Origin of the sequence: Janthinobacterium sp. HH106 (assembly GCF_001758725.1) — a bacterium.
Classification (GTDB): Bacteria; Pseudomonadota; Gammaproteobacteria; order Burkholderiales; family Burkholderiaceae_D; genus Janthinobacterium.
Map to the genome: position 1 here is coordinate 56057 of NZ_LRIC01000025.1, position 57671 is coordinate 113727.

47 protein-coding genes and 1 tRNA gene (2 of these 48 running past the window's edge) are annotated in these 57671 nt (G+C 63.6%); 40 read left to right on the top strand and 8 right to left on the bottom strand.

What is annotated here, in order from left to right; translation table 11 throughout:
- Positions 1–712, top strand: the final stretch of a protein-coding gene (locus JAB8_RS11425; protein ID WP_070289582.1) for a CYTH and CHAD domain-containing protein. It extends 887 nt beyond the left edge of the window; only the last 712 of its 1599 coding nucleotides appear in the window; its start codon lies off the left edge, out of view; its stop codon occupies positions 710–712.
- A 34-nt stretch (positions 713–746) separates the two neighbouring features.
- Here the strand turns inward: JAB8_RS11425 and JAB8_RS11430 are convergent, their stop codons facing one another.
- The 5 genes from JAB8_RS11430 to JAB8_RS11450 all read right to left on the bottom strand — a co-directional run bounded on the left by JAB8_RS11430 (position 747) and on the right by JAB8_RS11450 (position 7099).
- Entirely contained in the window at positions 747–1622 is an 876-nt protein-coding gene (locus tag JAB8_RS11430; protein WP_070289583.1) for a Kdo hydroxylase family protein, read from the bottom strand.
- Positions 1623–1700: 78 nt separating this feature from the next.
- Complete coding sequence (locus JAB8_RS11435; RefSeq protein WP_070224624.1) at positions 1701–2072, bottom strand: lysozyme inhibitor LprI family protein; 372 nt, start codon at positions 2070–2072, stop codon at positions 1701–1703.
- A 125-nt stretch (positions 2073–2197) separates the two neighbouring features.
- Positions 2198–5164: a sensor histidine kinase gene (locus tag JAB8_RS11440; protein WP_070289584.1), complete on the bottom strand. Its 2967-nt coding sequence runs from the start codon at positions 5162–5164 to the stop codon at positions 2198–2200.
- A 125-nt stretch (positions 5165–5289) separates the two neighbouring features.
- Complete coding sequence (locus JAB8_RS11445; protein ID WP_070224622.1) at positions 5290–5868, bottom strand: Fe-Mn family superoxide dismutase; 579 nt, start codon at positions 5866–5868, stop codon at positions 5290–5292.
- Between the two features lie 211 nt (positions 5869–6079).
- Positions 6080–7099, bottom strand: coding sequence for a substrate-binding domain-containing protein (locus tag JAB8_RS11450; RefSeq protein ID WP_070224621.1), 1020 nt, complete (start codon positions 7097–7099; stop codon positions 6080–6082).
- A 443-nt stretch (positions 7100–7542) separates the two neighbouring features.
- On the opposite strand from JAB8_RS11450, the gene JAB8_RS11455 reads away from it, so the two are divergent.
- The 6 genes from JAB8_RS11455 (at position 7543) to JAB8_RS11480 (ending at position 15668) form a co-directional block, all read left to right on the top strand.
- Positions 7543–8832, top strand: a complete 1290-nt coding sequence (locus tag JAB8_RS11455; protein ID WP_083287664.1) for an extracellular solute-binding protein — start codon at positions 7543–7545, stop codon at positions 8830–8832.
- A 7-nt stretch (positions 8833–8839) separates the two neighbouring features.
- The gene (locus JAB8_RS11460) at positions 8840–9832 is read left to right on the top strand and encodes a sugar ABC transporter permease (protein ID WP_070289585.1); all 993 of its coding nucleotides are present in this window, start codon (positions 8840–8842) and stop codon (positions 9830–9832) included.
- On the top strand, positions 9829–10647 hold the full coding sequence (locus tag JAB8_RS11465) for a carbohydrate ABC transporter permease (RefSeq protein ID WP_070289586.1): 819 nt from the start codon (positions 9829–9831) through the stop codon (positions 10645–10647). The genes JAB8_RS11460 and JAB8_RS11465 overlap by 4 nt, the downstream gene beginning before the upstream one ends.
- A 32-nt stretch (positions 10648–10679) precedes the next feature.
- On the top strand, positions 10680–12056 hold the full coding sequence (locus tag JAB8_RS11470) for a GH1 family beta-glucosidase (protein ID WP_070289587.1): 1377 nt from the start codon (positions 10680–10682) through the stop codon (positions 12054–12056).
- Between the two features lies 1 nt (position 12057).
- Positions 12058–13110, top strand: a complete 1053-nt coding sequence (locus tag JAB8_RS11475) for an ATP-binding cassette domain-containing protein (RefSeq protein ID WP_070289588.1) — start codon at positions 12058–12060, stop codon at positions 13108–13110.
- A 107-nt stretch (positions 13111–13217) separates the two neighbouring features.
- On the top strand, positions 13218–15668 hold the full coding sequence (locus tag JAB8_RS11480; RefSeq protein ID WP_070289589.1) for a TonB-dependent receptor: 2451 nt from the start codon (positions 13218–13220) through the stop codon (positions 15666–15668).
- A gap of 82 nt (positions 15669–15750) precedes the next feature.
- On the opposite strand, the gene xseA is transcribed toward JAB8_RS11480, so the two are convergent.
- Complete coding sequence (xseA, locus tag JAB8_RS11485) at positions 15751–17112, bottom strand: exodeoxyribonuclease VII large subunit (RefSeq protein ID WP_070289590.1); 1362 nt, start codon at positions 17110–17112, stop codon at positions 15751–15753.
- A 316-nt stretch (positions 17113–17428) separates the two neighbouring features.
- A complete protein-coding gene (locus JAB8_RS30140; RefSeq protein ID WP_268993996.1) occupies positions 17429–17560 on the bottom strand; it encodes a hypothetical protein in 132 nt (43 codons plus the stop codon).
- 881 nt (positions 17561–18441) lie between these two features.
- On the opposite strand from JAB8_RS30140, the gene JAB8_RS11490 reads away from it, so the two are divergent.
- The 9 genes from JAB8_RS11490 (at position 18442) to JAB8_RS11525 (ending at position 25880) form a co-directional block, all read left to right on the top strand.
- The gene (locus tag JAB8_RS11490) at positions 18442–19047 is read left to right on the top strand and encodes a MotA/TolQ/ExbB proton channel family protein (RefSeq protein ID WP_070224614.1); all 606 of its coding nucleotides are present in this window, start codon (positions 18442–18444) and stop codon (positions 19045–19047) included.
- A complete protein-coding gene (locus tag JAB8_RS11495; protein WP_070289591.1) occupies positions 19044–19484 on the top strand; it encodes a biopolymer transporter ExbD in 441 nt (146 codons plus the stop codon). Before JAB8_RS11490 ends, JAB8_RS11495 begins: the two co-directional genes overlap by 4 nt.
- A gap of 74 nt (positions 19485–19558) precedes the next feature.
- Positions 19559–20614 (top strand): tetraacyldisaccharide 4'-kinase, encoded by a 1056-nt coding sequence (lpxK, locus tag JAB8_RS11500; RefSeq protein WP_070289592.1) that lies wholly within the window; start codon positions 19559–19561, stop codon positions 20612–20614.
- Positions 20595–20771 (top strand): Trm112 family protein, encoded by a 177-nt coding sequence (locus JAB8_RS28165; protein ID WP_010395789.1) that lies wholly within the window; start codon positions 20595–20597, stop codon positions 20769–20771. Before lpxK ends, JAB8_RS28165 begins: the two co-directional genes overlap by 20 nt.
- 2 nt (positions 20772–20773) lie before the next feature.
- Positions 20774–21532, top strand: a complete 759-nt coding sequence (gene kdsB, locus JAB8_RS11505; RefSeq protein WP_070289593.1) for a 3-deoxy-manno-octulosonate cytidylyltransferase — start codon at positions 20774–20776, stop codon at positions 21530–21532.
- Positions 21533–21807: 275 nt separating this feature from the next.
- Complete coding sequence (gene adk / locus JAB8_RS11510) at positions 21808–22464, top strand: adenylate kinase (RefSeq protein ID WP_070224611.1); 657 nt, start codon at positions 21808–21810, stop codon at positions 22462–22464.
- A gap of 194 nt (positions 22465–22658) precedes the next feature.
- Entirely contained in the window at positions 22659–24782 is a 2124-nt protein-coding gene (locus JAB8_RS11515) for a sodium-translocating pyrophosphatase (protein ID WP_070224610.1), read from the top strand.
- A 200-nt stretch (positions 24783–24982) separates the two neighbouring features.
- On the top strand, positions 24983–25369 hold the full coding sequence (locus JAB8_RS29895; protein WP_070224609.1) for a hypothetical protein: 387 nt from the start codon (positions 24983–24985) through the stop codon (positions 25367–25369).
- Positions 25370–25382: 13 nt separating this feature from the next.
- Entirely contained in the window at positions 25383–25880 is a 498-nt protein-coding gene (locus JAB8_RS11525) for a glycine zipper family protein (protein ID WP_070289594.1), read from the top strand.
- Here JAB8_RS11525 and JAB8_RS11530 read toward each other — a convergent pair.
- Positions 25877–27934, bottom strand: a complete 2058-nt coding sequence (locus tag JAB8_RS11530; protein WP_070289595.1) for a TonB-dependent receptor — start codon at positions 27932–27934, stop codon at positions 25877–25879. The two genes, JAB8_RS11525 and JAB8_RS11530, sit on opposite strands and share 4 nt — an antisense overlap.
- Positions 27935–28213: 279 nt before the next feature.
- On the opposite strand from JAB8_RS11530, the gene JAB8_RS11535 reads away from it, so the two are divergent.
- From JAB8_RS11535 to JAB8_RS11650, 24 genes are all read left to right on the top strand, one after another.
- Positions 28214–28636, top strand: a complete 423-nt coding sequence (locus JAB8_RS11535; protein ID WP_070224606.1) for a hypothetical protein — start codon at positions 28214–28216, stop codon at positions 28634–28636.
- A 232-nt stretch (positions 28637–28868) separates the two neighbouring features.
- Positions 28869–30113 carry a hypothetical protein gene (locus tag JAB8_RS11540; RefSeq protein ID WP_139143015.1) on the top strand — a complete coding sequence of 415 codons (1245 nt, stop codon included), beginning with the start codon at positions 28869–28871 and terminating at the stop codon, positions 30111–30113.
- Positions 30114–30117: 4 nt separating this feature from the next.
- Positions 30118–31560 (top strand): UbiA family prenyltransferase, encoded by a 1443-nt coding sequence (locus JAB8_RS11545; RefSeq protein ID WP_083287177.1) that lies wholly within the window; start codon positions 30118–30120, stop codon positions 31558–31560.
- Positions 31561–31602: 42 nt separating this feature from the next.
- On the top strand, positions 31603–31947 hold the full coding sequence (locus tag JAB8_RS11550; RefSeq protein ID WP_071650290.1) for an SMR family transporter: 345 nt from the start codon (positions 31603–31605) through the stop codon (positions 31945–31947).
- A 160-nt stretch (positions 31948–32107) separates the two neighbouring features.
- Positions 32108–32866 carry a 3-hydroxyacyl-CoA dehydrogenase gene (locus JAB8_RS11555; protein ID WP_070224603.1) on the top strand — a complete coding sequence of 253 codons (759 nt, stop codon included), beginning with the start codon at positions 32108–32110 and terminating at the stop codon, positions 32864–32866.
- A gap of 199 nt (positions 32867–33065) precedes the next feature.
- Entirely contained in the window at positions 33066–34841 is a 1776-nt protein-coding gene (gene ggt, locus JAB8_RS11560) for a gamma-glutamyltransferase (protein ID WP_070289596.1), read from the top strand.
- 238 nt (positions 34842–35079) lie between these two features.
- Positions 35080–36249 (top strand): patatin-like phospholipase family protein, encoded by a 1170-nt coding sequence (locus JAB8_RS11565; protein WP_070224601.1) that lies wholly within the window; start codon positions 35080–35082, stop codon positions 36247–36249.
- A gap of 119 nt (positions 36250–36368) precedes the next feature.
- Positions 36369–40532: a two-component regulator propeller domain-containing protein gene (locus JAB8_RS11570; protein WP_070289597.1), complete on the top strand. Its 4164-nt coding sequence runs from the start codon at positions 36369–36371 to the stop codon at positions 40530–40532.
- 86 nt (positions 40533–40618) lie between these two features.
- On the top strand, positions 40619–41326 hold the full coding sequence (locus JAB8_RS11575; RefSeq protein WP_070289598.1) for a response regulator: 708 nt from the start codon (positions 40619–40621) through the stop codon (positions 41324–41326).
- Between the two features lie 230 nt (positions 41327–41556).
- Complete coding sequence (locus tag JAB8_RS11580; RefSeq protein WP_070289599.1) at positions 41557–43176, top strand: AMP-binding protein; 1620 nt, start codon at positions 41557–41559, stop codon at positions 43174–43176.
- On the top strand, positions 43173–45548 hold the full coding sequence (locus JAB8_RS11585; RefSeq protein ID WP_070289600.1) for a bifunctional salicylyl-CoA 5-hydroxylase/oxidoreductase: 2376 nt from the start codon (positions 43173–43175) through the stop codon (positions 45546–45548). Before JAB8_RS11580 ends, JAB8_RS11585 begins: the two co-directional genes overlap by 4 nt.
- A gap of 1 nt (position 45549) precedes the next feature.
- Positions 45550–46350 carry an SDR family NAD(P)-dependent oxidoreductase gene (locus tag JAB8_RS11590; RefSeq protein WP_070289601.1) on the top strand — a complete coding sequence of 267 codons (801 nt, stop codon included), beginning with the start codon at positions 45550–45552 and terminating at the stop codon, positions 46348–46350.
- A 13-nt stretch (positions 46351–46363) separates the two neighbouring features.
- Complete coding sequence (locus JAB8_RS11595) at positions 46364–46876, top strand: MarR family transcriptional regulator (RefSeq protein ID WP_083287674.1); 513 nt, start codon at positions 46364–46366, stop codon at positions 46874–46876.
- A 2-nt stretch (positions 46877–46878) separates the two neighbouring features.
- Positions 46879–47733 carry an enoyl-CoA hydratase family protein gene (locus JAB8_RS11600; protein ID WP_070289603.1) on the top strand — a complete coding sequence of 285 codons (855 nt, stop codon included), beginning with the start codon at positions 46879–46881 and terminating at the stop codon, positions 47731–47733.
- Between the two features lies 1 nt (position 47734).
- Entirely contained in the window at positions 47735–48886 is a 1152-nt protein-coding gene (locus JAB8_RS11605; protein ID WP_070289604.1) for an acyl-CoA dehydrogenase family protein, read from the top strand.
- Between the two features lie 35 nt (positions 48887–48921).
- Complete coding sequence (locus JAB8_RS11610) at positions 48922–49314, top strand: RidA family protein (RefSeq protein ID WP_070289634.1); 393 nt, start codon at positions 48922–48924, stop codon at positions 49312–49314.
- A gap of 122 nt (positions 49315–49436) precedes the next feature.
- On the top strand, positions 49437–50180 hold the full coding sequence (locus JAB8_RS11615; RefSeq protein WP_070289635.1) for a PEP_CTERM-anchored TLD domain-containing protein: 744 nt from the start codon (positions 49437–49439) through the stop codon (positions 50178–50180).
- A 172-nt stretch (positions 50181–50352) separates the two neighbouring features.
- Entirely contained in the window at positions 50353–51825 is a 1473-nt protein-coding gene (locus JAB8_RS11620) for an MBOAT family O-acyltransferase (protein ID WP_070289605.1), read from the top strand.
- A gap of 6 nt (positions 51826–51831) precedes the next feature.
- Positions 51832–52854, top strand: a complete 1023-nt coding sequence (locus tag JAB8_RS11625; RefSeq protein ID WP_139143016.1) for a hypothetical protein — start codon at positions 51832–51834, stop codon at positions 52852–52854.
- 96 nt (positions 52855–52950) lie between these two features.
- Positions 52951–53025 (top strand) — tRNA-Arg (locus JAB8_RS11630).
- Between the two features lie 160 nt (positions 53026–53185).
- Entirely contained in the window at positions 53186–55078 is a 1893-nt protein-coding gene (locus JAB8_RS11635; RefSeq protein ID WP_070289606.1) for an ATP-binding cassette domain-containing protein, read from the top strand.
- 151 nt (positions 55079–55229) lie between these two features.
- On the top strand, positions 55230–55919 hold the full coding sequence (locus JAB8_RS11640; protein WP_254679501.1) for a CAAX prenyl protease-related protein: 690 nt from the start codon (positions 55230–55232) through the stop codon (positions 55917–55919).
- Positions 55920–56022: 103 nt separating this feature from the next.
- The gene (gene epsL / locus JAB8_RS11645) at positions 56023–57216 is read left to right on the top strand and encodes an XrtB/PEP-CTERM-associated polysaccharide biosynthesis outer membrane protein EpsL (RefSeq protein WP_227742125.1); all 1194 of its coding nucleotides are present in this window, start codon (positions 56023–56025) and stop codon (positions 57214–57216) included.
- 8 nt (positions 57217–57224) lie between these two features.
- Positions 57225–57671, top strand: partial view of an undecaprenyl-phosphate glucose phosphotransferase gene (locus JAB8_RS11650; protein ID WP_070224588.1) — the 5' portion only. It continues 936 nt past the right edge of the window; only the first 447 of its 1383 coding nucleotides appear in the window; the start codon lies at positions 57225–57227; the stop codon falls past the right edge of the window.

Genomic DNA, 57671 nt, shown 5'->3' on the forward strand with positions numbered 1-57671 from the left:
CGAACTCGACTGGCTGGGCGGCGCGCTGGGCGAGGCGCGCGACTGGGATGTGTTGGCTGGCAATACCCTGGCGCAGCTCGATGGCGAGGCGCAGGCCGATGCGGCGGCGCTGGCACAGGCGGCGCACGCGCAGGCGCGGCTCAAGCACCAACAAGCCGCCCAGGCCGTCACCTCGGCGCGCTACACGGCCTGCATGCTGGGCTTGCAGCGCTGGCTGCAGGCGCGCGCCTGGCGCGATGGCTGTTCCGCGCGCCAATTGCGGCGCCTCGATGCGCGCGTGTCGCCGTTTGCCCGCGCCACCCTGCGCAAGGACCAGCGCCGCCTGATGAAGCGCGGCAAGCGCCTGCTGCATGCCACGCCGCAGCAGCGCCATCAAGTGCGCATCGCGGCCAAGAAGACGCGCTATGCGACGGAATTCTTTGCCTCGCTGTTTGCGGGACGGGCCGTGAAACCGTATGTGGGACGCTTGTCGGCCTTGCAGGATGAACTGGGCTGGCTCAACGATGTGCAGGTGGCCGACCGGCTGCTGCAGCAATTGCCCGAAGTTCAGGCTGGCCAGGCCGACGAGGCTGACCAGTCCGCCCAGGACGGCTTGCGGCTGCACGCGGCCTTCGTGCGCGGCTATCTGGCGGCGCGCGCGCAGACCGATGGCAGCGATGGCCGCATGCACAAGGCCTGGCGGCGCTTCAAGGCGGTCCGCTTGCCGGCCTGAATCCGCTTTTATCGGGGCGCGAGCCCAGGCCAGGCTAGGCCAGCGGCCGCTGCAACTGGCGCTCGAGGATGGCCAGCGGCGATTTGTGGGGGGCGGCCATGGCGCGCACGGGCAGCAGCCAGGTTTGCTCGAGCGCATGCTGTCCCCGCAGGGCCGCGTGCGATACGGCGTCGCTGAAGACGATCCACGTCTGGCCCGGCGCGAATGCGTGGGTGTATTGCTCCACCTGCGCCTGGTAAGCGAGATCGGCCTTCATGGCGTCGTGCAGCTGCAGCATGTAGTGATCGTAGGCCGTGCGCCGCGACTTGGTGATGCGCAGCCGGTGCAGCAGCGTCGCCAGCACGGGCTGCGGACGCTTTGCAAGAGGTAAAAAATGCTGCGCCACCTGTTCGAACGGCGCGCCCAGTTTCCACACGCGGGGCGCGCCGCGCGGATGGATGTTGCTGAAGACGCGCAGGATGCGCCGGCCCTGCGTGGGTGAGGAGGGGAAACTGTCGACGTGCAGGCGCGTATCGTCCTTGCGCCAGGACGTCACCCGGCCGGCGATTTCCACGGGGCGAAAGCTGCCCTTGCCTTGCTGCAGATGGGGAACATAGCCGGGCAGCAAGCCGGCCAGCAAGCGCTGCGTGTGCTGCGCATAACGTTGCATCAGCGCGGCCAGCAGGGCCGCATCGCAGGCATCGCCGTGGCCCCGCACGCCGCGCGCCGGTTCCCAGCTGATGTTCTTGGCGCTGCTGGCGCTACCCACAGCGCCGTTCAGCAGGGCATGCTCTTCCGGTTGCAGGGAAAAGCCCAGGCGGGGCAGCAGCACGACTTGCCCATCTTCGAGTGCCTGCAGCGCCGCCGCCTGCTGCGCGGCGCTGCCGCTGGCGTCCCACCGGTCCAGGGAAATATCGATGAGTTTGCTCATGGCACAAACGGGGAAACATCGGAGCGGCCAGTATGGGCGCTTGCCGCCCGCTCCCGTTTGCGCTGGCGCAGACTTACATCACAGTTTGCTGTTCTGGCAGCCGGCGCTCACGCATTCGCGCACGCGGTCCTGCAGGAATTGCGCGCGTTCGATGGTGGTCTTGGTGGCGCAATCGAGATTCACATAGAAGCCCGACGATTCGCGTTTCGAACAGGCGTCGTTGCGGTTGGCGATCCACGCCAGCTGGCCCGATTTCAGCTTTTGCTTGCCGCCGGCATCGAGCTTGGCGGCGAGTGTCTTGTAGTTGGCGTTGAGTTCCTTGTCCGCTTCCTGGTACACCTTGTTGAGGCAATACAGGCCGTCGAAGTCGTTGCGCGGCGTGTCGCAGGCCGAGTTGGCGAAGGCGGAACCGGAGGCAAACACGAGCAGGGCAAGCATGTATTTTTTCATGGCGGGCTTTCAGAAAGTGGTGGGGCAGGATCGGTGAGTAGTACAGCGCTCTTGCGCATCGTATAACATTTTCTCTCCCGCCCGCGGACGCTTGCGGGCGTGCTCCGTCAGCCCCGCCGGCACCGTCAGTAGGCCAGGCGGCCCGGCACGCTCACTTCGATCTGCGTGCCGGCGCCGGGCCGGCTGTCGATGCGCAGGCTGGCCCCGATGCCGGCGGCGCGCTCGCGCATGCCGACCAGGCCCCAGTGGCCGGGCCGCTGGCCCGCCTGCGCCACGCCATCATCGAGACCGCAGCCGTCGTCGCGCACGCGCAGGGTGAATGCCTGCTCCGCATAGTCGAGTTCCAGCACGATGTTTGCCGCCTCGGCATAGCGCGAGGCGTTGAACAGCGCTTCGCGCGCGATGGCATAGACCTCGTCATGCACGCGCGGCTGCAGGCGCCTGCAGCTGCCGCTGACGTGCACGGTGAAGGCGTGCGCGCGGTGCTCGGCCAGGCCCTTGCCGAATTGCTGCAGCGCCAGCCGCAGTTCGTCCGGTTCGGCCGAGGCGCGCAAGTCCATGATCTGGTCGCGGCCTTCGATCAGCAGCTGGTCGGCCAGGTTGAGGGTGCCGTCGAGGCGCGCCCGTTCGCGCGTGCCCTTGGGCAGCATGTCCGCATGCGCATGGAACGACAGGATCAGGCCCTGCACGCTTTGCAGCAGGGTGTCGTGCAGCGAGCGGGCGATGCGGGAGCGTTCGGCCAGGCGCTCCTGCAAGCGTTCCTGCAGCCGTTCCTGCATGTTGCGCGTCAGGTGGCGGATGCGCAGCACATAGCCGCCGTACAGCAGCAGCGCGGCGCCCAGCGCCAGCAGCACGACGAACCACGGCGTCTGCACGAAGGCGGGTGCGATGACGATGTCGAGCTTGGCTCCCTGCGTGTTCCACACGCCGTCTTCGTTGGCGGCCGTGACGTCGAAGCGGTAGCTGCCCGGTGCCAGGTTGGTGTAGTACGCTTCGCGGCGCCCGACCGCCTCTTGCCAGCCGGCGTCCACGCCCGCCAGCCGGTAGCGCAGGCGCACGCGTTCCGGCATCGACAGGCTCAGCGCCGTGAAGCCGATCTGCAGGGTCTTGCTGCCTTGCGGCAGCTGCAGCGGCTTGCCATCGTCGAGCGCGTAACGCGCGCCATTGGCCAGCAAGCTGTGGATCTGCACGGGCGGCGGCAGGCGATTGCGGCGGATATGCAGCGGGTCGAGCATGGCGATGGTGGCCGAGGTGGAGAACCACAGCTTGCCGTCGGGCGCATGGATCAGAGAAGGCACGGGGCGCAGTTGCGAAGCATGGCCCTGCAAGCCGTCGAGTGCGTCGAAGCGTTCCGAGGCGACGGCGCTGCCGTCCCGCATCCACGCGGCCAGGCTGGACGCGCCGATATGGCTTATGCCGTCCGCTCCATGCAGCCACAGGTCGCCGTCCGGCAGGCGCACGATGCCCGACACGCCGCGAAACGCCGCGCCGCGCGCGCCGCGCAAGGTGTGGAAGCGCCCGGCGCGGTACAGGGCCACGCCGTTTTCGCCGCCGGCCCACATCGCGTCGCCATCGCGGTACAGCTGCAGCACGGTGCCCACCTGCAGGCCCTCGGCCGCGCCGAGCCGCCTGACGGCGCCCGCGCGCTGGCCGTCGGCCACCAGGCTGACCGTATTGTCGGCATGGCCCAGCCAGACGGTGCCGGCGCCATCGATCGCCATGGCCGTGGTCAGCACCGCCGGCAGGCCGGACAGGCCGCCGTTCGCGCTCCATTTTCCTTCGCTCAGGCGAAACAGGCCGCCGCCGGAAAACGAGGCCCACAGGGCGCCCGAGCGGTCCTGCTGCAGCGCCTGCGGATCGAGTCCTTGCACGGGCGCTGTCACGCGCGTCATGGCGCCGTCGCGCGCGCGGTGGTGCAGCTCCTGCTCGTTGCCCAGCCACAGCGTGCCGTCGGGCGCCCAGTGGCTGGCCGCCAGCGCCCCTTTCAAAATCACTTTTTTCACCCCGTCGGCCGTAAAGCTGCGCACGTCGCTCACGTAGTCGCCGATCCACACGTCGCCATCGGGTCCCGCCAGCATGCCTGGGTGGTCGAAGGGCACGGCGACGGGCAAGGTCTGCAGGCGGTTCGGTCGCAGCCGGTCCAGGCCCGTCGAGGTGCCGAACCACAGATTGCCCTCGCGGTCCTGGAACGACGTTTGCGGCAGCGGGCCGCTGATGCCGTTCTGGCGCGTCAGGCGCTGGGCCGGCAGACTGGGGCCGGCAGGGTCGAACTTGCGTTCGATGCCATCGGGTGTCATCAGCCACATGGTGCCGGCGCGGTCGAAGCGCATGCCGTTGCCTCTGGCGTCGGGCCGGATGGGCGCATCGCCGCGCGGCGCGCTGGTGCGCACGCGGTAGTAATTGCTGTGCGTGTCGACGGCCCAGATGGCACCATCGGGCGCTTCATCCATGCTGGTGAGCATGGTGCGCGGCCAGGCATGGGAAAAGCGCGCCTGGCCCGGCCTGCGGAAAAAGACGCCATGCATGGTGCCCATCCATTGCGTGCCATCGCGCCCGAACAGGATCTGGTACACGCGCTTGTCGGGCAGGCCCACGTTGGCCGCTTGCGCGACGAAGCGGTCCGCGCCCGGCGCCAGGCGCGCCGCGCCATCGCGCGTGCCGACCCAGATGGCGCCGTCGGGCGCTGCCTCGATATGGAACACGGCGCCCGGCGGCAAGCCGTCCGCTTCGCGGTAGGTGCGCGCGCCACCCTGGCGAAAGACGCTGACGCCGCCGAGACGGTAGCCGACCCACACGGCACCGTCCGGCGGCGTGGCCAGGCCCAGCACATTGCTCGATGGCAGGCGGTGGTCGTACACGCTGTCGACGCGGTCGAAGCGCACGCCATCGTAGCGGTACAAGCCGGTGGCCGTGGCGATCCACAGCCAGCCATCCTTGCCCTGGGCGAATTTGAGCACGTCGACGGGCGCGCCTTGCAAGGCACCCCAGGCATTGTGGGTGTAGTCGGACAGCAGGGGGGCGGCCGCGCATGCGTGCAGGTGGCACGCCAGCAGGGGCAACATCAACAGGCGGCGCAGCAGGCGAGCGGACATCGGTGCAGAGGAAGATGGCGGTGGCGGGGCAGTGATTGTAGCGCAGCGCCGTGCGTTTCAGCAGGCGAAAAAAAACCTGCGCGGGATGGCGCAGGCTTTTTTTGCCCTACGTTGACAAGGACCGCTTACGCGAAGTTCTTGGCAACGAAGTCCCAGTTGACCAGGCCCCAGAACGTTTCCACGTACTTGGCGCGCAGGTTGCGGTAGTCGATGTAGTAGGCGTGTTCCCACACGTCGCAGGTCAGCAGCGGCTTGTCGCCGGTGGTCAGCGGGCAGCCGGCGTTCGAGGTGTTGACGATGTCGACGGAGCCGTCGGCTTTTTGCACCAGCCAGGTCCAGCCCGAACCGAAGTTGCCCACGCACGACTTGGTGAATTCTTCCTTGAACTTGTCGAACGACGACCATTTGGCGTTGATCGCGTCAGCCACGGCACCCGTAGGCGCGCCGCCGCCGGCCGGCTTCATGCCGTTCCAGTAGAAGGTGTGGTTCCATACTTGCGCTGCATTGTTGAAGATGCCGCCCGACGATTTCTTGATGATCTCTTCCAGCGACAGGTTCTCGAACTCGGTACCCTTGATCAGGTTGTTCAAGTTGGTGACATACGCCTGGTGATGCTTGGCATAGTGGTATTCCAGGGTTTCTTTCGAAATATGCGGCGCCAGAGCGTCCATTTCATACGGCAGTGGTGGCAGAGTATGTTCCATGTGATGTCCCTTTATGGTGAGTATTCGGAGTCTACCGGCCTGCGGCCGGAGGGTTGAGCCAAGCTTGCTTGAAGCAGGCATTCTTGCTGAACGAGCCACTATTGTAAAGCGGATGCGCCATTGCTGCAGATTCCGCCACGCGTTGCGGATGACGGTGGCGTAGTGATTCTCGTTCAGCCTGAATCGGGCGTCATGCTCTCCGCTGTGGATGCTATCGGATGCGCCGCGTGGTCTCGCGTACGATCAGTTCCAGCGGTGGAATGGCGGCCTGCACGGCTTCGCCGTTGATCAGTCCCAGCAGCGCTTCCGTGGCGATGCGGCCGATGTCGTACAGGGGCTGGTGGATGGTCGTCAGCGGCGGCGTCGTGTAGGACGAGCCGGGCAAGTCATCGAAACCGACGAGCGAGATATCGTCGGGTACGCGGATGCCCTTGCGGTACAAACACAGGCGCACGCCATAGGCGGACAGGTCGTTGGCGGCGAAGACGGCGCTGAATTGCTGCTGCGTATCGAACAAGTGGTTCATGGCCAGCATCCCGCTTGCCTCGTGGAAATCGCCTTCCGCCATCAGTTTCGGGTCGATGGCGATGTCCGCTTCGCGCAGCGCGCGCTGGTAGCCCGTCAGGCGCTCGGCCGCATCCGTGTTGTTGGCGGGGCCGGCGACAAACGCGATGCGCCGGTGGCCCAGTTCGATCAAGTGGCGCACGGCCAGGTAGGCGCCGTATTCGTTGTCGAGCTTGAAGCCGATGGCGCTTTTCGTTGCCAGCAGGCGGCCCGTCGAGACGATGGGCCGCTGCTGCGAGAAATCGAGCACGCTCTCGTCCGAGATGCGCCCCGACAGCAGGATGATGCCGTCGACCTTTCGCGCCAACAGCAGACGGATACGGTCCGCTTCTTCCTGCGCATTCCAGTGCCCGCTGACGATGACGGACGCGTAGCCCGTGTCCTTCAGCCCATCGTCGACGCCGCGCAGGCTTTCATCGAAGAAGGGGCTGGAAATATCCTGCACCACGATGCCGATGGTCATCGAGCGGCCCTTCTTCAAGCCCTGTGCCATCTGGTTCGGCGCGAATTTCATGTGCGCAATGGCCGCCAGCACGGCGTCGCGCTTGTCGTCGGAGACCCTGGCCGTGCCGTTCAGGATGCGCGAGACGGTGCTGGGCGACACGCCGGCCTGGCGGGCCACGTCGAGCAGGGTGGAAGGGGGAGCAGCGTGGGCGCTATCGTTCAAGGCGGTTCCTGGGTGTCAAGATGGCTGGTCGTCAGTGCTCTGAAAACCTTTTCATCGAAAGATTACCATAAATGGCCGATAGCGCCGCAGATCGGGGTAGGTCGGTGTAGGTCGGGTTAGCCCGCAGGGCGTAACCCGACACATCACGGCCAGCAATGCGCCGGAACATGCCTCTGCCGCCAACAATATTGTCGGATTACGCGTTGAAACGCTAATCCGACCTACGCTTGAAAACGTTTTCACAAAAAACAACAGCGTCTCGACAGTTTGTATTTTCGCCTTTTTCATAGGAGAACACACGCTACGGCGTTCAGTTTTCCACGTTACCCTCAATAAAAATGACAACTTTTTCGGTTGACTTGATTTTCTTTGCGGTGTTAAATGGACACATGTTGTGAAAACGTTTTCAAGATAGAAGACGCTCAATAATCGGAGATGAAATAATGAAGTCAAGCATCCTTGGCGCCGCCCCCTTGGCCGCGCTGACCCTGGCCTGTGGCGTGGCCGCCGCGCCCGCCGCCATCCCGCCGGCCGCACCGTTGCCGGCGCTGGCCCCGGCGACGATTACCGTCGCCTCGTTCCCCGACCTGGACCGCGCTGTCAAGACGGCCTTGCCCCTGTGGGAAAAGCTGTACCCGCAGGTGAAGGTCAAGCTGGTCAGCCTGCAGATCGACGACCACCATAACTCGATGACGACGGCGCTGGCGGCCGGCGCGCGCCTGCCCGACGTGATGGCCATCGATTTCCGCTATGTGGGCAGCTTCGCCGAGTCGAAGGGCATGGAAGATTTGCTGCAGCCGCCATACGGGGCAGGGCAGTACCGCGCCCAGTTCGTGCCGTTCACCTTCGTGCAGGCGACCAGTTCGCGCGGCACCCTGGGCGCCATGCCGGCCGACCTGGGGCCGGGCACTTTGTTCTACCGCAAGGACTTGATGGACAAGGCGGGCATCAAGGAAGCCGACCTGACGCAATCGTGGGAGTCCTACATCGCCGCCGGCAAGAAGCTCAAGGCCGCCACCGGCACCTATCTGCTGGCCGGCGCCAGCGACCTGGCCGACATTTATATACGCGCCAATCTGAAGGATGGCGAAGGCATTTACTTTGGCGACAAGGGCCAGGTGCTGGTCGACTCGCCCCGCTTCGTCAAGGCCTTCGAACTGGCCAAGGCGGCCAGGATCGCTGGCATCGACGCGCGCACCGTGGCCTGGACGGGCGAGTGGGCCGAAGGTTTTAAACGCGACAAGGTGGCCAGCCAGATGATGGGTTCCTGGCTCAGCGGCCACCTGGCCAAGTGGCTGGCGCCCGATTCCAAGGGCCAGTGGCGCGCGGCCAACCTGCCGGCCGGCGCGCTGGCGTCGTACGGCGGCTCCTTCTACGGCATCCCGAAAAAGGCCGCGAATAAAATCCAGGCCTGGGAATTCATCAAGTTCATGACCGTCAACAAGGATATCCAGCTGCACTCGCTGAAAGAGATCGGCGCCTTCCCGGCCCTGAAAGCGGCATATACGGACCCGATGATGGACGAGCCGCAAGCGTACTTCGGCGGCCAGAAGACGCGCCTGCTGGCACGCGACACGGCGGCGAAGATTCCCGTCATCCGCGTTGACAAGTTCGACGCCGTGGCGCGCGACATCGTCAATATGGAACTGGAAAGCGTGCTGGCGCAAAACAAGGATATCAAGACGGCGCTGGCCGACGCCAAGGCCCTGATCACCCACCGCGCGCGGCGCTAGGAGCAGCATGACTACCTCCATGCCTTGTACCGAGCGCGCCGCCGCCCCGGCGCGGCGCGCCAGGAAACGCTACAACATGAAGCAGTGGGCGCCATATATTTTCATCAGCCCCTTCTTCATCCTGTTCGCCGTCTTCAGCCTGTTCCCGCTGCTGTTTTCCATCTATCTGTCGTTCAACCAGTGGGAAGCGGCCAGCGGCGTGGAAGCCATGCAGTGGGTGGGCCTGGACAACTACAAATATGCCTTGAGCGACCCGTGGTTTTTGCGCTCGCTGGGCAATACGCTGTGGCTGGCGCTGGCCTCGGGCGTGCCGCAGCACCTGGTCGCCATTCCGCTGGCAGCGTTCATCCACAACAGCTTCAAGCGCTCGCGCAACCTGGTGATCGGCATTTACTTTTTACCGTTCATCACCTCCAGCGTGGCCATCGCCATGGTCTTCAACACCCTGTTCTCGCGCGACTACGGCCAGATCAATGTGCTGCTCCAGTGGTGCGCCAGCCTGCCGCTGGTGGGCGGCCTGTTTCCGTCAGAGTCGATCGACTGGCTGGGCAGCTCGCTGTTCATCAAGCCGGCCGTCGCCTTCGTGATTTTCTGGCGCTATCTGGGCTGGAACCTGGTGCTGTACCTGTCCGCGCTGCAGGTGATACCGAAGGATTTATATGAAGCGGCCACCATCGACGGCGCCTCGAAACGCCAGCAGTTCTGGTACATCACCCTGCCGCAGCTGCGCCCCATGATCTACCTGGCCGTCACCTTGACCATCATGGGCAATCTGCAGCTGTTCGAGGAACCGTTCGTGCTGGTGGCCGAATCGAGCGGCGTAAGCCAGTCGGTGATGACGACGGCCATCTTCGTCTACAAGACGGCGTTTTCCTCAGGCGACTTCGGTACGGCGTCGGCCATTTCCTGGCTGCTGTTCCTCATCATCGCCAGCACCACTTGGGTGAATAACCGCATCTTCAGCCGCAATGAACGTCATGAACGCAAGGAGGCCCGATGAAAACTACGCGTTGGACGGCCTACGCCATGGTGGCCATCGGCGCCCTGATCATGGTCGCGCCGTTCTACTTCATGTTCGTCTTCGCCACGCACACGAGCGCCGAGATCTACAGCCTGCCGCCGCCGCGCTGGTTCGGCACGGCCCTGCTGAACAACCTCGAACTGCTGCAGGAGCGCCTGCCGTTCTGGCGCAATATCGGCATCAGCCTGTACGTGGCCCTGATGACGACCATCCTGACCTTGTTCTTTTGCTCGCTGGGCGGCTATGCCTTCGCCATGTACGAGTTCCGCTTCAAGCGGCCCTTGTTTACCCTGGTGATGGCGTCGATGATCATCCCGTCGTTCATGAACATGATCCCGACCTTCATGCTGATGGATTTCCTCGGATGGCTGGACCAGCCGCGCGCCCTGTACGTGCCGGGAGCGGCCGGCGCGCTGGGCATCTTCCTGATGCGCCAGTACATCGGCACGGCGATACCGAAGGACCTGATCGAGGCGGCGCGCATCGACGGCTGCGGCGAATTCGCCATCTACTGGCGGGTCGTGCTGCCGCTGATCGGCCCCGCCATGGGTACCCTGGGCCTGATCACTTTCATCAACTCGTGGAACAATTTCATTACGCCGCTGGTCGTCATGCGCTCGGTCGAGAACTACACGATCCCGCTGGCCCTGCGCAGCATGCAGGCGCCGAACAACACGGAGTGGGGCGCGCTGATGACGGGCGCCGCCATCGCCGTGCTGCCGCTGCTGCTGATGTTTTTTGTCGCCTCGAAGCGCCTGATCGAAGGCTTGACCCAAGGCGCCGTCAAAGGCTGATCCACACATTTATCTCAACCCCTCACACTGACATGACCACCATGCATAACGACGACATCGACACCAACTTCCCCGCCACCTTCACCTGGGGCGTGGCCACCAGCGCCTACCAGATCGAGGGCGCCGCCGCCATCGACGGCCGCGGCCCGTCCATCTGGGATACCTTCAGCCACACGGACGGCAAGATCATCGACGGCAGCAATGGCGACGTGGCTTGCGACCACTATCATCGCTACGCCGGGGATGTAGAGCTGATCGCCAGCCTGGGCGTCAACGCCTACCGCTTTTCCATGTCCTGGTCGCGCGTGCAGCCGACGGGTTCCGGCGCCTGGAACGAGGCGGGCTTTGATTTTTACTCCCGCCTGCTCGACGCCCTGGCCGCCAAAGGCCTCGATGCCCATCTGACCCTGTACCACTGGGACTTGCCGCAAGCCTTGCAGGACGAGGGCGGCTGGCTCAATCGCGCCACCTGCTATCACTTCGCCGCCTACGCGGCCGAGGTGGCGCGCCGCTTCGGCCACAAGGTCGCCAGCATCGCCACGCACAACGAGCCGTGGTGCACGGCCGTGCTGGGCCACGGCACGGGCCAGTTCGCGCCCGGCATGGCCGATCCGGCCGCCGCCGTGCAAGTGTCGCACCACCTGCTGCTGTCGCACGGCCTGGCCATGCAGGCGATGCGCACGGTGAATGCGCCGGCGAAACTGGGCATCGTGCTCAATCAATGGACGGCCACGCCGGCCACCGACAGCGCCCAGGACCGCGAACTGGCCGAACTCGAATATGCGCGCTCGGTGCAGTGGTATATGGACGCCATCTTCAAGGGCCGCTACCCGGCCCTGGCCCTGAAACACGCCGACGCTTCTGCTTTGGCTATCTTTGAAAACGATTTCATCGATATTAAACAGCCCATCGATTTCCTCGGCGTGAACTATTACACGCGCGCTTACATGAGCGCCGAGACGCCGCCGCGCAAGCCCGAATGCAAGCTCGGTGTCAACGACATGGGCTGGGAAACCTATCCGCAAGGCTTGACGGAGCTGCTCGTGGGCCTGCACCGCGAGTACCGGCTGCCGCCCGTCTACATCACGGAAAACGGCATGGCCGTCGCCGACAAGCCCGTCGGCGGCAAGATCCACGACGAACCGCGCATCGAGTACGTGCGGCTGCACCTGGATGCCCTGCGCGCCGTGATCGCGCAGGGCATCGACGTGCGCGGTTATTTCTACTGGAGCCTGATGGACAATTTCGAGTGGAACTCTGGCTACGCCAAGCGCTTCGGCATGCTGTACGTCGACTACGCCACGCAGCAGCGCAGCTTCAAGGACAGCGCCCTGTGGTACCGCGATTTCATCGCCGCGCAGCGCGCATCCCACGCACCGGCCCAGCTGGTCCTGGCCGGGGAGCACTGACATGGCCGCCATCTCGCTGCGCGGCATCCGCAAGACCTACGGCGACGGCCCGGAAATCGTCAAGGGCCTGGACCTTGATATCCACGACGGCGAATTCATGGTTTTCGTCGGGCCGTCCGGCTGCGGCAAGTCGACCCTGCTGCGCATGATCGCGGGACTGGAAGACATCAGCGCGGGCCAGCTGCGCATCGGCGACTTGCTGGCCAACGACGTGGCACCGGCCGAGCGGGGCATCGCGATGGTGTTCCAGAGCTATGCCCTGTATCCGCACATGACGGCGCGCGACAACATGGGCTTTGCCTTGAAACTGGCGGGCAAGGGGGAAGCCGAAGTGCGCGCCGCCGTCGGCAAGGTGGCCGAGATTTTGCAGATCACGCACCTGCTCGACCGCAAACCCAAGGCCCTGTCCGGCGGCGAACGCCAGCGCGTGGCCATCGGCCGCTCCATCGTGCGCCAGCCCAAGGTGTTCTTGTTTGATGAGCCGCTGTCCAACCTCGATGCGTCCTTGCGCGTGCAGACGCGCATCGAGCTGGCCAAGCTGCACCAGGAACTGGGCACGACGATGATCTACGTGACGCACGACCAGGTCGAGGCCATGACCCTCGGTGACCGGGTCGCCGTCTTCCATGGCGGCCACCTGGAGCAGGTGGGCGCGCCTTTGGAGCTGTACCGCCATCCGGCCAGCCAGTTTGTGGCCGGTTTCATCGGCGCGCTGCGCATGAACTTTTTGCCGTGCGCCGCCGTCCCGGCCCTGGCCAGCCAGCTTGGCGGCGCGGCGGGCATGCTGGTCGGCATCCGCCCGGAACACCTGCGCCTGGTGCCGCGCAATGAAGGCTACGGGGCCACGGTGACCCTGATCGAGCAGCTGGGCGATGCGCAGATCATCCACGCGACGCTTGACGATCGCATCGACGGCGGCCCGCATGCGGTGGCCATCAAGCTGCACGGCGAGGCGCGCCACGCGCTGGCGCAGGGCAGCGCCATCGGCTTCGCGCCGGAAGAAGGCCATGCCTTTCTGTTCGACACGGCCGGGCGCGCCGTGGCTACCCATTGACCCCGCACGGAGGCGACATGACTTCAGATTGACACCCAAAAAATGTGCAGCAGTAGCCAAAGAGCTATTTGATCATCATTCAACCAGCGGTACAGGAGACAACAACAATGCAACAGCTCAAACGCAATACCATCGCCCTCAGCCTGGCGCATGCGACCTTCGCCCAGTTCATCTTGCTGGGCAGCGGCGCCGCCATGGCCCAGGAGGCTGCAGCCACCGACACGGCAAAACCGGCGGCCGAACAGATGGACCGCATCGTCGTCACGGCCACGCGTCGCAATACCTTCGTGCAGGAGACGCCGCTGGCCGTCACCGCCTTCAACCAGGACACCCTGCAAAACAATCAAGTGAAAGACCTGGCGTCGCTGGCCACCATGGTGCCCAGCCTCGTCGTCGAGCAGCATGGCGACTCGGGCGGCGTGCACGTCTACATGCGCGGCGTGGGCTCGGCCAACCACACGGAGCTGGGCGACCCGGCCGTCGCCTTCTATGTCGACGGCGTGTATTCGCCGCGTCCCCAGGGCGCCACGGCGCTGATGTACGACTTGAGCCACGTCGAGGTGGCGCGCGGACCGCAGGGCACCCTGAACGGCCGCAATTCGACGGCCGGCGCCGTCAATCTCGTCTCCGCCGCGCCAAGCACGGCCAAGTTCATGGGCTCGGCCGGCATCACCGTCGGCGACTACCGCCACCTGCAGACGCAGGGCATGATCAACATTCCGTTCTCCGACGACGTGGCGCTGCGCATCGCCGCCATCAAGGATAGCCACGACGGCACGGTGGACTTCCGCCGCGGCTCGAACGTCATGCCGGGCACGGCCAAGTATGGCGCCGGCGACCAGATGGGCGTGCGCGCCTCGCTGCTGTGGAAGTTCACGCCGCAGTTGCGCGGCACCTTCATCGCCGACTACTTCCTCGACCAGGGCGCCGGCAACGTTTACCTGGCGGCGGAACCGAAAACGGGCGAGAAGCTGCGCTCGGCCCTGATCGACACGCCGGGCACCCTGGACCAGTCGATTTTGACCTACAAGGGCAAGCTCAATTACAAGCCGACGGATGCGCTGGACTTCACGTACCTGGGCAGCTGGAGCCGCTACAAGCGCCAGAACAGCAACGATGCCGATGCGGGGCTGTTCCCCGGCTTCAAATCGGAAAACCGTACCGACTGGGCGCAGTTCGACAGCTATTCGCACGAACTGCAGGCGCGCTCGGACGACGATGCGCCATTCCAGTGGGTGGCCGGCCTGTTCCTGTTCAACGAAAAGAACAAGGTGCGCTTCGATATCGACCGCAGCCAGATTTCGCAGGCGGCCGTGCAGCAGGATATCGCCAACGGCGCCGTGATTTTCGTGCAGCCCACCGTGGGCCAGTATGCGTCGTCCATGTCCTTCATCCAGGGCGACCGCCAGCTCAAATCGAAAGCCGTGTTCGGCCAGGTCAGCCAGCAGCTGACGGACCAGATCAAGCTGACGGCCGGCGCGCGCTACACGAAAGACCATAAATTCGACGTCGGCGGCCAGAACTGGGCGTGCCCGAACTGGCCCGCGAACACGCCGCTGGGCACCACCGTGCTGACTGCCGACCAGCTGCGCCAGCTGGTCACGCCGGGCACGGGCCTGGCCAACACGCACAATATCGGCCCCGGCGGCGCCATCACGGCGGCCGCCTGCGGCAATACGCCAGGCGACAATACGGCCGACCTGAAATACGGCCAGGCCACCTGGCTGGGCCGCATCGAGTACAAGCTGCGGCCGGACATTCTGCTGTTCGGCTCCGTGACGACGGGCTTCCATTCGCCGGCCATCGGCGACGGCGGCGCCACCACCAAGCCGGAAAAGCTGACCAGCTATGAAATCGGCTTCAAGTCGGACTTGCTGAACCGCGAACTGACCCTGAACCTCGATGCCTTCCTGATGAAGTACAAGGACAAGCTCGAATCGCAGGTGGTCAACAGCGTGCTGGCCAACTTCAATGCGGCCGGCGCCACCGTCAAGGGCCTGGAAGCGGAATGGGTGTGGCGGCCGACGAAGGTCGACCGCCTGACGGGCAACGCCACCTGGCTCAAAGCCGTGTATGACGACTTCATGTCGTGCGACGTCGATGCGGCACGCGCGAATGGCCAGTCCTGCGGCTCGACGGCGCCACTGGTGAACGTGGGCGGCAGCACCATGAAGCACGCGCCGAAGTTTTCCACCACCGTCCAGTACGAGCATGATTTCACGGTGGCCGGCGGCCAGCTCACGCCGCGCGCCTCGGTGCACTATGAAACCATGTCGTACGTGGGTGCGGGCGCGTTCAACGGCGACGTGCCGGGCCATGCGGGCGTCAAGCGCCAGGAAGCCTACACGACCCTGGACCTGAGCCTGCGCTTCCAGCCGGCGAACAAGGCGTACACGGTGGAAGCGTTCGTGCAGAACGCCACCGACAAGGCGGTCAAGCTGGACGTCAATGAAATCTGCACGGACGTGGGCATGCCATGCCAGCCGACGCAGCAGATCTACGGCGCCTTCTACAACGCGCCGCGCACGTTTGGCGCGCGCGTGTCGATGAAGTTTTGATGAGGTAGTGTGAAAGAGCAGTTGCAGTCGCAGTCCACTCAGTAGGGGAAGGTGTTGGGCCGGGGAGCTTCCCCGGCCTTTTTTAATCTAACGTCGCCTGCACGCTGGCGATGCCGATCTGCGCGCTGCCTTCGGCCAGGCGCACGTTGACGTTCTGGCGCGCCTGCAGCTGCGCCGGCGAGCGCACGATGGCGCCTTTTTCGTCGCGCAGGATCGCGTAGCCGCGTTCCAGGGTGCGCTGGGGATTCAACAGCTCCAGCTGCGCCGCCAGGCCGTCGAGGCGGTGGCGCCGCTGGCTGAGCAGCTGCGCCATGGCCGCGCCGCCGCGCCGCTGCGCTTCCACCAGGCGCGCGCGCGATGCCGTGACGTCGGGCCGCAAGGCGGCCCAGCGCGAGCGCAGGCGTTCCAGTGCGTACTGCGACTGGTTCACGGGCGCGCGCGCCGCATGCGTCATGGCCGTGGACAGGGCCAGCAGCTGCAAGCGCTGCTGCTGCAGCTGCGCCTTCGGGTTGAGCAGGCGGCGGCTGTGGCGGTCCAGCGTTTGCGCCGCGTCGTCGAGGCGGCGGCGCATGGCACGGCGCAGGTCGGCCGCATCGGCGCGCAGGGAAGCCATCCAGTCGGCGCGCGGCGTGGCCGCCAGTTCGGCCGCCGCCGTCGGCGTGGCCGCGCGCAGGTCGGCCGCGAAGTCGGCGATGGTGAAATCGGTCTCGTGGCCCACGCCGCTGATCACGGGCATGGAACAGTCGGCGATCGCATGCGCCACGGCTTCATCGTTGAACGACCATAAATCCTCGATGCTGCCGCCACCACGGCACACCAGCAGAACGTCGCACTCGGCCCTTGTCGATGCCGTGCGGATGGCTTGCGCGATCTTTTCCGGCGCCTGCTGGCCCTGCACGGGCGTGGGATACAGGATGATGGACACGTGCGGCGCGCGGCGCTGCAAGGCGATCAGCACGTCGCGCAGGGCCGCCGCCTGCGGGCTGGTGACGATGCCGATGCTGCGCGCGAACATGGGGATGGCGCGCTTGCGTTCCTGGTCGAACAGGCCCTGCGCGGCCAGCTTTTCCTTCAGGCGCTGGAACGCTTCGTACAGGGCGCCCACGCCGGCGCGGCGGATGGCTTCCACGTTGATCTGGTAATCGCCGCGCGCGCCGTACAGGGTGACGAGGGCGCGCACTTCGACCTTGTCGCCTTCGCGCGGCGTAAAGCCGGCGTACTGGGCGCGGCCGCGGAACATCACGGCGCGCACCTGGGCGCCATCGTCCTTCAAGGTGAAATACCAGTGGCCGGAAGCGGCGCGCGTGAAGTTGGAAATCTCGCCGGCGATCCAGGTCAGGGGAAACGAGCGCTCGAGCAGGCGCGCGACGGCCTGGTTCAGGGCGCTGACGGTCAGCACGGGCGGGGCGGCAAAGCCGCTGTCAGTCGGGGTGTCTGTCATCATAAAGCTGGGAGCGGGAAGGGAACTGTCCACATATTATCGGCGAGGTCATGCTTATGTCATATATCGTGCAAAACAACAAGTTCTATTTCTAAGTAATTGATTTCATGATGAATTCCCGTATGCCTGATTTGCGTGCACAGGGAAAAAATCCTTTAATATCAAGCACATCAGTGCAGCCCCTGCCACTTACGCACAAAGTTATCCACAGAAAGTGTGCGGAACTTTTTGCCTTGGACAAACGTGGCCGTGCAGGCCTCTTTATACCAATAAAAGTGCCTTGCTACATTTTTGCGCACGGAAATAAAGTGCATAGGAATCAAGCGCTTAGTATGCCATGCATGGCCTTGCGCACAATCTTATCCACAAAAAATGTGCAGAACTCCCGCGCGGCAGCGGATTTATCCACCGGAATGCCCATGGCATGGCTTGCCTGAATTTTACGCAGCATAAAAATAGCCATATAGATCAAGGGCCTAGCGTTCGACCGTGCGCCTTGCTCACAATCTTATCCACAGAATATGTGCAAAACCGCATAAACCGTTTCGCTTTTTCCGGGAGTTTTCCACGGCGCGAGCAGGTGCTTGCGCTGCCTTATTTTTCAGCATCGAAAAAAACTCCTTTAAAATCAATGCTCTTGCATGGAGTCAATCGGCTTGCTCACAATCTTATCCACACTTTATGTGTGAAACTGCATTCGCCGTGGAAGACTGCCTTTTTGCAGTGAAATGTGACGCTGAAAACCGTGTTTTCCAGCCCTTGCTACATTTTTATGCACGGCAATAAAAACGATATAAATCAATGTACTTAGCGCGTATCTTTGCGCTTGCGCACAATCTTGTCCACAGATTGTGTGCAGAACTTTGACGGTCCCTCTGCCGCCGATTGTGCGCCGTCTGCCACTTTTTTACTCATTGATTTAATTTCTTTTAAAATCAATGGCTTAATTAAATTTCACGGCTTTGCGCACAATCTTGTCCACAGTAAATGTGCAGAACTCTGCAAGTATTAATTTATTGACATTGATTACTGCCGATAAGCTGCTATGCCTGTATTTTGCGCAGCATGATAATTCCCATGTAAATCAAGGACTTGTGCGCTGGACTTCATGCTTGCTCACAATCTTATCCACACAAAGTGTGCAAAACTGTGCGCTGGAGCCGCAGCCCGGAGCGTGATGTGGATAAGGGCACATGCAGGCGCCACTTGCCGCCGGCGCGGCAACGCGCTACATTGCGCCATTCCTGCGCGCACGTGCCATCGGTCTTCGGCGCTCGGTACAATACAGGCTGTCCGGGCGGTCCATCGCCTTCCCTTTACCAGGAGTTTCTTTTGCTCGCTATATTTCAAGCCGCTGGCTGGCCCATCTGGCTGTTGTTGATCGCTTCCATCGTCGCCCTGGCCCTGATCATCGAGCGCCTGCTGTATTTGCGACGCGCCAAGATACTGCCCCGCAAGCTGTTCGATGAAGTGGTGCAGGTATATCGCAGCGGCAAGATCACGCCGGACACGGTGGCCAAGCTGGAAGACAATTCGCCGCTGGGCGTGGTGCTGGCCGCCGCCTTGCGCAATGTCGACGCGCCGCGCGAAGTGATGAAGGAATCGATCGAGGAGGCCGGCAGCGGCGTGGCCCACACGCTGGAACGTTTCCTGACGACCCTGGGCACCATCGCCACCCTGGCCCCGCTGATGGGCCTGTTCGGCACGGTGGTGGGCATGATCGAAATCTTCGGTTCGCAAAACGCCAGCGGCTCGAATCCCGCCCAGCTGGCCCACGGTATCTCGGTGGCCCTGTATAACACGGGCTTCGGCCTGGCCATCGCCATGCCGACCCTCGTCTTCTACCGCCATTTCCGCGCCCTCGTCGACAGTTTCGTCATTGACATGGAGCAGCAAGCCGTCAAGTTCGTCGACATCGTCCACAGTGGCCGCAAATGAACTTCCGCAAAGGCAAGGGGCGTGAAGACCCCGAAATCAACCTGATCCCGTTCATCGACGTGCTGCTGGTGATCCTGATCTTCCTGATGGTCAGCACCACCTACAGCAAGTTTACGGAGTTGCAGATCACCTTGCCGACGGCCGACGCCGAGCAAGCGAAGGAGAAGCCGCAGCAGATCGACGTCACCATCGATGCCAAGGGCAATTACACGGTCAACCGCGAACCCATATCATTCCGCGACGTGGCCGGCCTGGCCGACGCCCTGCAAAACGCGGCCAAGGCTGCCAACGGCGGCAAGGCGCCCGCGCAGACCCCCGTGGTGGTGGTCAACGCCGACCAGTTCGCCATGCACCAGATGGTCATCCACGTGATGGAAGCGGCGCGCCTGGCCGGCTATGAAAAGCTGACGTTTGCGGCGCAGGCGGGCAGCAAGTAAATTCCCACCGTTACCGGCAACATAATTGGGGTCTGACCCGCCGGGTCAGACCCCAGCCCTTTACTCCTCACCGCATGCCCACATCCTCCCCCGCCAAGCTTGAAACCACATTGACCCGCGCCTGGTTGACGCGCGGGCCGCTGGCGTGCGCGCTGTGGCCCGTCTCGCTGCTGTTCGGCGCCCTGAGCGCCGTGCGGCGCGGCCTGTATCGCGCCGGCGTATTGACATCCGCGCGCCTGCCCGTGCCCGTCGTCGTCGTCGGCAATATCTTTATCGGCGGCACGGGCAAGACGCCGCTGACGATCTGGCTGGTGCAAGCCTTGCGCGACGCGGGCATGCGCCCGGGCGTCATTTCGCGCGGCCATGGCAGCGCCGACCGTTCGCCGCGCGCCGTCACGGCTGCTTCCACGCCGCAGCAGGTGGGCGACGAGCCGCTGCTGATCTTCCAGCGCGGCGGCTGCCCCGTGATGGTGGGGCGCGACCGCGCGCAAGCGGGCAGGGCGCTGCTGGCCGCGCACCCGGACGTCGACGTGCTCGTCACGGACGACGGCTTGCAGCATTACGCCTTGCGGCGCGACGTGGAAATCGTGCTGTTCGACGGCCGCGGCGCGGGCAATGGCTGGCTGCTGCCGGCCGGCCCCTTGCGCGAATCGCCGCGCCGCCGGCGTGACGTGACGGTGATCAATGCGCCCGAGCTGGCGCCGGCGCTGGTGGGCCAGGTCGCGCCCAAGGGCGGCCTGGTGGTGCAGATGCGGCTCGATGGCGGCGTGGCTGAGCGCTTGACGGACCGCAGCGAACGCATGCCGCTTGAAACCCTGGCGGCCGGCGGCCGGCGCATCGTGGCGGCGGCCGGCATCGGCAACCCCCGGCGTTTCTTTGCCATGCTGCGCGGGGCCGGACTGGACTTCGCGGAACTGCCCTTGCCCGACCATCACGACTTTCTCGACCAGCCATTTGCTGCCCTCGACACGGATGTGATCTTGATCACCGAGAAGGATGCAGTAAAATGTGCGCAAATTGAATATCTCAAAGATGACCCGAGACTGTGGGTCGTCCCCGTCAGTGCGCGCATCGATAGCGCGCTGGCCCAACAAATTGTGGAGAAATGTCGTGGACGCTCGACTGCTTGATATCCTGGTCTGCCCTGTTTGCAAGGGTCCGCTTGAACACGATAAGAAGGCGCAGGAACTGATTTGCCGCGCCGACCGCCTCGCCTATCCTATCCGCGATGGCATCCCCATCATGTGGGCGGACGAAGCGCGCACCCTGCAAGACGCAGTGGAATAACGATGGCGTTCATCGTCATCATCCCGGCCCGCCTGGCTTCGACCCGCCTGCCGGGCAAGCCGCTGGCCGACCTGGGCGGCAAGCCCATGGTGGTGCGCGTGGCCGAGCAGGCAGTCCTGTCCGGCGCCGCGCGCGTCATCGTCGCCACCGACCATGCATCGATCCGCGACGCCTGCGCCGCGCATGGCGTGGAAGTGTGCATGACGCTTGCCGACCATCCGTCGGGCACGGACCGCATCGCCGAAGTGGCGCGTACGCTCGCGTTGCCGCCGGACGCCGTCGTCGTCAACCTGCAGGGCGATGAACCGCTGATCGATCCGGCCCTGCTGGCCGCTTGCGCGGCGCAGATCAGCGCCGCCGTCCCCATGGCCACGTGCGCCCATCCGCTGCACGACGTGCTTGAGGCCTTCAATCCGAATGTCGTCAAGGTGGTGCTGGACAAGGCAAACCGCGCCTTGTATTTTTCGCGCGCCACCATCCCCTGGCACCGCGACGGCTTCGCGCAGTCGAAAGACAGCTTGCCGGCCGGCTACGTGCCCTTGCGCCATATCGGCCTGTATGCGTACAGCAATGCATTTTTGCAAACGTATCCCACGCTCTCCGCGTCGCCGCTGGAAGCGATCGAGGCGCTGGAGCAGTTGCGCGTGCTGTGGCACGGTTACGCCATCGCCGTGCACGTCACGGACTCGGCCCCGGCCGCCGGCGTGGACACGCCGGAAGATCTGGAACGCGTGCAGGCGCACTACCGCCACGCCACCTGAGAAAACGTCCATGGCTGCCTTGCCCTGAACGTTTTTCAGGCGCCGTGCGTGCGCGAGAAAAACTTTATGCGGGGCCTGCCACAAAAAACCACATTTTGAAACACCTGCTTCGCTAATTGCTGGCTTTGATCAATCAGGGCATAGCAATTCGACAGCAAACTGGCGTTCCAGGGATTTTTTGTGGTAAGTTTCGTAGGGAAAGATAGCCATAGCAACATCATCTAAAAATAATTACACATACCACCATCCAAAATCTGTTTTTTAGGAACTTTTCAATGCGTCTGATACTTTTAGGAGCACCCGGTGCCGGCAAGGGCACCCAAGCTAACTTCATCAAAGAAAAATACAATATTCCACAAATCTCCACGGGCGACATGCTGCGCGCGGCGATCAAGGAAGGCACCGAACTGGGCCTGGCAGCGAAAAAAGTCATGGATGCGGGCGGCCTCGTGTCGGACGACATCATGATCGGTCTCGTCAAGAACCGCCTGCAGGAAGCCGATTGCGCCAATGGCTATCTGTTCGACGGCTTCCCGCGCACCATCGCGCAGGCGGACGCCATGAAGGATGCCGGCATCAATGTCGACTACGTGCTGGAAATCGACGTGCCGGATGAGTCGATCATTGAGCGCATGGACGGCCGCCGCAGCCACCCGGGTTCGGGCCGCGTCTACCACGTCAAATTCAATCCACCCAAGGTCGACGGCGTCGACGACATCACGGGCGAGCCGCTGATCCAGCGCGACGACGACAAGGCGGAAACGGTCAAGAAGCGCCTGGACGTGTACCACAACCAGACCAAGGTCTTGCTCGGTTACTACAACGACTGGGCCAAATCCGGCCTGCCAGGCGCGCCGAAATACCGCCGCATCGCCGGCGTCGGTCCGGTCGAGCAAATCCGCGACAGCGCATTTGCCGCCCTGGCGGAATAAGCAGTATTGAAAAGCGGACCTCAGTGTCCGCTTTTTTTGTGCCCGCTTTTCAGGCAGACTGCAAGCATGGCTGTATGTCTTACGTTTTCGTAGTTGAAGTTTTTTGCAGGTCGTGTTTTCCTGGCTGCGCGCGCCTACCCGGTGCGGTCTGCAGCTGTCGGCAATGACGTCGGATAAAAACAGAAGGGGACGATATGGCAGCCAGTTTGTGGTTTGCGGTAGCCTGCGGCGTGGTCGCAGTCATCTATGGTTTGGTGTCGCGCAGCTGGATCCTGCGCCAGGATCCCGGCAACGCGCGCATGCAGGAAATCGCGCTGGCCATCCAGCAGGGCGCGGCCGCCTATCTGGCGCGCCAGTACCGCACCATCGCCATCGTCGGCGTGGCGCTGCTGATCGCCATCTATGTGCTGCTCGGCCTGCACACGGCGCTGGGCTTTCTGATCGGCGCCGTGCTGTCGGGCGCCTGCGGCTTCATCGGCATGAATGTCTCGGTGCGGGCCAATGTGCGCACGGCGCAGGCGGCCACCCTGGGCATCAACCAGGCATTGAACGTGGCCTTCAAGGGCGGGGCGATCACGGGCATGCTGGTCGTCGGTCTGGGCTTGCTGGGCGTGACCCTGTTCTACTGGCTGCTGGTGACGACGGGCGCGCCAGGCCTCACCCAGCATGACCTGATCAAGCCCTTGATCGGCCTGGCCTTTGGCGCCTCGCTCATTTCCATCTTCGCGCGTCTGGGCGGCGGCATTTTCACCAAGGGCGCCGACGTGGGCGCGGACCTGGTGGGCAAGGTGGAGGCCGGCATTCCCGAGGACGATCCGCGCAACCCGGCCGTCATCGCCGACAACGTGGGCGACAACGTGGGCGACTGCGCCGGCATGGCGGCCGACCTGTTCGAAACCTATGTCGTGACCCTGATCGCCACCATGCTGCTGGGCGCGCTGCTGATGGCCGAAGCGAGCAGCACGGCCATCCTCTATCCGCTGCTGCTGGGCGCCGTTTCCATCCTCGCCTCCATCGTCGGCTGCTCGATGGTCAAGACGGCACCCGGGAAGAAGATCATGTCGGCCCTGTACACAGGCCTGTGGTGGGCGGCGGGCCTGTCGCTGGTGGGCTTTGCCGTGGTCACGTGGCTGCTGTGGCCCGACGACGCCATGCGCTACAAGATGCTGGGCGCCACCGTCGTCGGCATCGTCCTCACGGGCCTGATGGTGTACATCACCGAGTACTACACGGGCACGGACTTCAAGCCCGTGCGCCACATCGCCGAAGCGTCGACGACGGGCCACGGCACGAATATCATCGCCGGCCTGGGCGTGTCGATGAAGTCCACCGCCTACCCGGTGCTGGCCGTCTGCGTCGCCATCCTCGTGTCGTACCAGCTGGCCGGCCTGTACGGCATCGCCATCGCGGCCACCTCAATGCTGTCGATGGCGGGCATCATCGTCGCGCTCGACGCGTATGGCCCCATCACCGATAACGCGGGCGGCATCGCGGAAATGTCGGGCTTGCCCGACTCCGTGCGCGCCATCACCGACCCGCTCGATGCCGTCGGCAATACGACCAAGGCCGTTACCAAGGGCTACGCCATCGGCTCGGCCGGCCTGGCCGCGCTGGTGCTGTTCGCCGACTACACGCATGCGCTCGAATCCGTGGGCCAGCACATCACCTTCGACTTGTCGAACCCCATGGTGATCGTCGGCCTGTTCATCGGCGGCCTGATACCGTACCTGTTCGGCGCCATGGCGATGGAAGCCGTGGGCCGCGCGGCGGGTGCCGTGGTGGTCGAGGTGCGCCGGCAGTTCCGCGACATCAAGGGCATCATGGAAGGCACGGCGCGGCCCGAATACGACAAGGCCGTCGACATGCTGACGGCGTCGGCCATCCGCGAAATGATCGTGCCCTCCTTGCTGCCCGTGGTGGTGCCCATTGTCGTGGGCATGCTGCTGGGGCCGGCGGCGCTGGGCGGCCTCTTGATGGGAACGATTGTGACGGGCCTGTTCGTGGCTATTTCCATGACCACGGGCGGCGGCGCCTGGGATAATGCGAAGAAATACATCGAGGATGGCCACTTCGGCGGCAAGGGTTCCGACGCGCACAAGGCGGCCGTCACGGGCGACACCGTGGGTGACCCGTACAAGGATACGGCGGGACCGGCCGTCAATCCCTTGATCAAGATCATCAATATCGTGGCCCTGCTGCTGGTGCCGCTGCTGCCGGCCACGGGCTGGCTGGCCGTCAAGGCGCCGGCACCTGTCCACGCGCCCGTGCCGCCCATCCTGGCGCCGGCGACACCCGTGCAAAGCTTGCCGGCGCAATAGACCGCGCCACTCCATGCAGCCCCGTGGCCCGCGCTGCGGGGCTGTTTGCATTTTCTGCAGGTGAAACTTTCCTGCACTCCATATCCTCGGCGTATCAAAAGTGAGCAATTGTTACGGCGCCCTTGCTTGTGCCGGCCCCTTGCCAATAATGGAGTGAAAAGGTGAGCTTCACAGTCTGGCAGGGAAGGCGGGAGGATGTCATGGACAGCATCAACAGGAAGGGCGGCGCGCTGCTGGCGTTGCTGATATTGGGCGGTGTTGCAGGGTTGGCCCAGGCGGAGCCGGGCCGGCACGGCGGTTTCCACGGCCATCACGGCCACTTCCATGGCCATTCGCACGTGGGCGTCTGGGTGGGAGCGCCCTTGTGGTATGGCTATGGGCCGGGGTGGTATGGCGACCCGTGGTATGGCTATCCTTATCCGTATGGGCGCACGGTGGTGGTGCAGCCGGCACCCGTGTACATCGAGCAGGGCGGCGAGCCGACGGCGCAGATGTGGTACTACTGCGCGCGGCCGCAGGGCTATTATCCCTACGTGAAAAATTGTAGTACGGCATGGCGTGCCGTGCTGCCGACCAGCGTGCGCTGACGGGGAGGTCAACATGAATACGAGAGCGTTAATGGGGCGTGCCGGCCTGCTGGCGCTGCTGCTGGCTGCCTGCACGGTGATGCCGGAAGGGCCGTCGGCCATGGTCTTGCCCGGCACGGGCAAGAGTTTCGAACAATTCCGCAGCGACGATCTGCAGTGCCGCGGCTATGCGCAAGGCCAGTTGGGCGGCAGTTCGGTGCAGCAGGCCAGCGTCGACAGCGGCCTGCGCAGCGCGGCGCTGGGTACGGTGCTCGGTGCGGCGGCCGGCGCCGCCATCGATGGCGGCCATGGCGCCGGCGTGGGCGCGGGCACGGGCTTGCTGTTCGGCGCGCTGGCAGGCACGGGCGCGGCGGACAGTTCCGCGTATGGCATGCAGCGCCGTTATGACTACGCCTACCAGCAATGCATGTATGCGAGCGGCCACAAGGTGCCCGTCGCCGGGCAGATGCTGAGCAGCGTCCCGGCCAATGCCGCCACGCCGCCGCCCGATACGCCGCCGCCCCGTTATTAGAACCTTGAGGTCAGGCCGACGAACATGCGGCGTCCCGGCACGTAGTAGTCAACCAGGCCATCGGCCATCGGTCCCTTCTTGAACAGGTTTTGCACGCCGCCGCGCACGGTCCACTGGGGCGTGACCTTGTACGACACGACGGTGTCGACGATGGTGTAGGCCTTGTCGGCCAGCTTGCCCGCGTCGAGTTCCTTGCCCGTGTACTGGGCCGACACTTCGCCGAACAGCTGGTCGTTGACTTGCCAGCCCAGCGCCGAATACCACGACAGCTTCGGCGTCGACAGCAGGTTGGCGCCCGTGGTCAGGTTTTTCGCCTCGGCCATGTAGGTCACGTTGTTACGCCAGTTCAGGTTTTTCGTCAGCGGGATATTCGCCGTCGCTTCCAGGCCGCTGGTGCGCGCTTTCTGGATATTCGTCATTTTGGTCCACCACTGCTTCTGGTAAAAACCCAGCGGCGCGTAGTCGATCTTGTTCTTGAAATCCGTGTGGAAGTACGTCAGGCCCACGTCCCAGCCATTCTGTTCCCACGCCACGCCGATCTCGCCGGCCGTGCTCGTTTCCGGCTTCAAGTCCGCATTGCCGGCCATGTAGCAGCCGCCCGTGATGTAGCCGAGCGGTTTGAGGCTGCCGCAACCGCGTCCGCCCGACTGCGTGGCCGCCGCCGGCGAGTTTTCCTTCAGGCTGGGGGCGCGGAAGCCTTGCGAGATGCCGCCCTTGATGGTCCAGGCGGGGGCCGGGTGGTACACGAGGTAGAGGCGCGGGCTGTAGTGGTTGCCGAACTTGCTGTGGTGATCGAGACGCAGGCCGGCCGTGGCCGTCAGGTTGTCGCGCAGGAACAGCTGATCTTCCGCAAACAGGGCCGAGGTGGTACCGGACAGGGTGGCGCCGCTCACGGGGTTGCCCAGGTAATCGGTGGGCACGGTGCCGATGGTGTCCGTGTTCGTCAGTTCCTGGTGCTTCCACTGGCCGCCCATCACCAGCATTTGCTCGATGCCGCCCCAGCCGACCCGTTTTTCCAGGCTGGCGTCCAGCGTGCTGTCCTTGGATTTGGCCACCGTGCCGACGACTTCGTTGTCGAAATCGTTGTGGTACAGGTTGACCACGGCCTTGCCGAAGTCCCAGCGGCCTTCATAGCCGATGCTGGCGCTCTTGCGTATCAGTTTGCTCGCGCCCCAGGCGCCGAACAGCGGGTAGCCGTCCGCGTCGAGCGTGGTCGAATCCGTCGATTGCTGCTTGCCGTAGCTGGCGTCCAGCGACAGGTTCTGCTTCTTGTCCAGCGCCCAGTTCAGCTGGCCCGAGACAGTCTGGTTGCGTTCGCCGCCGATGCCGCCCGATTTGCCTATCGCTTTTTCATCGGGATTCTGGCGCGTCTGGCCCACGCCCAGGCGCATGCCCACCGTGTCCGACAAGGGGCCGGCCAGGTTCACGCCCAACTGGTGCGCCGTGCCGCGGCCGCTGTCCTGCGGCTGCGTGTAGTTGGCCGTGGCCGAACCGTTCCACTTGCCCGGCACCTTGCGCGTGATGACGTTGATCACGCCGCCCATGGCGTCCGAGCCGTACAGCGACGACATGGGGCCGCGCACCACTTCGATGCGCTCGATCATGTCGGGCGAGATCCAGTTCAAGTCCTGGCGGCCCAGGTCGGGACGGTAGGCCGTGTCGGCCGAGCTGCCGACGCGCTTGCCATCGACGAGGATCAAGGTGTATTTGTCTGGCAGGCCGCGCAGCTTGATCTTCGACTCTTCGCCCACGGGGCTGGTGCCGCCCGTCACGCCGGGGATGCGGCGCAGCAGGGTATTCAAGTCATACACGGGCTGGCGCTCGATTTCCTCGCGCGTGATGACGCTGATGCTGGCCGGCGCATCCTTGATGTCGATGGCCGTGCCCGATGCCGTGACGACCACCGTGTTCATGGTGGGATCGGCGGCCGCATTGCCTTCGGCCCAGGCGCTGCTGACGGCCAAGGAGAGCAGGCAGGGCAGAAGCAGAGTGGCGCAATGGATGGGGCGGGCGGGCGTAACAGGATGAATGAAGGCGGGACTGCGCTTGGTCATGGTGAACTTTCCGGATGTTGTTTTTTCCTGGCTGCCTTCCGGGTGGCTCGGGTATGAATGATTGAAAATGCAATAAACTGCGCTCCTATTCCGCGAATGAGAATAAGAATCGTTCTTATTGTAATGCCATCCTGGCAAGAAGGAAAGTGCTGAAAGGAAATAAAACACCGTTGCAGCGTGGACATGGCGGCTGCCAGCGTGTGCGTGTTACTCGCGCTGGCATCTGGCGCCGTGTGTGCCAATAATGAAAGCGGTATGATCGATGCTTGGGGAGGGGGCATGAAGACGATGACAAAAACCATGCTGGCGCTGGCCGGCGCCCTGCTGCTCGCTGGCGGCGATGCCTGGGCGCAGGAACCTGCTGCGTCCGATCAACTGCCCGTGTGCCAGCTCGACCCGCGCGACAGCGGCAAGCTCGCGGTGGAACCGTGCCGCCCGGCGCCGCCCGTGCAGCCGCGCCGTTCCGTGGCGCAGGTGATCGGCCGCATGCCGGCCCAGCCAGCGCCACCGGTCGTGCCCATGGCGCCGCTGCCGCCCAGCCCGGCCGTGCCCATGCCGCGCGCGCCGCAGCCCATCGGCGCATGCGACACGGGCGGTTGCCGCGACGCTGCCGGCGCGCGCTATAACGGCGCGGGCAATGCCACGCTCGATGCCAACGGGCGCATCTGCCACCGCAATGGCGCTTTCATGCAGTGTTTCTAAGGAGTCGGTGCCAGCGCATCGCGCTGCCATGCCGGAAGCAATAGGCAGGCCCTGTGCGTTGCCGCCGGGCGCCATGCATGCTGCCACGGCTCCATTTTCTAAATATTGATAAAAAACAAATATCAAGGATGAGTGGCCGGGATTTAATTATTGCTTTTTTGTATATATCATGAAACAATAACAATAAACATTTAATAATTTATTGTTGTCATCGTATTGTTAGCAATCCACAATGAAACCAGCCCATCTTCGTCTCTTGTTCGTCACGTTTTCCATCTGTGCCCTGGCTGTATTTTCCTGGTATTTTTTGGCAGGAAACGCACTGCTGGAGGCGGCCTATGACGGGCGCTCATGGTCGGTCCTCAATAAGGTACTGGGACACGCGGACCGCCACCCGCTGGCATTCTATATTCAGAAAATGGATGCCTTGGTAAGCTTTTACCTGTTGCTTTGGCTGGCATTCACCGTCACTGCCGCAGTGTTCCTGTATCGTTTGCATCGGCCCGCAGCAAAGAGCGACGATGGGCTCGACTACCTGTTGTTCGCCATTTATACCGCAGTGTTTGCCGGAATGCTCCTGCGTTTCGGCACGCAGGAAAGCTGGTACATGATCGATGACATTATGGCATTCAAAGGTACGCCGCCGTTCCAGCACCGCGTCATGTTCATTTTCCCGGCACAGGTCCTGCAGTACCTGTTCCCCCGCTTGGGCGCTATCGAGTGTTTTCTCTGGTCCCAGGTACTGGCCATTGTGCTGATGCTGTGGTCGGTCCGGCGTTTTGCGGCTCTCTTCATCCGACGAGACCTGGCCTTCGTGGCGCAGTTTCTGGTGTTGTGCATGTGGGCGCCCACGGTCACCTATTACACGTTTTACGATATCGGTATTATTTTTGTCTATTCCTTTTGCCTTTACCACCTGCTGCGCCGTGAAATGCTGCCCTATGTGGCGATGCTGGTGGCGGGAACGTTCAATCACGAGATAACGCTTTTCCTGATCGTGACGAGCGGCTTTGTCTTGCTTGGACAGATGAAGCTGCGCTCGCTGGCGGGATGGATCTTGCTGCAACTGCTGCTGTACGGCCTGGTGCGCGTACTGATGTTTTATGTGTTGCCAGCTCATCAGGCATGGGAGGGCGGCAAGATTGACAACAATATCAATCTCTTCCTGCACCATCCGCGTACGCTGGTACAGAACGTTGGCCCTTTATTGCTGTGGTATCTCGTGGCCGCCTGCGGCTGGCGCTATGCGTCGGCGCCGCTGCGGCGCTGCCTGATTATCCTGCCGTGTTTGCTGACCATGACCTTTATGGTGGGACAGTTCAATGAAGGGCGCCAGTTTGACGCGTTCATCCCCGTTGCCGTGGCATTCATGTTGTGCGCACTGAGTGCGCGTGTCGGTGCGCCAGCCATGCCCACGCTGGATCGGGACAGCGCCTGGTTGCTGTTACGCATGCCGGCATCCGGCACGGGAAGGTAATATCATGGCCGAACCGATGTTGCACGCGCAGGGTGAACAGAAGAGTGTACCGCTGGTGGTTGATCTCGACGGTACGCTGATCCATTCGGACTTGCTGTGGGAAGCGATTCTCATCTTTATCAAAGTGCGGTTCTTGCAGCTCTGGCGCTTGCCGTTCTGGCTATTTTCCGGCAAGGCTGGCTTCAAGGAAAAAATGGCGGACATGGTGGAGATCGATCCACAAGCCTTGCCGTATGATCAGATTTTGCTGGCCGACCTTGCGCGCCAGCGCAGCGAAGGGCGCCAGATCATTCTGGCGACAGGTTCGCAGCGCCGTTTCGCCGATGCCATCGCCGTCCACCTGGGCCTGTTTGACCGCGTGCTGGCCACCGAGGGTGGGATCAATCTCACTTCGCACAACAAGGCGCATCAACTGAGCGAACTGTTTGGTGCCAGGGGGTTTGATTACATAGGCAATGCCAGTGTTGACGTCGCGGTATGGAATGCCAGCAACGTGGCGCTTTCCGTCACGCGCACGCCGTTCCGGCTGGCGGGTGGCGGCGCCACGCAGCCAGCGGGCACGCCGCGCACTGGGTGGGGCGCGCCCCTGCTCAAGGCAATGCGGCCCCGCCAGTGGCTGAAGAATCTGCTGGTCTTTGTGCCGATGCTGGCCGGCCATGCGCTGAATCTGCCGACTTTCCTGCAGGCGCTGGTGGCGTTTGTGGCTTTTTCGCTGTGCGCCTCTAGCGCCTATCTGCTCAATGATGCGCTCGATGCGCCCGATGACCGACGCCACCCCAGCAAGTGCCGCCGGCCCATAGCCGCCGGCAGCCTGCCGCTGCCCGTTGCCCTTCTGGCCAGTCCGCTGCTGGCCATCCTGGCGCTGGCCATTTGCGCACTGTTCGATCCGCTGCTGTTGCTGGCCGTGGCGATTTACTTCGCCACCACCCTCGCGTACTCGATTTACCTGAAGCGCTTGCTGATGGTCGATATCGTCACCCTCGCCATCCTGTATACCTTGCGCATACTGGGGGGCAGCGCGGCGACGCATATCGAACCGTCGTTCTGGCTGCTGGCCTTTTCCTTCTTTATTTTCCTTAGCCTGGCGCTGCTCAAGCGCTATAGCGAGTTATTCAATCTGGAGCGCCAAGGCAAGGAAAAGACGCGCGGCCGCAGCTATACGACGGCCGATAAGGCGCCGATCGGCATCATGGGCGTGAACAGCGGATTCATTTCGCTGCTGGTGTTCATGCTGTACTTTAATTCCCAAAATATCTTGGTGCTGTATGCGCGCCCTTACCTGTTGCTGGGTATCGTGCCCCTGCTGGTGTTCTGGCTGGGACGATTGTGGACGCTGGCCTTCAGGGGCGAGGTGAACGAGGATCCCGTGTTGTATGTGAGTAAAGATCCCGTCAGCCTCGTGGTCATCGCCGCCTGCATGGCGCTGGCGGTCGGCGCCAGCCTGTAGAATGTCGCACCCTCTCCCGAAACCGTACCCGAACTGCTACCGATGATGACTTCCGCTTCTGCAGGCTTCCTATGGTGCGCGCTGGCCTCAGTGGCCAGCGCGGCGGCCACCTTGCTGATCAAAATGTCCAGCCAGTATGGCAGCGGCCTGAATATCGTCCGCCTGCTGTGGCTGGGCGGCGCAGGGGGAGCCTATGCCCTCGGTTTCATCTGCTATGCGGTGGCGCTGGAAAAGCTGCAAATCAGCCTGGCCTATCCCGTCATGACGGCCATCACGATGGCGCTGGTGACCCTGATCGGCTGCTGCGTGCTGCAGGAAGCGCTCACCATGCCGAAAGTGATCGGCATTCTGCTGATCACGGCGGGTGCTTTCGTCCTGTCCCGCTGAGCGCTCCAACGCCGGCCTGCTCCGTTTATCCATAACTTTTGGCTGTGTTGCGCAAAAAATGGCTACAATTGTCGCCGACATTACGTTTACGTAAACGTAACTATGGCACCATGCAACCATCAGGCGCCGGGAACACGGCCCTTATCACTCAGGAGTTTTCATGCAGATTCAGGACAATGTATTCATCATCACGGGCGGCGCATCGGGTTTGGGCGCGGCCACGGCGCGCATGCTGACGGCAGCAGGCGGCAAGGTCGTGCTGGCCGATGTGCAGACGGAGGCGGGCCAGGCGCTGGCCGCTGAACTGAACGGCGTGTTCGTGCAATGCGACGTGACGTCGGAAGAGGACGGCCTGGCCGTGGTGGCTGCGGCCACCAAGCTCGGTACTTTGCGCGGCCTGGTCAACTGCGCCGGCGTGGCGCCGGCCGTGAAAACCGTGGGCAAGGATGGCCCGCATCCGCTGGCCCTGTTCCAGAAAGTCGTCAACATCAACCTGGTGGGCACCTTCAATATGTGCCGCCTGGCGGCCGACGCCATGGCGAAACAGGACGCGACGGCGGAAGGCGAGCGCGGCATCATCATCAACACGGCTTCCGTGGCGGCCTACGATGGCCAGATCGGCCAGGCGGCCTACGCCTCGTCGAAGGCGGCCGTGGTGGGACTGACCCTGCCGATGGCGCGCGACCTGTCGCGCAACGGCATCCGCGTGATGACGGTGGCGCCCGGCATCTTCGAGACGCCGATGCTGCTGGGCATGCCGGCCGAAGTGCAGGATGCGCTGGGCAAGATGGTGCCGTTCCCTTCGCGCCTGGGCAAGCCCGGCGAATACGCGCAACTGGTGAAGGCCATCGTGGAAAACGTCATGCTCAATGGCGAAACCATCCGTCTAGACGGCGCCATCCGCATGCAGCCAAAGTAAGAGCACCTGGACAATGCCCAGAGCGTTGTTGCATGGCCTCGCCGTACTATTCGTACTGTCTTCGGCCACGCGCCTAGCCCTGGACATCGCCAGGCACTCTTACGAAGGCAGTGCCCTAATGGGCATTTGATGTAGGATACCCCCGTATGGGGGCGTACAGCCTTGCCTGGCTGTGCGCCCTTTTTTTATCGGAGAATCCATGATCGCATTGAAGCCGCTGGCGCTGAGCCTGACCTTGCTGGGGGCGCTGGCCGCCAGTCCCGTATTTGCCGAAGTGCCGCAAAAGGCGCCGGAAATCGCCACCGCGTATGCGGAAAAAAACGGCTGGGCGGCGCAGAAATTCATGGTCGCCGCCGCCAATCCGCTGGCCGCCGATGCCGGCTATCAGATGCTGAAAAAGGGCGGCAGCGCCATCGACGCGGCCATCGCCACGCAGCTGGTGCTCACCCTGGTCGAGCCGCAATCGTCGGGCATCGGCGGCGGCGCCTTCCTGCTGTACTCCACGGCCAAGGGCGTGCAGGCGTTCGACGGGCGCGAAACGGCGCCGGCCGCCGCCGATGAACACCTGTTCCAGAATGCGGACGGCAGCCCCGTCTCGCGCGCCACGGGCGTGGTGGGCGGGCGCTCCGTGGGCGCGCCGGGCGTGCTGCGCATGCTGGAGCTGGCACACAAGGAGCATGGCAAGCTGCCGTGGGCGACCCTGTTCGGCCCCGCCATCAAGCTGGCGCACGGCGGCTTTCCCGTCAGCCAGCGCCTCAACGGCCTGTTGACCTGGGACCAGGCCCTGAAGCGCGACCCTGTCGCCGCCGCGTATTTTTATGACGGCGAGGGCAAGGCCTGGCCCGTCGGCCACGTGCTGAAAAATCCGCAGCTGGCGCGCACCTTGCGCGAGATCGCCCGCGGCGGCGCCGACGCCTTTTACCAGGGCCGCATCGCGCGCGACATCGCCGCCAAGGTGGCGTCGCACCCGACCAATCCGGGCAAGCTGACGGCGCAGGATATCGCCGGCTACAAGGCCAAGGTGCGCGAGCCCGTCTGCAGCGATTACAAGGCCTGGACCGTGTGCGGCATGCCGCCGCCATCGTCGGGCGGCATCGCCATCGCGCAGATGCTGGGCATCCTGGAAGTGAAGGACATCCGCCCATATGCGCCCGTTGACGGCGTGCCCGATGCGCAGGCGATCCACCTGTTCTCGGAAGCGGGGCGCCTGGCCTACGCGGACCGCAACCGCTACGTGGCCGACACGGACTTCGTGCCGCTGCCGGGCAAGGGCGTCGCTTCGATGCTCGATAAAACCTATCTGGCGCAGCGCGCCGCCCTGATCGGCGAAAAATCCATGGGTAAAGCCTTGCCCGGCACGCCGCCCGGCATGCAGGTGGCGTGGGGCATGGACAACGCCCTGCAGCGCCCGTCGACGTCGCACCTGGTGGCCGTCGATGCTTTTGGGGGCGGCCTGTCGATGACCACCAGTGTGGAAGACGCGTTCGGCTCGCGCCAGATGGTCGACGGCTTTTTGCTGAACAACCAGCTGACGGATTTCTCGTTCGATTCGCGCGATGCGGACGGTCCCATCGCCAACCGGGTCGAGGCGGGCAAGCGTCCGCGCAGCGCCATGTCGCCCACCCTCGTGTTCGAGAAGGGCACGCACAAGCTGGTGCTGGCCACGGGTTCCCCGGGCGGTTCGTCCATCATCAATTATGTGGCCAAGGTCCTGGTCGGCACCATGGACTGGGGCTTGAACGTGCAGCAGGCCATCAGCCTGCCCAACTTCGGCAGCCGCAACGGTCCGACGGAACTGGAAAAGGGCCGCGCGCCGGCCGCCCAGGTCGAGGCGCTGCAGGCGATGGGCCACGAGGTGCGCGTGATTGAGCAGAATTCCGGCCTGCAGGGCATCATGCGGCTGAACGCGCATGGCAAGGATTTCTGGTTTGGCGGCGCCGATCCACGGCGCGAAGGCATGGTCCGGGGCGATTAGGGGCACCGGACCAAACCTACTGCGCGTCGGTATAGGTGGCCTGCGATGCTCACCGTACTAGAGTACGGTTGCGCTTCTCGGCCACCTCTCCCTTCCGCTCGCTACGGTTTTGTCCGGCGCCGTGACGTGGGCAGTCTGTCTGGATGTTGTTCTGCACACTTTGTATCATCCTTTTCCGGTGCACTCAGTAACTTCCAAACTTTTCCACAAAGTATCAAGACCCTGCTAATCTGCCGGCATGGGAATGCAAAATAAAACAGGCTTGATACTCACGGGAGGAGGCGCCCGTGCCGCCTACCAGGTGGGCGTGCTGCAGGCGATTTCGGCGATTCTGTGGGAAGCGGGTTGGGCGCCGGCGCGCAACCCGTTCGACATCATCTGCGGCACCTCGGCCGGCGCCATCAACGCCACGGCGCTGGCTTGCCGCGCCGATAACTTCGGCGAAGGCGTGCAAAAGCTGCTCGACGTGTGGCAGCACATCGAAGTCGAGCAAGTGTATCGGGCCGATTCGCTGGGCGTGATCCGCTCGGGCGCGCGCTGGTTGTCCTTGCTGTCGTTCGGCTGGCTGCTGCGCCAGTGGCATGCGTCGCCGCCCAATTCCCTGCTCGACAATACCCCGCTGGTCAGCCTGCTGCACCGCATGCTCGACCTGCCGCGCCTGGACGCGGCCCTGGCCGACGGCTTGCTGCATGCGCTGGCCGTGACGGCGTCGTCGTATTCGGGCAGCCGCCACATGACGTTTTATCAGACGGCCGGGGATATCGCGCCCTGGGTGCGCACGCAGCGCCTGGCCTTGCCCGACCAGATCGGCGTGGAACACTTGCTCGCCTCGGCCGCCATCCCTTTTATCTTTCCCGCCGTGCCCCTGTACGTGGGCGGCCAGCGCGAATACTGCGGCGACGGCTCCATGCGCCAGCTGGCGCCGATCTCGCCGGCCATCCACCTGGGCGCGAACAAGGTGCTGGTGGTGGGCGCGGGACGCATGACGGAACCGGCACCGGCCGCGTCCGAAGCGGCGCGCTACCCGAGCCTGGCGCAGATCGCCGGCCACGCGCTGTCGTCGATCTTCCTCGATGGCCTGGCCGTCGACATCGAGCGTCTGAACCGCATCAACCTGACCTTGTCGATGCTGCCGCCCGAGCTGCTGGGCAAGACGGCCTTGCGGCCGGTGGAATTGCTGGTCATTGCGCCGTCCGAGCGGCTCGACGCCATCGCCAGCCGGCATATCGGCAGTTTGCCGCGTCCCATCCGCACCATGTTGTCGGGCATCGGCGCGGCCGAAGCGCGCGGCGCGGCGCTGGCATCGTATTTATTGTTCGAATCGACGTATACTAACGAGCTGATCCGTCTTGGACAGCGCGATACGCAGGCCCGCAAGGACGATGTACTGGCGTTTTTTGGTTCTTGAGACGGCCCCCGGAACAGTTGCCGGAGTTTCGCGTTTTTTTTGACAGGACGATTGTGCTGGTATTTCGACGTGTTTGCGATGTTGCCTCACTGTTAATTTTACTGCTGGGCGGCTGGGCCATGGCGGCGCCTGCGCCCACCCTGCGTTTCGACCAGCTCAGCGTCGACCAGGGCCTGGCGCAGGAATCGGTGCTGGCCATCGCCCAGGACCGGCAGGGCTATATGTGGTTCGGCAGCCAGTCCGGCCTGAGCCGCTACGACGGCTACCGCATGGTCGTCTACAAGAATATCGAGGGCGACAAGACCAGCCTGGCCGACAACTGGGTCGGCGAGCTGCATGTCGATAGCCAGGGCCAGCTGTGGGTGGGCACCGACAATGGGCTGGACCGCTTCGACGCCGCCAGCCAGACCTTCATCCATTATGGTCCCGGCGAAAAGAGCAAGCGCGGCAACGGCAACCGGCATATCCACGCCATTCTCGACGATGGCGCGCGCGGCTTCTGGATCGCCACTTCGGACGGTTTGCAGCATTTCGACCCGGCCACGGGCGCCTTCCGCACCTGGCACCATGAAGAAGGCAATCCGCGCAGCCTGGGCGACAATGAAATCAAGGCGCTGGCGCTGGACGCGCAACAGCGCCTGTGGATCGGCACGGTGACGGGCCTGGACATGCTGGCGCCGGGCAGCGAGCGCTTCGAGCATTTCGCCGTCGATACGACGCCCGGCTCGAAGTACAACGTGATCCAGTCGCTGCTGATCGACCGCCAGCAGAACCTGTGGATCGGCACCATGGCCGGCGCCGAGCGCTGGCGCCTGGGCGGCGCCGGCGAGGCGCCCCAGGCGCGCGTGCGCTTCGGCGAGAAACATGGCTTTTCCGCCATCCGCGTGGCCAGCCTGTACCAGGATGTCGACGCCACCGTCTGGCTGGGCAGCAATGCCGATGGCCTGTTCCGCTGGCTGCCCGACAGCGACACCTTCCTGCAGTACCGGCACCAGACGGGCGACAAGTTCAGCGTCGCCGACAACCAGCTGTCGTCGCTGTACCGCGACCGCGCCGGCACCTTCTGGGTCGGTTCCTGGTACAACGGCGTGAGCCGGGTCGACCTGGGCAGCGGCGGCTTTGCGCGCATGGCGCGCGCGCCCGGCGACGTGGGCGCGCTGGCGGACAAGAAAGTGCGCGCCGTGGCCGACGCGGGCAATGGCAAGCTGTGGCTGGCCACCAAGGGCGGCCTGAAACTGTACGACACGCGCGACGGCAGCTCGCGCCTGTTCGACCTGCGCAGCGCACCCGGCATGTCGCGCGACGAGCAGGTCACGACCCTGTACAAGGCGCCGGACGGCGTGCTGTGGGTGGGCGGCTCGACGGGCTTGCACCGCTTTGATCCGGCACTGGGGCGTTTTTTTACCATGCGCTTTGCCGCCGGCGACCCGAACAGCGACACCATCCGCAATGTCGTGAGCGACCGCAGCGGCATGCTGTGGGTGTCGACGCGGGGCGGCGTGCACCGCTTCGATCCCGTCAGCCGCCGTTTTACCACTTACCGCCACGACCCGGCCGATCCGAACAGCCTGTCCGACAACATGGTGCGGCCCGTGCTGGAAGACGGGAAGGGGCGGTTGTGGATAGGCTCCTTCCACGGCCTGGACTTGCTGGACCGCGCCAGCGGCCGCTTCCGCCATTTCCGCCACGATCCGCAAAACCCGCAGAGCCTGAGCCACGATGAAGTGCATTTCCTGCACGAAGACAAGCGCGGCGTGCTGTGGGTGGGCACGGCCAATGGCTTGAACCGCATGGACGTCGACGCCAAGGGCGGGATCCGCTTCCGGCGCTTCCTGCGCAAGGATGGCATGGCCGATGACGCCGTCGCCAGCATCCTCGGCGACGACAACGAACAGCTGTGGCTGAGCACGAACAGCGGCATCACGCGGCTCGACATGCGCAGCGGCCTGTTCCGCAACTACGACAGCGCCGATGGCACGGTGGAAGGCTCGTACTTCGACGGTGCGGCCCTGCGCGCGTCGGACGGCACCATGTATTTCGGCGGCTTCAACGGCATGACGGCGTTCATGCCGCAGGATATCCACGACAACCGCGTGCCGCCGCTGGTGGCCGTCACGGAACTGCAGATCTTCAACAAGCCGGTGGCCATCGGCCGCGGCGAGTTCGCGCATGTGCTCAAGAAGGCCATCGACCATACGCGCGAGCTGGTGCTGACCAGCCGCGAAAGCGTTTTTTCGCTGGAATTCGCGGCCCTGCATTTCGCCGCGCCCCAGCGCAATATGTTCGCCTACCGGCTCGAAGGCTTCGACCAGGACTGGGTCATGACGGATGCGGGGCGGCGCTTTGCCACCTACACCAACCTCGACGCGGGCAACTATGTGTTTCGCGTCAAGGCGGCCAACAAGGACGGCGTGTGGAACGAGAGCGGCGCCACGCTGGCCATCACGATTTTGCCGCCGTTCTGGAAGACCTGGTGGTTCCGCACCCTGATGGCGCTGCTGCTGCTGGGCGCCGTGTATGGCGCGTACCGCCAGCGCGTACGCGCGCTGCGGCGCCAGCAGAACGAGCTGGAAAAACTGGTCGGCGAACGCACGGCCGAGTTGCAGAGCAAGGAAATCGAGGTGCTGGCCCAGTCGGAAAAGCTGGCGCAAGTCAACAGCAGCCTGACGAAAAACGAGGAAAGCCTGCGCCAGGCCAAGCGCAAGGCCGAGGATGCGACGCGCCAGAAGTCGGAATTTTTGGCCAACATGAGCCACGAGATGCGCACCCCGCTGGCCGGCGTGATCGGCATGCTGGGCTTTGCCCTGCGCGACGAGCAGCTGCACGACGCCACGCGCGAGCAGATCCTGCGCGGCCAGGCCAATGCCCAGTCGCTGCTGGTGATCATCAATGACTTGCTCGATTTTTCCAAGATCGAGGCGGGCAAGCTGAGTATCGAAAACATCGATTTCGCGCTCGGCGCGGCCATCGAGACGGTCGTGACCCTGTTCGAGGAGCAGGCGGCCGCGCGCAGTATCGGTTTCTCCATCGATTTCGCGCCGGACCTGCCGCCCTTCGTGGTGGGCGATCCGACCCGCTTGCGCCAGGTGCTGGTCAACCTGGTCGGCAATGCCTTCAAGTTCACCCAGCGCGGCGGCGTCAGCGTGTGCGTCGAGCGGGCCGGCGTGGCCAGCGGCAGCGGCGGACGCCGTGTCAACCTGATCCGCTTTAGCGTCAGCGACAGCGGCATCGGCATCGATGCGGACGCGATGGCGCGCCTGTTCCAGAAGTTCGAGCAGGCCGATGCCAGCACCACGCGGCGCTACGGCGGCACGGGGCTGGGTCTGGCGATCTGCCGCCAGCTGGTCGAACTGATGGACGGCGAGATCGAGGTGGCCAGCACGCCGGGGCAGGGCAGCACGTTTGCCTTCACCTTGCCGCTGGCCGACGGCGTGGCGCCACCGCTGGTGCCGCAGGTGGCGCTGGCGCCGCACAGCCACCAGCTGCGCGTGCTGTGCGCGGAAGACTTCCCCACCAACCAGATCATCATCCGCGTCATGCTCGAAGAACTGGGGCACCGGGTCGACGTGGTCGCCAACGGCGTGCTGGCGGTGGCGGCCTGCGTGCATACGCGCTATGACCTGATCCTGATGGACGGGCGCATGCCGGAGATGGACGGCGCCACGGCGACGCGCTTGATCCGCGTGGGCGGCTGGCCGGACCAGCCCGTGCGCGACCAGGAACTGATGATCGTGGCCCTGACGGCGAACGCCAGCGAAGAAGACCGCAGCCGCTACTTGGGCGTCGGCATGGATGATTTCCTCAGCAAACCGGTGGACGAGGCGGCGCTGCATGGCTTGCTGGCGCGCGCCATCGAGCGCCAGCTGCAGCGCGGTTTCATGTTGCCGCGCATGCCATCGAACGCGCCGCGCGCTAGCGCGCGGGGGCAGGCGGAACTCGACGCCCTGTTCGGCGTCGCGCCGGCCATCCCGGCGGCGGCGTCCGCCCAATCCATCCGCAGTGGCGAACTGCAGCGGCGCATCCGCGTCGCCTTTGTCGCCGACCTGGAAGGGCGCCTGCGCGAACTCGACGATGCCCTGGCGGCGCAGGACCAGGACAACGCCGGGCGCCTGTTGCACGGATTGAAGGGCAGCGCCGCCTATCTCGACGAAACGCAGCTGCACATGCTGTGCACGGAAATGGAGGAGGCGGCCGATGGCGGGCGCTGGACGCAGGTGGCCCTGCATTTGCCGCAATTGCGCGCACTGTTGACGCAAATAGCCGTTTCGGGCAAGGAAATGTAAAATAGGCAATTCCTGCCGTGGAGCGCGCGGCGAAACTGGGTAGAATGCGGCCAGGCACTCTGACGCTGCCGCCAATGGAGAAAGCAATGAAAGTACTGGTGGTTGACGACGATGTCGTGTCGCGCATGGTATTGATGCATCTGATCGACAGCTGCGGCGTGCACGATATCGTGGAAGCCGAAGATGGCGCGGCGGCGTGGGAGCAGCTCGAAGGCGGCTTGCGCCCCGCGCTGTGCTTTTGCGACTTGCGCATGCCGCGCCTGTCCGGCATGGAGCTGCTGCAGAAAATCCGCTCCGACAGCGCGCTCGACGCCATGCCGCTGGTGCTGGTCTCGTCGGCCAATGACCACGACACGGTGCGCGACGCCGTGCAGGCCGGCGCCGCCGGCTACATCGTCAAGCCTTTTCAGCCGGAGCAGGTGCGCCAGCATATCGACGCCTGCTTCGACGTCTGCGCCTTGCCGGCCGAGGCGCCGCGCGACACCTTGCAGCGGCTGGGCATCGACGGCGAACGCCTGCTGGCCTACCTGACGGGCTTCCAGGGGCAGATAGTCGCCGCCAGCGAACAGGTCGACGCCTTGCTGGCGCGCGGCGAACCGGCCCAGGCGCGCCAGCAGCTCGAACGGCTGCACCTCGGTTGCCGCACCCTGGGCTTGCATGGCGCGGAAGCCGGCATGAGCGCCTTGCTGCAGTCGGCGGTGCTCGATGGCGAGCAGATACAGGCGGCCCTGGCCGCGCTGGCGCGCAGCGCGGCGCAGCAGGCGCACGCTCTGCGCCAGGACGGCGCCGACTGATACACCATAACAAAACCTGCTGCGCGTCGTGATTTGCGGCTTCCGATGCTCACTGTGCATCCGCACAGCTCCGCTTCTCGGGTCAACGGGGGCGCCGAGCCTCCCACCCGCTCGCTACGGTTTTGTTAGGTGTGTTGAAATTGCTGTTTCTGCTTGCTGGAAAAATACTTTAGGTTTAAAGTATCTGCTTCCGGGCCTTGTGCACGCGCCCGTCACCAGCCAGGATGAGCATGAGCAGCGACCCTTCGCCTACCACCGCATCTCCCCAGGACGACTTTGCGCGCGCGCACCTGCCGCCGCGCGCACTCTGGCCGCAGCTGTGCCTTGATTTGCCCGAGCTGCAGTATCCGCCGCGCCTTAATTGCGTCGCCGCGCTGCTCGATGCGGCCGTGGCCAACGGCGGCGGCGAGCGCACCGCCATCCTTGCCGACGGCCAGCGCTGGAGCTACGCCGATCTGGCGCGGCAAGTCGACCGCATCGCCCACGTGCTGCGCGCCGACCTGGGCCTGATCCCCGGCAACCGCGTGCTGCTGCGCGGCGCGAATACCCCGATGATGGCCGCCTGCCTGCTGGCCGTGCTGAAGGCCGGCTGCATCGCCGTGCCCACCATGCCGCTGCTGCGCGCGCGCGAACTGTCCACCATCCTGACCAAAGCGCAAGTCAACGCCGTGCTGTGCGCGCAGGGCTTGCGCGCGGAGCTCGATGGCTTGCCAGACTTGCCGGCCATGCTGTGCTTTGGCGCCGCCGATGCGGAACTGGAACGGCGCATGGCGGCCCACGATGCGCCATTTCCCGCACACGACACGGCGGCCGACGACGTCTGCCTGATCAGCTTTACTTCGGGCACGACGGGCGTCCCCAAGGGCACCATGCACATGCACCGCGACCTGCTGGCCATCTGCGACTGCTTTCCCCGTTCCATGCTGCAGGTGCGCGCCGACGATATCTTCATCGGCACGCCGCCGCTGGCTTTTACTTTTGGCCTGGGCGGCCTGCTGCTGTTTCCCCTGCGTTTTGGCGCGGCCACCGTGCTGCTGGAAAAACTCACACCCGACGGCCTGCTGCGCGCCGTCGGTACCTATCAGGCCACGATCTGCTTCACGGCGCCGACTTTTTACCGCCAGATGGCGCCCCTGGCGGCCGGCCACGATTTGAGCAGCATGCGCTTGTGCGTGTCGGCAGGCGAGGCGCTGCCGCTGGCCACGCGCGACGCCTGGCAGGCGGTGACGGGACTGGCCATGACGGACGGCATCGGCGCCACTGAAATGCTGCACATCTTCATTTCCGCCACGGGCGAGGGCATCCGCCGCGGCGCCATCGGCAAGGCCATTCCCGGCTACCAGGCATGCATCGTTGACGATGCGGGCGTGCCGCAGCCGCCCGGCGTGACGGGCCGCCTGGCCGTGAAAGGCCCCACCGGCTGCCGCTACCTGTCCGATCCGCGCCAGCGCGAGTACGTGCAGAACGGCTGGAACCTGACGGGCGACACCTTCGAGATGGATGCCGACGGCTATTTCTATTACCGCTCGCGCAGCGACGACATGATCGTCTCGGCCGGCTACAACATCGCCGGCCCGGAAGTGGAAGAGGCGCTGCTGCGCCACCCTGCCGTGGCCGAATGCGGCGTGGTCGGGCGCGCCGATGCCGAACGCGGCCAGATCGTCGAGGCGCACGTGGTGCTGAAAGATGGTTTCCAGCCCGGCGACGTGCTGGCGGCCGAACTGCAGGACTTCGTGCGCCAGCAGATCGCCCCGTATAAATACCCGCGCGCCATCCGTTTCCTGCCTGCCTTGCCGCGCACGGAAACGGGCAAGCTGCAGCGCTTCAAACTTCGCACGGACACCCCATGAATATCGTCTGCATCGGCGGCGGCCCCGCCGGCCTGTATTTCAGCCTGCTCATGAAAAAGCAGAACCCGGATCACCGCATCACGGTCATCGAGCGCAACCGCCCGTACGACACGTTTGGCTGGGGCGTGGTGTTTTCCGACCAGACCCTGGGCAACCTGGCCAATGCGGACGAGCCGACGGCGCGCGCCATCCTGCAGGCGTTCAACCACTGGGACGATATCGAGATCCACTTCAAGGGCCAGACCGTGCGCTCCGGCGGCCATGGCTTTTGCGGCATCGGCCGCAAGCGCCTGCTCAATATCCTGCAGGCGCGCTGCGAGGAACTCGGCGTGCAGCTGGTATTCGAGACGGAAGTGCTGGACGACCAGGCCATCGCGAAGCAGTACGGCGCCGACCTGGTGCTCGCCAGCGACGGCTTGAACAGCCGCATCCGCACGCGCTATGCGGCCAGCTACCAGCCCGAGATCGACCAGCGCCATTGCCGCTTCGTCTGGCTGGGCACGCGCAAGAAATTCGAGGCCTTCACGTTTGCCTTCCGCCAGACGGAATTCGGCTGGTTCCAGGCGCATATTTATCAATACGATGGCGAGACCTCGACCTTCATCGTCGAAACGCCCGAACACGTGTGGCGCGCGGCGGGACTGGACGCCATGAGCCAGGAAGAGGGCATCGCCTTTTGCGAAGCGTTGTTCGCCGAGGAACTCGATGGCCACGGTTTGCTGAGCAATTCGCCGCACTTGCGCGGCTCGGCACAGTGGATCACCTTTCCCCGCATCGTCTGCCGGCAATGGGTGCACCGCCAGGACGGCGTGCCCGTCGTGCTGATGGGGGACGCGGCCCACACGGCGCATTACTCCATTGGCTCGGGCACCAAGCTGGCGCTGGAAGACGCGATCGAGCTGGCGCGCTGCTTCGGCCAGCATGGGGATACGGATGCCGCGCTGGCCGCCTACCAGCAGCTGCGCGCCATCGAGGTGCTGAAAATCCAGAGCGCGGCGCGCAATTCCATGGAGTGGTTTGAAAACGTCGAGCGCTACAGCGCCATGGAGGCGCCGCAGTTTGCCTATTCCATGCTCACGCGCAGCCAGCGCATCTCGCATGAAAACCTGCGCCTGCGCGATCCCGCCTACGTGGCCGGCTATGAACTGTGGCTGGCGCGGCGCGCCGGCGAGCAAGCCGGCGTGGACATGCTGGATCAGGCCTTGCCGCCCATGCTCACGCCTTTCCGGCTGCGCGGCGTGCTGCTGAAAAACCGCATCGCCGTCTCGCCGATGGCGCAGTACAGCGCCGTCGACGGCGTGGCCGGCGACTACCATCTGATGCACCTGGGCGCGCGCGCCATGGGCGGCGCCGGTCTCGTGTTTGCCGAGATGACGTGCGTGTCGGCCGATGCGCGCATCACGCCCGCCTGCCCCGGCATGTACAGCGAAGCGCACACGCAGGCGTGGCGGCGCATCGTCGATTTCGTGCACGCGAACAGCGATGCGAAGATCGCCCTGCAGCTGGGCCACGCGGGCGCGAAAGGCTCGACGCGGCCCATGTGGGACGGCATCGACCAGCCGCTCAGGGAGGGCAACTGGCCGCTGGTCTCGGCCTCGGAACAGCAATACCTGGCCGGCGTCTCGCAAACGGCGCGCGCGGCCACGGAAAGCGACCTGGCGCGCATCGAACAGGACTTCGTGCGCGCCACGCTGGCCGCCGCCGTCGCCGGTTTCGACTGGCTGGAACTGCATTGCGCGCACGGTTATCTGCTGTCGAGTTTTATTTCGCCGCTGACCAACCGCCGCACGGACGAATATGGCGGCAGCCTGGAAAACCGCTGCCGTTATCCCTTGCGCGTGTTCCGCGCCATGCGCGCGGCGTGGCCGCAGGATAAACCGATGAGCGTGCGCATCTCGGCCCACGACTGGGTCGATGGCGGCATCACGCCAGATGATGCGGTCGTCATCGCGCGCCTGTTCAAGCAGGCGGGCGCGGACCTGATCGACTGTTCCTCGGGCCAGGTCAGCAAGCTCGAACGGCCCGTGTACGGGCGCATGTTCCAGGCGCCGTTCGCCGACCGCGTGCGCAACGAGGCGGGCATTGCCAGCATGGCCGTCGGCTCGATTTTCGAAGCCGACCACGCCAACAGCATCATCGCCGCCGGCCGCGCCGACCTGTGCGCCGTGGGCCGTCCGCACCTGGCCAACCCGGCCTGGACCCTGACGGAAATGGCGCGCATCGGCTACAGCGGCGCAGGCGCAGTCTGGCCGAAACAGTACCGGCCGGGCCAGCAGCAGCTGGAACGCAATCTGCAGCGCGAGCGCCAGCTGGCGGCCGCCAACACGGTTCTCACCCCGCAACAGGTGGCCGCGCGGCTGCTGGAGGGATGACATGAACAAGGAAGCATCGATGGACGCATTATCAGGAAAACATGCGCTGGTGACGGGCGCCGGCAGCGGCATCGGCCTGGCCTGCGCACACGCCTTGCTGGACGCGGGCGCCAGGGTCACCCTGGCCGGGCGCGATGGCGCGCGGCTGGCGCGCGCGCGCATGCAGCTGGAAGAGGCGGGCCACGCGGGCCGGGTGGCCATCTGCGTGCTCGACGTGGCCGTGGAAGCGTCCGTGCAGGCGGGCTTCGCGCAGGCGGCCGCGCATTTCGGCCGCATCGATATCCTGGTCAATAACGCGGGCCAGGCGCATGCTGCGCCTTTCGGCAAGACGGACGCCGCCATCTGGCAGCAGATGCTGGCCGTGAACCTGACGGGCGTGTTCCACTGCTGCCAGGCGGCCATGCCGGCCATGCTGGAAGCGGGTTGGGGGCGCATCGTCAACGTGGCGTCGACGGCGGGCCTGAAAGGTTACCGTTACGTCAGCGCCTATGTCGCCGCCAAGCATGGCGTGATCGGCCTGACGCGCGCGCTGGCGCTGGAAGCGGCGCCGCGCGGCGTCACCGTCAACGCCGTCTGCCCCGGCTACACGGAAACGGACATGGTGGCGCAAGCCGTGCAGAACATCGTGCGCAAGACAGGACGCGGCGAAGACGCGGCGCGAGCGGAACTGGCGGCAGCCAATCCGCAGCAGCGGCTGGTGCAGCCGCGCGAAGTGGCCGATGCGGTGGCCTGGCTTTGCCTGCCCGCGTCGTCCGCCATGAATGGACAATCGATCGCCGTCGCCGGCGGCGAAGTCATGTAACCGAATGAAGATCATGGACAAAGAAAACGAAAATGTGCAGGACGAACCCGTGCTGGATCTGGCCAGCCGGCTGACGCAGGACCACCACCAGTCGCTCAAGCTGTGGCTGCGCATGCTCTCGTGCACAGTGAAAATCGAAAACGAAGTGCGCACGCGCCTGCGCGCCACCTTCGGCATCACCTTGCCCCGCTTCGACTTGATGGCACAGCTCGAACGCTTTCCCGAAGGTTTACGCATGGGCGAACTGTCCAGGCGCATGATGGTCACGGGCGGCAATATCACGGGCATCACCGACCAGCTGGAGCAGGAAAAACTGGTGGCGCGCGTGGTCGACCCGAAAGACCGCCGCTCGTACAGCGTCAAGCTGACGCCAGCGGGCCGGCGCGCCTTCGACGAGATGGCGCGCGTGCACGAAGGCTGGATCGCCGAACTGCTGCACGGCGTGACGCCCGACGACAAAACCCGCTTGATCGACCTGCTGTCGCACATGAAGCAGCAGTTGAATAACACCTCGCTGAAGGACTGAGCATGCGCCATCTACCGGGCCAGCCGCAAGACCTGCCAGGCAACCGCGCCAGCCTGGCCGGCTACGCCGCGCGGCATTTTCTGTTTTCCGTCGAAGGCGGCGTGGCCACCTTGACCCTGCACCGGCCCGAGCGCAAGAATCCGCTCACCTTCGATTCGTATGCGGAGCTGCGCGAGCTGTTCCGCGCGCTGGCGCATGCGGACGACGTCAAGGCCGTGGTCATCACGGGCAGCGGCGCCAATTTCTGCTCGGGCGGCGACGTGCACGACATCATCGGACCGCTGACGCAGCTCGACATGCCCGGCCTGCTGGCGTTTACCCGCATGACGGGCGACGTGGTGAAAGCCATGCGCGCCTGCCCGCAGCCCATCGTCGCCGCCATCGACGGCATTTGCGCGGGTGCCGGCGCCATGCTGGCGCTGGCTTCCGATATCCGCATCGGCACGGCGCGCAGCAAGACGGCCTTTTTGTTTACCCGCGTGGGCCTGGCCGGCTGCGACATGGGCGCCTGCGCCTTGCTGCCGCGCGTGATCGGCCAGGGGCGCGCCGCCGAATTGCTGTACTCGGGGCGCTCCCTGGCCGGAGCCGAGGCCGAGCGCTGGGGCTGGCTTAACCGTCTGGTCGAGCCGGAAGAGCTGGCCGAGGCGGCGCAGCTGTTCGCCGCCGGCCTGGCCAGCGGCCCCACCTTCGCGCACGGCATGACGAAAAAAATGCTGCAGCAGGAGTGGAACATGGGCGTCGACGAAGCCATCGAGGCGGAAGCGCAGGCGCAAGCCATTTGCATGGCCACCAACGATTTTCATCGGGCCTATCACGCCTTCGTGGCGAAAGAGCAACCACAGTTTGAGGGTAACTGACATGCGTGATATGAGCTATCTGGACTGGCCGTTTTTCGAGACGCATCATGCCGAACTTGAACGCGAACTCGATGCCTGGGCGGCGCTGCACCTGGACGACGCCCATGGCGCCGACGTCGATGCGGCTTGCCGCGCGCGGGTGGCGCAACTGGGGCAGGGCGGATGGCTGGCCTACGCCACGGGCACCGATGGCCAGATCGACACGCGCGCCATTTGCCTGATGCGCGAAACCCTGGCGCGCCACGACGGCCTGGCCGATTTCGCCTTTGCCATGCAGGGACTCGGCTCCGGCGCCATCGGCCTGTTCGGCAGCGCCGGGAACAAGGCGCGCTATTTGCCGGACGTGGCCAGCGGCAAGCGTATCGCCGCCTTTGCCCTGTCTGAGCCGCAGGCCGGCTCCGATGTGGCGGCCATGGCCTGCGCGGCGCGCCGCGACGGCGACGAGTATGTGCTCGATGGCGAAAAGACATGGATCTCGAACGGCGGCATCGCCGACTTTTACGTGGTGTTCGCCCGCACGGGCGAGGCGCCAGGGGCGCGCGGCATCAGCGCCTTCATCGTTGACGCCGACAATCCCGGGCTGGAAATCGCCGAGCGCATCGCCGTCATCGCGCCGCATCCGCTGGCGCGCCTGCGCTTTGCCAATTGCCGCGTACCCGTGTCGCAGCGCCTGGGCGAGGCGGGGCAGGGCTTCAAGGTGGCGATGGCCACGCTCGATGTGTTCCGCACGTCGGTGGCCGCCGCCGCACTGGGTTTCGCGCGGCGCGCGTTCGACGAGGCGCTGCGCCACGCGACAAAGCGCCAGATGTTCGGCCAGACCCTGGCGGACTTCCAGTTGACGCAGGCAAAATTGGCGCAGATGGCCACCGGCATCGACGCGGCCGCGCTGCTGACCTACCGCGCCGCCTGGCAGCGCGACCAGGGCCGCAAGGTGACGAAGGAGGCCGCGATGGCCAAGCTGACGGCCACGGAAACGGCGCAGCAGGTGATCGACGCGGCCGTGCAGCTGTTCGGCGGCATGGGCGTGGTCAGCGGGCACCCGGTCGAGCGCCTGTACCGCGAAATCCGCGCCTTGCGCATCTACGAGGGCGCCAGCGAAGTGCAGCAATTGATCATCGCGCGCGAACTGCTGCGCGAGGCGGCCAACGCATGAACGGCATGAGCCGCATGAACAACGAGGAAAGCAATATGCAAGTTTTACAACCACCAGGATGGGCCAGGCCGCGCGGCTATGCGAACGGCATTGCCGCCAGCGGACGCACGGTGTACGTCAGCGGCATGATCGGCTGGGATGCGCAGGGCCAGTTTCATACGGACGATTTTGCGGGACAGGTGCGCCAGGCCTTGCAGAATATCGTCGCCGTGTTGGCCGAGGCCGGCGCCTTGCCCGAGCACATCGTGCGCATGAACTGGTATGTACTGGACAAGAAGGAATATGTGGCGGCATATCCACACATTGGCGTTGCCTACAGGGAAATCATCGGCAAGCATTTTCCAGCCATGACGGCGGTGCAAGTGGCGGGACTCATCGAGGACAGAGCGAAGGTCGAGATCGAAGTGACGGCCGTGTTGCCTGAATGAATTATTTTTGTCAAAATTATATTTTTTGCGCTAAAATAAGAAATGTAAAAACAATATCTGCTATGTTATATTTGGCAACCGGAAAATACGCCGGCTTCAAATACTGACAGTCGAGGCAGATGATGCACAATAATTTTAAGGCGGTAAGAAGTGTGGTGCTGGCCCTGGCCGGTATGGGTGTTTGCCTGGGCGCGCAGGCCGGAACCGGCACGTCGCTACTCTCTCCCGGCTATCAAACGCAACTGGAAAGCTGGCTTGGCGAAGGCCGCCTGGCGCTGACGAATATCTACAGCAAGGCGGCGGGCGACACCTCGCTGGATTTTCACAAGGCCTCCGATGGCAAGGGGCGCACGTTTTCCGTCATGGAAGCGACCAATGCCTCGGGGCAAACCTGGCTCGTCGGTGGCTATAACCCGCAAAGCTGGAGTTCGACCGACGGCATGCATGTGACCATGGAAGATAGCCAGCGCACAGGTTTCCTGTTCAATCTGACAGCGGGTTTCATGCTGCCGCAATTGAAGCAGTATTTCAGCGGCGATGGCATCGGCAAGGATCAGACCTACAATCAGGAAAATTATGGTCCCACCTTTGGTGTCGGCCATGATCTGTATGTACCGCAGGACTTGACGCACGGCGGCTATTCTTCCCTTTACACCTACAATTACCGTGGACACCCGGCGAGCGGGATCAGCCTGATCGATGGTTCCAGTTTTACGGTACCGAACATTACGTACGGCGCGATACAGGTGTTTACCATCAGTGCGGTGCCGGAGCCTGCCACTTATGGCGTGCTGCTGGCGGGGCTGATCTTGCTCGCTGGCATGCATTTGCGTCAGCAGCGGACAAGCTTGCGCGCCCGCAGCTGAATGCTGCAGTCGCGCCGATATCGGATACGCTTGCGCGTGCCGCGGGAGCGGTGCGCCATGTCGCCTGCCGCGCCCTCGTTGCCGGAAAATTGATTGATGGCCATTAGCTCATCGGCAGTCGCCGAGGCTTGATGTTGTCGTATTAGCAACCACCCACGCTTGGGATTTTGTAGTGCTATTTAATACCTTTTCATTTTTCCTCATTTTCCTTCCGCTGGCACTGCTGGGCTACTTTGTCCTGTCACGCTATTCGCTGCGCCTGTCCATCATCTTTCTATTGCTGGCATCGGTTGCATTCTATTGTTACTGGGATATCGCCTTCCTGCCCTTGCTGGCCTTGTCGATCTGCACCAACTTTGCCGTCGGGCGCGCCATTTCGCTGCACCATGGACAGGGCCGCCTGCGCCGGGCAAAGCTGTGGCTGATCGGCGGACTCGTCTTTAATCTGTCCCTGCTCGTCTTTTTCAAGTACTTTGACTTCCTGTTGAGCAATATTGCCGCGCTCACGGGGGCGCCCATAGAGCCCATCGGGATTACTTTGCCCATCGGTATTTCCTTCTTCACCTTCACGCAAATCGCCTATTTAGTCGATTGCCATGCCGGCAAGGTCAAGGACTATCAACCTGAAAGCTACGGCTTGTTCGTTACGTACTTCCCCCACCTGATTGCCGGCCCCATCCTGCATCACAAGGAGATGATGCCGCAGTTCTCGGAGCCGGCCCGGCACGTTCCGCATCGCGGGCGGCTGGTGGTGGGCCTGAGTTTCTTTACCATCGGCCTGTTCAAGAAGGTCGTCCTGGCCGATGGCGTGGCCCGCTTCGTAGGGCCCGTCTTTGACCTGCATCATCAGCACCTGAGCATGCTCGAAGCCTGGGCCGGAGCGCTGGCCTATACTTTCCAGTTGTATTTCGATTTCTCGGCGTATTCCGACATGGCCTATGGCTTGTCTTATATGTTCGGCATCGTCTTGCCCATCAATTTCAACTCGCCATACAAGGCGGCGTCCATCATCGATTTCTGGCGCCGCTGGCATATCACCCTGTCCAATTTTCTGCGCGACTACCTGTACATTCCGCTGGGCGGCAATCGCAAGAGCTCGTTCTTGCGCTACCGCAATCTGTTGCTGACGATGCTGCTGGGTGGACTGTGGCACGGCGCCAATTGGACGTTCTTGCTGTGGGGCATGTTGCACGGTATTTATCTGATCATTAACCATGCCTTGCGGCACATGCTGGGCGGGCGTAGCAACTGGGCGCTGCGCCTGGGCGGCGCCTGCGCCACCTTCCTGGCCGTGGTTGTGGCCTGGGTCTTCTTCCGCGCCAATTCGGTGGGTGTGGCGCTGGACGTGCTGCATGCGATGTGGGGTGGCACTCTGACGCCAGCCATGCGCGAGACCGTGTTGGGCATGAACCGCATCATGGAGCTTGGCAGTTGTCTGTGGTGGCTGGGCGCCTGCGCCGTTATCGCTTTCTTTTTGCCGAATGCCTATGACCTGCTGGGCCGTGGCTTGCGTCTGGAGCAGGAAAACCGTCTGGAAGGCGGGCGCGGCAACTTGTTGCTGGGTGCCTTGCTGTTGTTGTGCCTGTTCTTGCTGTCGATCAGCGAGACCCGTGGCGTATCCGAATTTCTGTATTTTAACTTTTAAATCATCATGCGTTCATCCATTACGATAGGAATCGGTGTGCTGCTGATGGCGCTGGTGCTCGAGGCTGTGTTGCAGTGCCTGCCGGTGTCGTCCGGCTTGCGCCTCGCGCAAAGCAGTGCAAGCATGCCGCTCAGCCGTTACTTGCCCCGGCAGGAGTATGTGTATTCGCATGGCTGGGCATTGTCGAACGCGCGCCGCGGTGTCACCAACGGGCAGGGTTTTGCCAATTCCGCCGAGTTCAAGCCGGATCCCGCCGTGCTGGTGCTGGGCGACAGCTTTGTCGAAAGCCTGATGCTCGACTACCCCGACACCCTGCAGGGGGAGCTGGACCGCATGCTGGGCGGGGCCGTGGTGTCGGCCGCCAGTTCGGGCAACGGCTTGGCCGATACGCTCGAGATGCTGCGCCATTATGCGCCGCGCCTGCATCCACGCAACGTGGTCGTTCTGATCGATTCGGGAAATCTGAACAACCTGCTGTTGCCCGCACCACGCAGCCACAACCAGTTCGTGGCCGGCCCTGATGGCGTGCGGACGGTCCATGTCGACTATGTCGAATCAAAGCTCAAGCGCTGGCTGGCGCACTCGGCCCTTGTGCGCTATACCTATTACAACCTGAAGCTGCCGGACTGGATATCGTCGCTGCGACGCGCAGCTCACGCGCCAGTGGCCGACGATACCGGGGCGGCGGCGCGCGACCAGATGCTGGCCTACTATTTCGCGCAGATCAAGGCGCTTCCCGGCGCCGCCGACAGGCAAATGGTCTTTGTGGTCGATGGGGAGCGCAACACCTTGTATGAGCCGAAGAAGGGCAAACCGTCGTGGCACGGCGATGACCGCCAAGTTTTCATGGCGCAGGCGAGGCAGCATGGCCACGTCGTGGTCGACATGCAGCCTGTGTTCGAGGAGCATTGGCGCGAGCATGCCGAGCGGCTCGATTTTCTGCCGATGGATGGCCACTGGAACAAGGTGGCGCATGGCTTGGCGGCGCAGCATGTCATGCCCTTGCTGTTGCCGGCCGGGCAGCCATAGCCGGGAGCCTCGCGCCACGCCAGCCGGATTTTCCGTTGCGTACCAGCGTCCGCTATGTCCACGGTGCGCGCCACCCTGTATAATGCCGCTGCGCGTGTCGCCATCGTACAATGGATAGTACAAGGTCCTCCTAAGACTTAAATGCAGGTTCGATTCCTGCTGGCGACACCACATTCCACGCAACGCGCGCCGGTGGCCTGAGTTCATGCTGGCTGCAATGTACTGGTGGTGCCGAGTTGTCGGTACAATGCGTGCTTCATTCATCCAATCGGCAGCTGTTTGGCGCACCACGCGGTGCGCGCGAGGCGGCGCCCGTACACCTTTACTCATTATGGCTGTCATTTCTCTTTCATCGGCGCAACTTGCGTTCGGTCACGTCGCGCTGCTCGATCACGCGGAATTTTCACTGGAAACCTCGGAACGGGTCGGCTTGATCGGCCGCAACGGCACAGGCAAATCCTCCTTATTGAAAGTCATTTCGGGCAAGTTCAAGCTCGATGATGGCCTGTTGGTGATGCAGCAAGGCATCAAGATCGCGTACGTGGAGCAGGAGCCGCAATTTGACCCGGACATGTCTGTCTTCGACGCCGTCGCTTCCGGCATGGGCGAATCGCAGGCGTGGCTGAAGGAATACGACGCGTTGACGGGCCAGTTTGGCCAGGGCAATGACGACGAACTGATGGAACGCATGCACGACATCCAGGTCAAACTCGATGCGGCCGATGCGTGGAGCTTGCCGAACAAGGTGGAAACCGTACTCGATCGTCTGAACCTGACGGGCGACATGGCCATGAAAACCCTGTCGGGCGGCATGCAGAAGCGCGTGGCGCTGGCGCGCGCGCTGGTGTCGGCACCGGACGTGCTGCTGCTCGATGAGCCGACCAACCATCTGGACTTCAGTTCCATCCTGTGGCTGGAAGGCTTGTTGCGCGACTTCAAAGGCAGCGTGCTGTTCATCACCCATGACCGCTCCTTCCTCGACAACGTTGCCACGCGCATCATCGAACTCGACCGCGGCCGTTTGCTGTCGTATCCGGGCAACTTCACGGCTTACCAGACGCGCAAGGCGGAGCAGCTGGAAATCGAGGAAGTGGAAAACGCCAAGTTCGACAAGTTCCTGGCGCAAGAAGAAGTGTGGATACGCAAGGGCGTCAAGGCGCGCCGCGTGCGCGACGAAGGCCGCGTGCGCCGCCTGGAAGCGCTGCGCCTGACGCGCAATGCGCGCCGCGAGCAGCAGGGCCAAGTGAAACTGGACGTGTCGGCCGGCGAACGCTCGGGCAAGATCGTGGCGGACCTGGAAAACGTTTCGAAGATCTACGGCGACAAGGTCATCGTCAAGGATTTCAGCGCCACCATCTTGCGCGGCGACAAGGTTGGCCTGATCGGCGCCAACGGCGCCGGCAAGACCACCTTGCTGAAAATGATTCTGGGTGAAGAGCAGTCGGACACGGGCACCATCCGCCTGGGCACCAAGCTGCAGGTCGCGTATTTCGACCAGATGCGCACGCAGCTGAACGAAGAGGCGAACCTGATGGAGACCATCGCGCCTGGCAGCGACTGGGTCGAGATCAATGGCCAGCGCCGTCACGTGATGACGTACCTGAACGACTTCCTGTTCGCGCCGGAACGTGCCCGTTCGCCCGTCAAGTCGCTGTCCGGTGGCGAGCGCAACCGTTTGCTGCTGGCGCGCCTGTTCGCCAAGCCGGCCAACGTGCTGGTGCTCGATGAGCCGACCAATGACTTGGATATCGATACCCTGGAATTGCTGGAAGAGTTGCTGGAAGAATACACCGGCACCGTCTTCCTCGTCAGCCATGACCGTACCTTCCTCGACAACGTGGTCACGCAGGTGATCGTCGCCGAAGGCGAGGGCAAGTGGCGCGAATTCGTCGGCGGCTACACGGACTGGGAGCGCGTGCGCACCTTGCCGATCGCCACGGCGCCTGCCAGCAAGCCGGCCGTGAAGGTCGAAGCTGCCGCACCCGTTGCCAAGCAGAAAAAGCTCAGCTACAAGGAGCAGCGCGAACTGGAAGAGTTGCCGAAACTGATCGCCAAGCTGGAAGACGAGCAATCGGTGCTGGCCGCCGAACTGTCGCATCCGGACTTCTACAAAAAGACGCCGGCCGAAGGCAAGCGCCTGAATGCGCGCGTGGCCGAGATCGAAGGCGAACTGCTGGAAGCGCTGGAAAAGTGGGAGCAGATCGAGGCGCGCAGCAATGCCTGATTAGTTTCTTGCATACCCTGTTGTAATTTAAGTTAGGATTACTTGCCACGGCAACGGTTCTGCTTGATATAATTATATAATTATATTTTTTACATCGGGGGATGCATGTTTGTTATCAAAAACACGCGCTCCGGACCACGGCGTCCGGCGCGTGGTTCCACCTCTGGTGCGCATCGGCATGTTTGACCGCGCCGCCTTGCCCCGGGTAGCGCCATTCCTGGCCTACCTCTCCTTTATCTTCATCGCCGACATGCTGGGCCGGGCCGGCTTTGCCGCGCAGGATTTGCGCTGGCTGTACGCCGTCAAGATCGGCGTCGTGCTGGGCATGTTGTTGTACTGGCGCCGCAGCTATACAGAACTGGTCTGGACAGGGCTGGGTGCGCGCGCTATTGCCGTCGCCATCTCCGCCGGACTTGTTGTTTTTTTGCTGTGGATTAATTTGAATGCGGGCTGGATGAGTATCGGCAGCGCCGACGGTTTCGATCCCCGCAATGACGGCAGCATCGAGTGGACGCTGGTGGTGCTGCGCATCGCCGGCGCGGCGCTCGTGGTGCCTGTGATGGAAGAGCTGTTCTGGCGCTCCTTCCTGCTGCGCTGGATCGATGCCCCGGACTTTCTGAAATTTAACCCGCGTCTGGCGAGTGCAAAGGCCTTTGTTGTCAGCGTGGTACTGTTTGGCTTCGAACACAATTTGTGGCTGGCCGGTATCGTTGCCGGTGCTGCTTATAGCTTGCTGTACATGCGCAGCCAGAACCTATGGTCGCCGATCCTCGCGCATGGCGTGACGAATGGCGTGCTGGGCCTCTGGATTGTTTCCGGTGGACACTGGACTTACTGGTAATATTGCCAACTAACTGTTTGCTCTTTCAAAGACAATGCCCATGTTGAATTCCCCGCCAAAAAGCCTCCGTAGCCACCCATGTCTGCTGCCTGGCATGCCGCTCATGTCTATCTTGCGTGCCGCTTGCGTGCTCGTGGTCGGAGGTGTGGCCAGCTCGTCGGCAATGGCCGCCTGGAGCGATACCATTTCCCCGTTCCTGGCGACCTCGTATTCCTATGACGACAATCTGTTGCGCCTCGACGACAATGTTCCCGGCTATAACGGTCCCCGTTCCGATACGTCGCGCCAGATACAGGCAGGTTTTCTCGTCAACCGGCCGATCGGGCGCCAGGTGCTGACGGGGCAGGCCAAGTGGTCGCGCGTGTCGTTCCAGCATTTTGACCAGTTCAACTACAGCGGCAAGGATTTCCTGGCCGATCTTGAATGGCATCTAGGCAATCATCTCGATGGCCATGCGGGCGCCCTGTATTCGCAAACTCTGACGCCGTTCAGCGATTTCCAGAGCACTGAACGCAATTTGCGTACGCGTCAGCGAGAGTACGTCGATGGCGGCTGGCGTTTCCATCCGAGCTGGCGCGTGCGTGGCGCTTACAGCCGTGAGCGCTACTCGTATGACTTGCTGTCGCAGCGCGTGTCCAACCGTGAAGAAAAAGCGACGGAACTGGGGCTTGATTATTTGCCTGCAAGTAATAGTCGTGTCGGCGTGCAGTTGCGGCATATCAATGGCAGCTATCCGAATCGCGTCAACGGCGGCCAGTTCGGCGTCGACGATGGCTATACCCAGGATGAGATCAAGGCGAATATTTATTGGAATTACAGTGCGATTACCCAAGTGCAACTCTTGGGTGGATGGGTGCGCCGCAGCCATTCCTTTTATTCGGGGCGCAATTCGAGCGGCGCCAACGGGCGCATCGTGGTGAACTGGGCGCCGCTGGGCAAGGTGCGTTTCACCGGTTCCCTGTGGCATGAGTATGGAGTAGTGGAAAATGCGCTGATTTCGAGCAGCCTGAATAATGGCGCCAGTGTTGCCGCCGCCTGGGATATCACGTCCAAGGTTCGCATGGATGCGCAACTGCGCCGCGAGAAGCGCGACTTTTCGGCCGCCAGCGGCCTGGTATTGCCCGTCGATGTCAGCGACACCTCGCATACCGAATCTCTGGGACTAACCTATGCTCCGCAGCCGAATATCCAGCTGGGTCTGAACGCCTTCCGCGACACGCGCAAGGGCGCACCTATTATTAATACTGGCAGTTTCCGCGCCAAAGGCGTGTCGTTCAGCGCCAGTGTCCAGTTCTGAAGAGCACTATGACGGTTAATGATATACCCTTGATTTCGTTCTTTCAGCGCATACTCGACCCATTGATTATCATGGGTACGCTGTATCTGTTGTCCGCCTTGTCAGGTTCCCCCTTTACTGGCTATTCGCTGGTATTGATGATCCTTGCGTTCTTTATTTCATCATCCGTATTCCAGTATGTCGATCCCTATCGTACCTGGCGCAGCGGTCGGATGCTGGCCTATACCCGCGATATTTTTGTCAGCTGGGGCATCACAGCCCTGATTCTGGTATTCCTGGGTTCGGCGACAGGACTGGCGTTTCATTTCGACCGCGAACTGGTGCTGGCCTGGTTTCTGCTGACGCCATTCATATTGCTGCTCAGCCATCTGGCTGCGCGGCGCATGGTGGCCGATCCCGGGCGCGACAGCGAAGTGCGCTCCGTCGTCATCATTGGCGCCAATGATGCCAGCCTG

Bases quoted from the DNA above. Each gene is read 5' to 3' on its own strand.
- JAB8_RS11430 (WP_070289583.1), bottom strand. From the start codon at position 1,622: ATGAGCAAACTCATCGATATTTCCCTGGACCGGTGGGACGCCAGCGGC.
- JAB8_RS11435 (WP_070224624.1), bottom strand. From the start codon at position 2,072: ATGAAAAAATACATGCTTGCCCTGCTCGTGTTTGCCTCCGGTTCCGCC.
- JAB8_RS11440 (WP_070289584.1), bottom strand. From the start codon at position 5,164: ATGTCCGCTCGCCTGCTGCGCCGCCTGTTGATGTTGCCCCTGCTGGCG.
- JAB8_RS11445 (WP_070224622.1), bottom strand. From the start codon at position 5,868: ATGGAACATACTCTGCCACCACTGCCGTATGAAATGGACGCTCTGGCG.
- JAB8_RS11455 (WP_083287664.1), top strand. From the start codon at position 7,543: ATGAAGTCAAGCATCCTTGGCGCCGCCCCCTTGGCCGCGCTGACCCTG.
- JAB8_RS11460 (WP_070289585.1), top strand. From the start codon at position 8,840: ATGACTACCTCCATGCCTTGTACCGAGCGCGCCGCCGCCCCGGCGCGG.
- JAB8_RS11465 (WP_070289586.1), top strand. From the start codon at position 9,829: ATGAAAACTACGCGTTGGACGGCCTACGCCATGGTGGCCATCGGCGCC.
- JAB8_RS11470 (WP_070289587.1), top strand. From the start codon at position 10,680: ATGACCACCATGCATAACGACGACATCGACACCAACTTCCCCGCCACC.
- JAB8_RS11475 (WP_070289588.1), top strand. From the start codon at position 12,058: ATGGCCGCCATCTCGCTGCGCGGCATCCGCAAGACCTACGGCGACGGC.
- JAB8_RS11480 (WP_070289589.1), top strand. From the start codon at position 13,218: ATGCAACAGCTCAAACGCAATACCATCGCCCTCAGCCTGGCGCATGCG.
- xseA (WP_070289590.1), bottom strand. From the start codon at position 17,112: ATGATGACAGACACCCCGACTGACAGCGGCTTTGCCGCCCCGCCCGTG.
- JAB8_RS30140 (WP_268993996.1), bottom strand. From the start codon at position 17,560: ATGCTGCGTAAAATTCAGGCAAGCCATGCCATGGGCATTCCGGTGGAT.
- JAB8_RS11495 (WP_070289591.1), top strand. From the start codon at position 19,044: ATGAACTTCCGCAAAGGCAAGGGGCGTGAAGACCCCGAAATCAACCTG.
- lpxK (WP_070289592.1), top strand. From the start codon at position 19,559: ATGCCCACATCCTCCCCCGCCAAGCTTGAAACCACATTGACCCGCGCC.
- kdsB (WP_070289593.1), top strand. From the start codon at position 20,774: ATGGCGTTCATCGTCATCATCCCGGCCCGCCTGGCTTCGACCCGCCTG.
- adk (WP_070224611.1), top strand. From the start codon at position 21,808: ATGCGTCTGATACTTTTAGGAGCACCCGGTGCCGGCAAGGGCACCCAA.
- JAB8_RS11515 (WP_070224610.1), top strand. From the start codon at position 22,659: ATGGCAGCCAGTTTGTGGTTTGCGGTAGCCTGCGGCGTGGTCGCAGTC.
- JAB8_RS29895 (WP_070224609.1), top strand. From the start codon at position 24,983: ATGGACAGCATCAACAGGAAGGGCGGCGCGCTGCTGGCGTTGCTGATA.
- JAB8_RS11525 (WP_070289594.1), top strand. From the start codon at position 25,383: ATGAATACGAGAGCGTTAATGGGGCGTGCCGGCCTGCTGGCGCTGCTG.
- JAB8_RS11530 (WP_070289595.1), bottom strand. From the start codon at position 27,934: ATGACCAAGCGCAGTCCCGCCTTCATTCATCCTGTTACGCCCGCCCGC.
- JAB8_RS11535 (WP_070224606.1), top strand. From the start codon at position 28,214: ATGAAGACGATGACAAAAACCATGCTGGCGCTGGCCGGCGCCCTGCTG.
- JAB8_RS11540 (WP_139143015.1), top strand. From the start codon at position 28,869: ATGAAACCAGCCCATCTTCGTCTCTTGTTCGTCACGTTTTCCATCTGT.
- JAB8_RS11545 (WP_083287177.1), top strand. From the start codon at position 30,118: ATGGCCGAACCGATGTTGCACGCGCAGGGTGAACAGAAGAGTGTACCG.
- JAB8_RS11550 (WP_071650290.1), top strand. From the start codon at position 31,603: ATGATGACTTCCGCTTCTGCAGGCTTCCTATGGTGCGCGCTGGCCTCA.
- JAB8_RS11555 (WP_070224603.1), top strand. From the start codon at position 32,108: ATGCAGATTCAGGACAATGTATTCATCATCACGGGCGGCGCATCGGGT.
- ggt (WP_070289596.1), top strand. From the start codon at position 33,066: ATGATCGCATTGAAGCCGCTGGCGCTGAGCCTGACCTTGCTGGGGGCG.
- JAB8_RS11565 (WP_070224601.1), top strand. From the start codon at position 35,080: ATGGGAATGCAAAATAAAACAGGCTTGATACTCACGGGAGGAGGCGCC.
- JAB8_RS11570 (WP_070289597.1), top strand. From the start codon at position 36,369: ATGGCGGCGCCTGCGCCCACCCTGCGTTTCGACCAGCTCAGCGTCGAC.
- JAB8_RS11575 (WP_070289598.1), top strand. From the start codon at position 40,619: ATGAAAGTACTGGTGGTTGACGACGATGTCGTGTCGCGCATGGTATTG.
- JAB8_RS11580 (WP_070289599.1), top strand. From the start codon at position 41,557: ATGAGCAGCGACCCTTCGCCTACCACCGCATCTCCCCAGGACGACTTT.
- JAB8_RS11585 (WP_070289600.1), top strand. From the start codon at position 43,173: ATGAATATCGTCTGCATCGGCGGCGGCCCCGCCGGCCTGTATTTCAGC.
- JAB8_RS11590 (WP_070289601.1), top strand. From the start codon at position 45,550: ATGAACAAGGAAGCATCGATGGACGCATTATCAGGAAAACATGCGCTG.
- JAB8_RS11595 (WP_083287674.1), top strand. From the start codon at position 46,364: ATGGACAAAGAAAACGAAAATGTGCAGGACGAACCCGTGCTGGATCTG.
- JAB8_RS11600 (WP_070289603.1), top strand. From the start codon at position 46,879: ATGCGCCATCTACCGGGCCAGCCGCAAGACCTGCCAGGCAACCGCGCC.
- JAB8_RS11605 (WP_070289604.1), top strand. From the start codon at position 47,735: ATGCGTGATATGAGCTATCTGGACTGGCCGTTTTTCGAGACGCATCAT.
- JAB8_RS11610 (WP_070289634.1), top strand. From the start codon at position 48,922: ATGCAAGTTTTACAACCACCAGGATGGGCCAGGCCGCGCGGCTATGCG.
- JAB8_RS11615 (WP_070289635.1), top strand. From the start codon at position 49,437: ATGCACAATAATTTTAAGGCGGTAAGAAGTGTGGTGCTGGCCCTGGCC.
- JAB8_RS11625 (WP_139143016.1), top strand. From the start codon at position 51,832: ATGCGTTCATCCATTACGATAGGAATCGGTGTGCTGCTGATGGCGCTG.
- JAB8_RS11635 (WP_070289606.1), top strand. From the start codon at position 53,186: ATGGCTGTCATTTCTCTTTCATCGGCGCAACTTGCGTTCGGTCACGTC.
- epsL (WP_227742125.1), top strand. From the start codon at position 56,023: ATGTCTATCTTGCGTGCCGCTTGCGTGCTCGTGGTCGGAGGTGTGGCC.